Source organism: Kitasatospora sp. NPDC098663 (genome assembly GCF_044760075.1).
Lineage (GTDB): Bacteria > Actinomycetota > Actinomycetes > Streptomycetales > Streptomycetaceae > Kitasatospora.
The window spans coordinates 396,252-453,922 of sequence record NZ_JBIWAP010000001.1; the positions used below are offsets into that span (position 1 = coordinate 396,252).

Consider the following 57,671-nt stretch of genomic DNA (forward strand, 5'->3'; position numbering starts at 1 on the left):
GGCACCGACCGCCAGGATGCCGCCGGTGTTGGTGTTCACCGCGACGACGGACGGCTCGTTGAGGACGATCCCCTTGCCCCTGACGTACACCAGCGTGTTGGCAGTTCCAAGGTCGATCGCCAAGTCGCGGCCGATGAACGACAGGTTGCTCGCCATGGGGTGTGGTTGCCTTCCCGGGCTCGGAGTTCATGGGGGTTGGACGAGAGCGCGCCCACGCTCGGGCGGAGCCAGCTGAGCTGCCTTACCGGGCCCTTGAGTCGCGTCCATCGTAGTCACGCGGCGCGGTACGGACGTCGATGCGGGGCATACCGTCCATTGTCCGGAGCGTGTTCGCTTCTCCGGGCATTGGGACGCCGTGTCGGCGGCTCTGGTTGCTTATTTCACGATAAAAGTGCCCCGGCCGGGCCAATGGTCCCGACCGGGGCAGTGCCAAGGTCCCTCGGGCGTGTCGCCCGGCTGGACTCAGGCGTGCGCCGGGAAGAAGATCTTGATCTCGCGCTCGGCCGACTCCGGGGAGTCCGAGGCGTGGATCAGGTTCTCGCGGGTGATCGTCGCGTAGTCGCCGCGGATGGTACCGGCCCCGGCCTCCAGCGGGTTGGTCGCACCGGCCAGCATCCGGATGCCGCGCACGACCTCCTCGCCCTCGACGATCAGCGCGATCGACGGGCCGGAGGTCATGAACTCCAGCAGCGGCTCGTAGAACGGGCGGCCGACGTGCTCCGCGTAGTGCTGCTCCAGCGTCGCCCGGTCGAAGGTGCGCAGCTCGACGGCGGTGAGCCGCCAGCCGGCCTTGCGCTCGATGCGGCTGATGATCTCGCCGGCCAGGCCACGCTGGACGGCGTCGGGCTTGAGCAGGACGAGAGTGCGCTGGGACACGGTGCGTCTCCTGGGGATTCGGTACGGCAAGGCAGTCGGGCCGACGGGCGGGAGCCGACACGGCAGAGATTACCTTGCGTGTGCGGCGTGTCGGCCCGCCGGTCCGGGCCCTAGACCGGTACGGCGGCCGCCTCGGCGGCGGCCCGGGCGGCCTTGAACTCGTCCACCTTGCGGCCGTAGTGCACCGAGCACCACCACAGGCCGGCGAAGACCACACCGAGGCCGAACATGGTCGGCAGGATGAAGCCGCTGGCGATCAGGCCGATCTGCAGCGCCCAGCCGACGGCCACCGCACCGGGGCGGTTGATCATGCCGCAGAGCGCGATGCACAGCGCCATGACGATCCCGGTGACGATCCAGATCGTGGCCGTGGAGACGCTGGACAGCTGCATCGCGACCAGCGCGGCGAACATGGCCAGGAGCGCCTCGCCGATCAGGGTCGAGGAGCAGAGGGTCCTCATGTCACTTCCTCCCGAGCAGCAGGCGGGCCTCGCCCACCGTGATGACCGAACCGGTGACCAGCACCCCGGCGCCGCCGAGGTCGCCCTCCTCCTCGGCGAGGGTGACGGCGGCCGCGATGGCGTCGTCGAGCCGGGGCTCGACCTGGACGCGGTCCTCGCCGAAGATGTCGACGGCCAGCGCCGCCAACTCGTCGACGTCCATCGCGCGGTGGGTGGAGTTCTGGGTGATGACGACCTCGGCGAGGATCGGCTCGAAGGCCTCCAGCACGCCGGCCACGTCCTTGTCCCCGGAGGTGCCGATCACGCCGACGAGCCGGGTGAAGCCGAAGGACTCGCCCAGGGCGGCGACGGTGGCGCGGGCGCCGTGCGGGTTGTGCGCGGCGTCCAGGATGATCGTGGGGCTGCGGCGCACGACCTCCAGCCGGCCGGGCGAGGAGACGCCGGAGAAGGCCTGGCGGACCTTGTCCACGTCGAGCTGCCCGCCGCGGGCGCCGCCGACGCCGAAGAAGGCCTCGACCGCGGCCAGCGCCAGCACCGCGTTGTGCGCCTGGTGCTCGCCGTGCAGCGGGATGAAGACGTCCTCGTACTCCTCGCCGCCGAGCCCGCGCAGCGTCACCAGCTGGCCGCCGACGCCGAGCTCACGGCGGATCACGCCGAACTCCATGCCCTCGCGGGCCACCGTGGCGTCGACCTCGACGGCGCGCCGCAGGATGTTCTGGGCGGCGTCCAGCTGCTGCTGGGCGACGACGGCGACGGCTCCGGACTTGATGATCCCGGACTTCTCGACCGCGATCTCACCGGTGGTCTCGCCGAGCTTGTCGGTGTGGTCCAGCCCGATCGGGGTGATCACGGCGACGGCGGCGTCGATGACGTTGGTGGCGTCCCAGGAGCCGCCCATGCCGACCTCGACCACGGCGACGTCCACGGGGGCGTCGGCGAAGGCGGCGTAGGCCATGCCGGTCAGCACCTCGAAGAAGGACATCGGCACCGGCTGCGCCGCGTCGACCATCCGCACGTACGGCTCGATGTCGCGGTAGACCTCGACGAAGCGCTCGGGGGTGATCGGGGCGCCGTCCAGGGTGATCCGCTCGGTGACGCTCTCCACGTGCGGGCTGGTGTAGCGGCCCGTGCGCAGTTCGAAGGTGTTGAGCAGCTGCTCGATCATCCGGGCGGTGGAGGTCTTGCCGTTGGTCCCGGTGATGTGGATGGAGGGGAAGGACCGCTGGGGCTGGCCCAGGATGTCCATCAGCGCCTCGATCCGGTCGAGCGAGGGCTCCAGCTTGTTCTCCGGCCAGCGCTTGGAGAGCTCCACCTCGACATCGCGCAGGGTGTCGTCGGTGTCGCCGTCGGCGGGGCGGAGGGTGTACGGATTCGGGTCGGCCTTGTCGCTCACGACCACAGTCTACGGAGGGTTCGCGGGCCGTCCTCACGGGGTGAGAACGACCACTTTGGTCGGGGTTTCCAATTTGCCCCCTTTACTATCTCTTTGGCGAGTTTGAACCGCAACGGAGCATCGATTCGCACCCCCTGGAGCCGCACCGCCTTTGATCACGAGGAGCACCACGCCATGCCCGACGCTCTGCACGACTGGATCGTGCTCCGCCAGGACGCCGTCGTCTGGTTCGCCGGACTGGTCTCACTGGCGCTCGTCGGCTACATGGCCTTCGTCTTCGGACGCTTCCTCCTGTACTGGGCCGGCTCCCGGCACGCCTTCCGGCACAACCGGCCCGCCGAGCCCGGCGACCCGGCCGCCTTCCAGTGGCACCTGGTGATCCCCTGCCGCGACGAGGAGGCCGTGGTCACCCAGACCCTGGCCGGCCTGCGCGAGAACGCACCCGAAGCCCACCTGTGGGTGATCGACGACGACAGCGAGGACGCCACCCGCGACCTCGTCCTCGCCGCCGCGGCCCACGACGACCGCGTCCACCTCGTCCAGCGCCGCCGCCCGCACGCCCGGATCGGCAAGGGCGCCGCCCTCAACGCCGCCTACCGCGAGATCACCGCCTGGCTGCCCGAGGACACCGACCGCTCCCGCGTGGTGATCGGCGTCGTCGACGCCGACGGACGGCTCGACCCCGGCACCCTCCCCCAGGTCTGCAACGCCAAGGCACTCGGCCGGCCCGACACCGGCGCCGTCCAGATCGGCGTGCGGATGCGCAACGCCGACGACGAACTCCCGCTGCCCGGCCGCGGCCGCGGCGCCAACGCGTTCGCCCGCGCGCTGGTCCGGATGCAGGACATCGAGTTCCAGGCCAACAACGCCGGCATGCAGCTGCTGCGCCGCCGCACCGGCAGCGTCGGCCTCGGCGGGAACGGCCAGTTCGTCCGCCTCACCGCCCTCGACTCGCTCACCGCCGAGGAGGGCCGGGCCGGCCGCCCCTGGCCCGAGCGCGCCCTGCTGGAGGACTACGAGTCCGGCCTCGACCTGCGCCTGGCCGGCTGGCGGCTCACCCACGTCACCGAGACCCAGGTCTCCCAGGAGGGCCTGATCTCGCTGCGCCGCTTCCTCACCCAGCGCACCCGCTGGGCCCAGGGCAACATGCAGTGCCTGCGCTACACCGGCCGGGTGCTGCGCTCCCCCTTCTACACCTGGTCCGGCAAGGCCGAGGTGCTGTACACCTTCCTCCAGCCCGTCGTCTGCGTCCTGCTGGTCCTGCTGTTCCCGCTCTCGCTCGGGATCACCGCGGCCGGACTGGTGCTCTTCCCCGCCGAAACCGCCGACTTCCACATCAGGTTCGGCCCGTGGATGCTGCTCGCCTTCGCGGTCGCCACCCTGCCGATGATGCTCTGGGGCTTCGCCTACCGCCGGCTCGTCCACCCCGACCGCGGCCGGCTCACCGGACTGCTCTGGGGCGTCCTGATCTGGCTCTACGCCTACCACCTCTTCGTGGTCGCCACCCGGGCCGCCGCCCGCATGCTGCTCGGCCGCAACGGCTGGGCCAAGACCCGGCGCAACGCCGAGAAGGTCGCCCTCGGCGCCCCCACCGCCCTCGAGTCCTGAGTCCCGGTCCTCAGCCCCGGTCCTGAGCCCCCCGCCCGCGCCCTGAGCAGCCCCACCCCCTCGGAGCCTCCCCGTGAGCATGTGCCTTCCCCCCGCCAGCGTCGCCGTCGTCCTCGGCACCCGCCCCGAACTCGTCAAGCTCGCCCCGCTGATCCACGAACTCGGCGACGCCACCCGCCTGGTGCACACCGGGCAGCACTGGGACGAGGCGATGTCCGGCCGCTTCCTGCGCGACCTCGACCTGCCCCGCCCCGAGCTGCTCACCGGCGTCGGCGGGCGCCCCCGGGCCGGCCAGATCGCCCAGTCCCTGGGCCAGCTGGACGCCGCCTTCGCCGAGGACCGCCCCGCCGCCGTGGTCGTCCAGGGCGACACCAACGCCACCCTCGCCGGGGCACTGGCCGCCAACGCCCGGGAGATCCCGCTGGTACACGTCGAGGCCGGGCTGCGCAGCTTCGACCGGGCGATGCCCGAGGAGCACAACCGGGTGATGGTCGACCACGTCTCCGACCTGCTCTGCGCCGCCACCGGGGACAACGTCGCCAACCTGCGGGCCGAGGCCCTCGCCGAGGAGCGGATCGCGCTCACCGGCAACACCGTCGTCGAGGTGGTCCGCCGCCAGCTGCCGGCCGCGGCCGACCGCGCCGCGCTGCTCGCCGCGCACGGGCTGCGCCCGGACGGCTACGTGCTGGCCACCGTGCACCGCCCGGAGAACACCGACACCGCCGAGGCACTGGGCGCCGTACTGGCCGAACTGGACCGGATCGCCCGGGCGGGCACCCCGGTGCTGTTCCCGATGCACCCGCGCACCCGGGCCGCCGTCGAGCGCTTCGCACTGGACGCCCTGCTGGAGCGTCTGGCCGTCACCGGGCCGGTCGGGTACGCCGACTTCCTGGGTCTGGCGAGCCACGCCGCGCTGCTGGTCTCCGACTCCGGCGGCGTGCAGGAGGAGTGCACCGTGCTCGGCCGCCCGCTGCTGGTGGTGCGCCGCTCCACCGAACGTCCGGAGGCGGTGGCGGCGGGCTTCGCCGCGCTGGTGGGCCCCGACGAGGACCTGGGCGAGCTGGCCCGGGCCTGGCTGGCCGACGCCCCCGAGCGGCTCGCCCGGCTCGCGGCCACCCCGAGCCCGTACGGCGACGGCCTGGCCTCGGCGCGGATCGCCGCGCTCACCGCCGCGGTCGCCGAACCGGCCGAACCGGCCGATCCCGGAACGGCCGGCTCCAGCGCGCGGCCGTCGGCCGCCTAGCGCCCTCTTGACAGCCGGATTGGTCTACTCCACCTTGTGAGTCAAGTCTCCTTCCCCAACAGGGACTTGAGTTGTCGGTAGCTCCCGCACGCGCACCATCGACACCCCGGACGGCGCTCCACCCCCACCACCCAGGCGCGCCGCCGGGCCTCCCCCACAGGAGATGGAGTCATGCCACCTGCCCGACACCGGCGCCCGCGCGCCGTCCACACCCTGCTCGCCGGGGCCTGCGCCGTCGCCCTCGGCCTGAGCGGACTCGCCCTCGCCACCGGCACCGGCGCCCAGGCCGCCGACCCCGACCTGATCACCAACGGTGGCTTCGAGACCGGCACCCTGTCCGGCTGGTCCTGCGGCAACGGCGCCGTCCAGAGCACGACCGTGCACTCCGGCCGCTACGCCCTGACGTCCACCCCGGGCTCGGGCGACACCGGCGAGTGCACCCAGACCGTCGCCGTGCAGCCCTCCTCGACGTACACGCTGAGCTCCTGGGTCCAGGGCTCGTACGTCTACCTGGGCGCCCGCGGCACCGGCGGCACCGACCCCGGCACCTGGACGAACTCCGCCGGCTGGGCCCAGCTGAGCACCGGCTTCACCACCGGCCCGGGCACCACCAGCGTCACCGTCTACCTGCACGGCTGGTACGGGCAGCCCGCCTTCCTCGCCGACGACGTCTCGCTGATCGGCCCGGGCGGCCCGCAGCCCTCCCAGAGCCCGACCGCCACCACGTCCCCGAGCCCCACCGGCAGCCCCTCCCCCACGGGCACCGGCACCGCAAGCCCGACCGCCACCTCGACCGGCAAGCCTCCCGGCCTGCCCAAGCACATCCTGACCGGCTACTGGCAGAACTTCGACAACGGCGCCACCGTCCAGCGGATCAGCGACGTCCCGGCCGCCTACGACATCATCGCGGTCTCCTTCGCCGACGCCACCACCACGCCGGGCGGGCTGGGCTTCACCCTGGACCCCGCCCTCTCCTCCCGCCTCGGCGGCTACACCGACGCCCAGTTCAAGGCCGACATCGCGGCCAAGCGGGCGGCCGGCAAGAAGGTGGTGCTCTCGGTCGGCGGGCAGAACGGCACGGTGTCGGTGAGCGACCCGACCTCGGCGGCCAACTTCGCGAGCACCGCGTGGGCGCTGATGCAGGGCTACGGCTTCGACGGGATCGACATCGACCTGGAGAACGGCGTCAACTCCGTCTACCTGGGCCAGGCGCTGCACTCGCTGGCCGCGAAGAGCGGCAACGGGTTCGTCCTCACCATGGCGCCACAGACCATCGACATGCAGTCGACCGGCATGGAGTACTTCAAGCTGGCGCTGAACGTGAAGGACATCCTCACCATCGTCAACATGCAGTACTACAACTCCGGCGCCATGAACGGCTGCGACGGCAACGTCTACTCGCAGGGCACCGAGGACTTCCTCACCGGGCTGGCCTGCATCCAGCTCAAGGGCGGGCTGCGACCCGACCAGGTGGGGCTCGGCGTGCCGGCCTCCACCAGCGCGGCGGGCGGCGGGTACGTCAGCCCGAGCGTGGTCGACAACGCGCTGGACTGCCTGGCCGCCGGCACCAACTGCGGCGGCTACAAGCCCGACACCACCTGGCCGGGCATCGGCGGGGCGATGACCTGGTCGACCAACTGGGACGCCAAGGCGGGCAACCCGGTCGCGGGCACCATCGGCGCGCACCTGCACGCCATGCCGTGACGCCCCCTGCCCGGACCGGGGTTCAGACCCCGGCCCGGGCCTCCGGGACGTGTGCCGCGGGCCCGCCGTGCCGGCGGCGCAACTCGGCGGTGATCTCGGCCAGTTCGCCCTCGGGCAGCAGCGGCAGCATCATCGCGACGCCCTGGAGCAGACCGCCGAGCAGGAAGGTGGTGTCGGCGGTCGAGGCGACCAGGCCGCGCACCTCGGCCACCTCACCGGCGGCCACCGCCTCGATCAGCCGGGCGGCGTCCGCGCTCTCCTCGTCCACCGCGACCGCGCCGTTGTCGGCCGGGGCGCGCCGGGCCATCGCCCGCAGCACCCGGTCTCCGACCTCGGGCGCGTACGCCTTGCGGACGGCCTCCGCGGCGATCCAGGCGAGCAGGGTGGTCACCTCGCGCTCGGCGCGCTCGGCGAGGAGCAGGTCCAGCTCGTGGTCGAACGCGAGCTGGTTGCCGTGGCGGAACGCCAGCAGCAGGGTCGCCGCCCTGGCCTTGGCCTCCTCCACCGCCTCGGCAGGCAGTTCGTCGGCCAATTCCTCGGTCACCACCACGCCATGCCCTCCCGTCCGTCGGCTCAGCAGGAACGCTCAGCAGAAACACCCGTCAGAAACTCCGTGCACACCGTACACATCCGACCTGCAAACTTCCGCGAACCCGCGCGGGCAAGACCGGAATGAATTCGGAAGGAATAGGACCTCACCCGGTCCAGGATGAATATTCGCCGGAAGGGAGCAATGCCGCTGGGCTATTAGGCGTAGCAAAAAGAACACCGCCGTCGTGCCCGGCCGAGCCGCCCGGAAACGCCGGAGGGGCCGCACCCCGCGCGTCGCGGAGTGCGGCCCCTCACGGACCGGTGCGGGCTCAGCCCTGCGGCAGCGCCGCGAGCTGGGCGGTGATCCGGGCGATGTCGGCCTCGGCGGCCTCCTGACGGCCCCGGATCTTGGCGACCACCTCGTCCGGCGCCTTGGCGAGGAACGCCTCGTTGCCGAGCTTGGCCGTGGTCTGCGCCTTCTCCTTCTCGGCGGCCGCGAGGTCCTTGGCGAGGCGCTTGCGCTCCGCCGCGACGTCGATGGTGCCGGAGAGGTCGAGCGCGACGGTGGCCCCGGCGACCGGGAGCGAGGCGGTGGCCGCGAAGCCCTCCTCGGGGACGGTCAGCCGCAGCAGCGAGCGGATCGCGTCCTCGTGGACGGCCAGCACGGTGCCGTCCAGCTCCAGCTTCGCCGGGACGCGCTGGCCCGGCTTGAGGCCCTGGTCCGAGCGGAACCGGCGGACCTCGGTGACCACCTGCTGCAGCGTGGCGATCTCGGCCTCGGCCTCGGCGTCGCGGTAACCGCTGTCCGTCGGCCAGTCGGCGATGACCAGCGACTCGGCGCCGGTGAGCGTGGTCCACAGGGTGTCGGTGACGAAGGGCACGATCGGGTGCAGCAGCCGCAGCGTGACGTCCAGGACCTCGCCGAGCACCCGGCGCGCGGCGTCGGCCTGCGGGCCGCCCTTGGCCAGGGTGGTCTTGGACAGCTCGACGTACCAGTCGAAGACCTCGTCCCAGGCGAAGTGGTACAGCGCCTCGGACAGCTTGGAGAACTGGTAGTCCTCGTACAGCGCGTCCACCTCGGCGACGGTGCTGTTCAGGCGCGACAGGATCCAGCGGTCGGTCGCGGTCAGCTCCTCCGGCGCGGGCAGCGGGCCCTCGACGGTGGCGCCGTTCATCAGCGCGAAGCGGGTGGCGTTCCAGATCTTGTTGGCGAAGTTGCGGGCCGCCTGGACCCAGTCCTCGCCGATCGGCACGTCGACGCCCGGGTTGGCACCGCGCGCCAGCGTGAAGCGCAGCGCGTCCGAACCGTACTTGTCCATCCAGTCCAGCGGGTTGACCACGTTGCCGAAGGACTTCGACATCTTCTTGCCGTTCTGGTCACGGACCATGCCGTGCAGCGCGATGGTGTGGAACGGCGGGGTGCCGTCCATCGCGTAGAGGCCGAACATCATCATCCGGGCGACCCAGAAGAACAGGATGTCGTAGCCGGTGACCAGGACGGAGTTCGGGTAGAACTTCGCCAGGCTCTCGGTCTGCTCCGGCCAGCCGAGCGTGGAGAACGGCCACAGTCCGGAGGAGAACCAGGTGTCCAGGACGTCGTTGTCCTGGTGCCAGCCCTCGCCGGTGGGCGGCTGCTCGTCCGGGCCGACGCAGACGACCTCGCCGTTCGGGCCGTACCAGACCGGGATGCGGTGGCCCCACCACAGCTGGCGCGAGATGCACCAGTCGTGCAGGTTGTCGACCCAGTCGAAGTAGCGCTTCTCCATCTCCTGCGGGTGGATCTTGACCCTGCCGTCGCGGACCGCGTCGCCGGCGGCCTTCGCGAGCGGGCCGACCTTGACCCACCACTGCATGGACAGCCGCGGCTCGATGGTGGTCTTGCAGCGCGAGCAGTGGCCGACCGAGTGGACGTACGGGCGCTTCTCGGCGACGATCCGGCCGTCGGCGCGCAGCGCGGCGACGATCGCCGAGCGGGCCTCCAGCCGGTCCAGGCCGAGGAACGGGCCGTGCACGGTGATGACCGCGTGCTCGTCCATGACGGCGACCGAGGGCAGGCCGTGCCGCTGGCCGATCTCGAAGTCGTTCGGGTCGTGCGCGGGCGTCACCTTGACGGCGCCGGTGCCGAACTCCGGGTCGACGTGGGCGTCGGCGACCACCGGGATCCGACGGCCGGTCAGCGGCAGCTCGATCTCGGTGCCGACCAGGTGGCGGTAGCGCTCGTCGTCCGGGTGGACGGCGACCGCGGTGTCGCCCAGCATCGTCTCGGCGCGGGTGGTGGCGACGACGATCGAGGCGTCGCCCTCGCCGTAGCGGATCGAGACCAGCTCGCCGTCGTCGTCCTGGTACTCCACCTCGATGTCCGAGATGGCGGTCAGGCAGCGCGGGCACCAGTTGATGATGCGCTCGGCCCGGTAGATCAGCTCGTCGTCGAAGAGCTTCTTGAAGATGGTCTGGACGGCCTGGGACAGGCCCTCGTCCATGGTGAATCGCTCGCGGGACCAGTCCACACCGTCGCCCAGGCGGCGCATCTGGCCGGAGATCTGGCCGCCGGACTCCGCCTTCCACTTCCAGACGCGCTCGACGAAGGCCTCCCGGCCCAGGTCGTGGCGGGACTTGCCCTCCTTGGCGAGCTCGCGCTCGACCACGTTCTGGGTGGCGATGCCGGCGTGGTCCATTCCGGGCTGCCACAGCGCCTCGTAGCCCTGCATCCGCTTGCGGCGGACCAGCGCGTCGATCAGCGTGTGCTCGAAGGCGTGGCCCAGGTGCAGGCTGCCGGTCACGTTCGGCGGGGGGATGACGATGGTGAACGGGGGCTTGTCGCTCTTGGCGTCCGCGGTGAAGTAGCCACGCTCTACCCAGCGCTCGTACAGCTCGCCCTCTACGTCCGCGGGGGTGTAGGTCGTCGGGAGAGTTGCTGCTTCGTCCCCGGCAAAGGTGCTCACGGGGTGCTGGTTCGTCGTGTCGGTCACGACGCACAGTTTACGTAACCGCGGGCACGTGTTACGAACCGCTTTCCCCGCGCGGACGCGACCCGCCCGATCGGCTCGGGGGCGGACACCCGTACGGTACCGTTCCCGGGCACTCGTCCGGTGTCCGCACGGACCCCGGGACGACACGACGACAGGCCGCGGGTGCGGCGGGGGAGCGCGGACGCAGATGTACGGCCAGGGCCAGCAGTATCCGCAGGGACAACCGCAGGGACAGCCTGGGCCGTACGGGGGCCAGCCCCCGTACGGCCCGCCGCAGCCACCGCCGCCCTACGGCGCCCCGCAGCAGCCGCCCCAGTACGGCTACCCGCCGCAGGACGGCCAGCCCTACGGCGCTCCCCAGCCGCCCTACGGTGCCCCGCAGCAGCCGTACGGCGCCCCGCAGCCCCCGTACGGCTACCCGCCGCAGGCCCCGTACGGCCAGCCGGGCTACCCGCCGCCGCCGAAGAAGGGCCGGACCGGCCTGGTGGTCGGCCTGGTCGTGGGCGCGCTGGTGCTGGGCGGCGGCGGTTTCGCCGCGTGGACGTTCCTCGGCGACGACCAGGGCGGCCGGTACAGGATCTCCGCGCCGCAGTCGCTGCCGGACGGCTACACCCAGAAGTCGGCCAAGGAGGAGGCCGTCGACCCGGCCAAGCCCGAGGCGGCGAAGTTCGGCAAGAACCTCAACGTGCTGGCGGCCAGCTACAGCAAGGGCTCCGACGCCCTCGACACGCTCTCCGTGGTCGGCGTCTACGGCGAGCTCAACGACCCCGGCCAGATCATCGACGACTCGAGGAAGGACACCGGCGGGCTGACCTGGTCCACGCCGCTGACGGACTTCCCGGCGCAGGACGGCCACAGCTCCTCGGCGAAGCTCGCCTGCGGTGTGGCCGGCGTCATCGCGGGCAAGGCCGGGCCCACGGTCTGCGTGTGGGCGGACAAGTCCACCACCGGCCGGATCACCTTCAGCAAGATCAGTCTGACCGGCGGCGTCCAGGGCCTCACCCCGGCCCAGGCCGCGGACAGGACCCGGGCGATCCGCGACGCCATGGTCGTCGCCAAGTAACCCGGGCACCGCCCCGCCGCGCCACCACACGTCACCACCACGTCCCCGCCGCCGCCGGCCGCGCCGGGCGGCACCCGGGCATCGCCATCAGAGAGGCCTCGCGTGACCGAGCAGAACCCCTACGGCCCCCCGCCGCAGCCGGGACACGACGCTCCGCCGCCCCCGCCGGCCCCGCCGGGCTACGGCGGCATCCCGCCGCAGAGCCCGCCGCCCGGTTACCCGCCGGTCGGCGAGCCGGGTGCCTACCCAGGTGCCTACCCGGGGTACGGCGCCTACCCGCCGGTGCCGCCGCGCAAGTCCCGCAGGACGCTCTGGACCGTGCTCGGCGTGGTCGGCGCCTTCGTGCTGCTGGGCGGCGGCACGCTCGCCTACTTCGTCTACGACGTCGCCAGCAGCGCGGGCACCCAGAAGATCGTCCTGCCGGCCACGTTCAAGGACCTGCGCCAGAGCGACGACCCCCAGGTCGCCGACACCCTGGAGAAGGGGCTCACCTCCAGCTTCGGCAAGGGCGACGGCAACTGGAACCCCACCGGGGTGGGCGCCCTCTACCAGAACGCGCAGTCGGACCCGCAGCTGGTCGTGTTCGGGGGCTACGGCAAGGTCCTGGCGCCGAAGCAGGAACTGAACCAGGCGTTCCAGGGCATGGCCTCCACCGGTCGCAAGCTCAGCGACCGGCACGTGGTGGACGCCGGCCCCAAGGGCGGCGCGATGGAGTGCGCCGTGGTCACCGGCGGCGAGGGCGAGGCCGGGACCACGATGGGCATCTGCTCCTGGGCCGACAGCAGCGGCCTGGTGATGGTCATGACGGTGGCCGACCCGAGCACCAAGCCGGACCTGGACAAGCTCGCCGCCGACACCCGCGACCTGCGCGCGGTCGCCGAGGTCCCCAAGTAGTCCACCGGGAACCGCCGGTGACCCTCCGGGCACCGGGAAACGCCGAAGGGCCCCGCACCGGTCGGTGCGGGGCCCTTTCGGATACGGCGGGCGCGGGTCAGGCGCTCTTCTCGCGCCGCTCGCGCTTGATCATGTCGCGCGGGACGAGGGTGGGGATGGCGTGCTTGGAGACCACGTCCCCGGTGACGACCACGCGGGCGACGTCCTGACGCGAGGGCACCTCGTACATCACGGACATCAGCACCTCCTCCATGATGGCCCGCAGACCGCGCGCGCCGGTGCCGCGCAGGATCGCCTGGTCGGCGATCGCCTCCAGCGCGTCCCGGGAGAACTCCAGCTCCACGCCGTCCAGTTCGAAGAGCTTGCGGTACTGCTTGACCAGCGCGTTCTTCGGCTCGGTGAGGATCTGCAGGAGCGCCTCGCGGTCCAGGTTGTGCACGCTGGTGATCACCGGCAGCCGGCCGATGAACTCGGGGATCATGCCGAACTTCACCAGGTCCTCGGGCATCACCTGACGGAAGTGGTCGCTGGCGTCCGACTCCCGCTTGGAGCGGATGTTGGCGCCGAAGCCGATGCCCTTGGCGCCGGCCCGGCCCTCGATGATCCGCTCCAGGCCGGCGAACGCGCCGCCGACGATGAACAGCACGTTGGTGGTGTCGATCTGGATGAACTCCTGGTGCGGGTGCTTGCGCCCGCCCTGCGGCGGCACCGAGGCGGTGGTGCCCTCCAGGATCTTCAGCAGCGCCTGCTGCACGCCCTCGCCGGAGACGTCCCGGGTGATCGACGGGTTCTCGCTCTTGCGCGCGACCTTGTCGATCTCGTCGATGTAGATGATCCCGGTCTCGGCCTTCTTGACGTCGTAGTCGGCCGCCTGGATCAGCTTGAGCAGGATGTTCTCGACGTCCTCGCCGACGTACCCGGCCTCGGTCAGCGCGGTGGCGTCCGCGATCGCGAACGGCACGTTGAGCATCCGGGCCAGGGTCTGCGCCAGCAGCGTCTTGCCGGAGCCGGTGGGGCCCAGCAGCAGGATGTTGGACTTGGCCAGCTCGATGGCGTCCTCGCGGCCGTTGCCGCCGCTGCGGCCCGCCTCGCCGGCCTGGACACGCTTGTAGTGGTTGTAGACCGCCACCGACAGCGCCTTCTTGGCGAGGTCCTGGCCGACCACGTACTGGTCCAGGAACTCGTAGATCTCCCGCGGCTTCGGCAGCTCCTCGAAGCGCACCTCGGAGGTCTCGGCGAGTTCCTCCTCGATGATCTCGTTGCACAGGTCGATGCACTCGTCGCAGATGTACACGCCTGGGCCGGCGATCAGCTTCTTCACCTGCTTCTGCGACTTGCCGCAGAACGAGCACTTGAGCAGGTCGCCACCGTCTCCGATGCGTGCCACGAGGTGCTTCCCCTTCGCCAGGGGCCCCGCAGGGGTTCCGGGGCCTGGTGCTGTGGACCGTCAACGCCGACGGCGATCGGTCTCGCTATCCGACGGTACTCTGCCGGGCCCCTGATTCCGTCCTCTTCGCCGGGTCTGCCCTACGCCCTGGGCGAATTGATACCGAACAGATGCCGTTGCGGAGGCCGCCGACGAACCGGAGCGGGGCGCGCACGCGGAATGCGCGCCCCGTCTCGGAGGGTGCCGGCCTCAGGAGGTCAGCGAGGTCTTGCGGGTGGAGATGATCTGGTCGACGAGGCCGTACTCCAGGGCCTCCTCGGCGGTGAGGATCTTGTCGCGCTCGATGTCCTCGCGCACCTGCTCCACCGGCTTGTTGGAGTGCTTGGAGAGCATCTGCTCCAGCTGCTCGCGCATCCGGAAGATCTCCTTGGCCTGGATCTCCAGGTCGGACACCTGGCCGCGGCCCGTCTCGGTGTACGGCTGGTGGATCAGGATGCGGGCGTTCGGCAGCGCCATCCGCTTGCCAGGGGTGCCGGCCGCGAGCAGCACGGCCGCGGCGGAGGCCGCCTGGCCCATGCAGACCGTGGTGATGTCCGGCTTCACGTACTGCATGGTGTCGTAGATGGCCGTCAGGGCCGTGAACGAGCCGCCGGGCGAGTTGATGTACATCTGGATCTCGCGGTCCGGGTCCATCGACTCCAGGCACAGCAGCTGCGCCATGATGTCGTTCGCCGAGACGTCGTCGACCTGCGAGCCGAGGAAGATGATGCGCTCCTCGAACAGCTTGGCGTACGGGTCGTACTCGCGGATGCCCTGCGTGGTGCGCTCGACGAAGCGCGGGACGATGTAGCGACCCTCGGCGCGCATGTCCTCGACGCGGGCCTGGGCGGCCGACAGGCTGGGGATGTTCATGGGGGTTCTTGTCCTCCGGGGCGTTGTGGCTGTGGTCTCGTGGGCCGGGCCGAGGCTCAGGCGCCCGTGCCGCCGCCGCCGGGGACGTCCGCGGCACTGTGCATGATCGCGTCGATCAGGCCGTACTCGAGGGCCTCCTCCGGCGTGAACCAACGGTCGCGGTCGGAGTCCCTGGTGATCTGCTCGAAGGACTGGCCGCTGTGGAAGGCGATCAGCTCGGACATCCGCTTCTTGGTGCGCAGCAGCTGCTCGGCCTGGATGCGGATGTCGGTGGCGGAGCCGCCGAGGCCGGCGGAGGGCTGGTGCATCAGGATGTTGGCGTTCGGCAGCGAGAAGCGCTTGCCCTTGGCGCCGGCGGTCAGCAGGAACTGGCCCATCGAGGCGGCCATGCCCATCGCGATGGTGACGACGTCGTTCTTGATGTACTGCATGGTGTCGTAGATCGCCATGCCCGCCGAGATCGAACCGCCCGGGGAGTTGATGTAAAGGAAGATGTCCTTTTCCGGGTCCGCGGCCAGCAGCAGCAGCTGGGCGGTGATCTTGTTGGCGATGTCGTCGTCGACCTGCTGGCCGAGGAAGATGATCCGCTCGTTGAGCAGCCGGTTGTACACCTGGTCGCCCAGGCCGCCGAGCACGTCACCAGAGGCGGCGTGCGGCGCCATCGGGCCAGGCATCTGCATCTGCGGGAACGTCACTTAGCCACCTGCTCAGTCGATTTGGACGGTCGCTCCACGGCCGTCACGGTGTCGCACAGCTTCCGGGTATCACGGTGTGATTGGTGCTGTCCAAGGACCCTAACGCGCAGGCCGGGCCGCAGAATCCCTCACGCAGAACTGTTCGCTGTGAGCGCAGGGTCGGGCCCGTCCCGGGGGACGACGACGGGCCCGGACACCGTACGGCGTCCGGGCCCGTCGCAGACCTCAGGGGTTACCGGGGCACTCAGGCCTCGGTCTTCTCCTCGGCGGCGGTCTCCTCGGCGGCGGGGGCCTCGACGGTCTCGGCCGTCTCGTCCTCGTCGTCGAAGTTGACCTCGTTGCCCTCGGTGTCGACGACCTTGGCGGCCTCGACCACGGTGGCCAGCGCCTTGCCGCGGGCGACCTCGCCGACCAGCAGCGGCACCTGGCCACCCTGGACGACCTGCTGCGCGAACTGGTCCGGGGTGAGACCCGAGCCGGCGGCGCGGCGGATGAGGTGCTCGGTCAGCTCCTCCTGGTTAACACCCAGCTCTTCGTCGGCGACGATCTGGTCCAGGACGAACTGGGTCTTGATGCCCTTCTTCGCCTGCTCCTCGATCTCGGCGTCCCACTCCTCGCGGGTCTTGCCCTGGGTCTCCAGGTAGCTGTCGATGTCGAGGCCCATCGGCTGGAGCTGGTGGTGCTCCAGGTTGTGCTTGCGGGTCTCGACCTCGTCCTTGAGGAGCTTCTCCGGGAACTCGATCTCGACCAGGCCGAGCAGGGCGTCCAGCACCTTCTCCTGGGCCTGGGTGGCCTGGTCGTACTCCTTCATGCGCTCAAGGCGCTTGCGGGAGTCGTCGCGCAGGGCCTCCAGGGTGTCGAACTCGCTGGCCAGCTGGGCGAACTCGTCGTCCAGCTCGGGCAGCTCCTTCTCCTGGACGGCGGTGACGGTGACGGTGACCTCGGAGGTCTGGCCCGCCTGGGTGCCACCCTTGAGCTCGGTGGAGAAGGTGGCGGTGCCACCGGCCTCCAGGCCGGTCACGGCGTCGTCGATGCCGTCGATCAGGCGGCCCGAGCCGATCTCGTAGCTGACGCCGTTGGCGGTGCCGTCCTCCGGCACCTCACCGTCGACCTTGGCGATCAGGTCCACGACCACGATGTCGCCGGCGGCCGCGGCGCGCTCGACGTCCTTGACCGAGGAGAAGCGCTCGCGCAGCTGCTCCAGGGACTTCTCGATGTCCTCGTCGGAGACGACGATCGGGTCGACGGTCACCTCGATGGAGGCGAAGTCCGGAAGGGTGATCTCCGGACGGATGTCCACCTCAGCGGTGAACTTCAGGTCACCGCCATCGGCGATCTTCTCGACACCCTCGATGTTGGTGATGTCGGGCTGGCCGAGGACCTCGATCTTGCCCTCGTCGACGGCCTGCGTGTAGAAGCGCGGCAGGGCGTCGTTGACGGCCTCCTCCAGCACGGCACCGCGGCCGAAACGCTGGTCGATGACGCGAGCCGGGATCTTGCCCTTGCGGAAGCCCGGAACCGTGACCTGCTGGTTGATCTTCTTGTACGCCGCGTCGAGGCTGGGCTTGAGCTCCTCGAAGGGCACCTCGACGGTGAGTCGAACCCGGGTCGGGTTCAGAGTCTCGACGGCGCTCTTCACGGTTAGGTCTCCTATGGGCTTGCGGTCAGGTTGCCTCCGCCGTTCCCGGCCGCCGGCCGAGGCCGTGCGAGTGGGTCGGGCGAGACGGGCGATGAAGGGTTGGAGCTGCATCTCCCGTGGGGGGTGGACGGTGAGAGTGACTCCTCGCCCTCGTGCGGTTGACCTGGGTTGAGACCGCAGGGACTACCGCCAGCGACCCATCCTACCGGTACCACGAAAGGCGGACGCCAGGCGCCACCGTCGGGCCCGAACAGAACAGGGCCCCGCCACGGTGGACGAGACCCTGCCGCACTGTCGGGGTGACCGGATTCGAACCGACGGCCTTCCGCTCCCAAAGCGGACGCGCTACCAAACTGCGCCACACCCCGTGGTGCCGAGAGGAAGCGTACACGTCGGGCCCTGGCGGCTCGCCGACATATTCGGGGACGGTCCGAGGGAGCGCGCGGAGAATCCGGTGTGCACGGGAGCGGCCGGACCAGGTACGCTGTCTCCCGAACTTCCGGCCGGCAACGACCGGGGGATCGCGCGGGCGTAGCTCAATGGTAGAGCCCTAGTCTTCCAAACTAGTCACGCGAGTTCGATTCTCGTCGCCCGCTCATCGACCCGGCCCCGGTGCGTCTCCACGCACCGGGGCCGTCGGCGTTTCCGGGCGGCCCTCCCGGCCCCGCGAGGGCCGGTTCAGAGTCCGAGCCGGGCGGCCCGGGCCGCGGCCCGGTCGAGCAGCCGGTGGACGTCGGCCTCCCGGGTGGCGGGGCGGTCGTTGTACTCGTCCGGGGAACGCGCCGGGCGGCCGGTCGCGTGCAGCACCTCCATCAGCTGGACCCGGGCGGTGCGCACGGTGGCCGGGGTGCCGTAGCCGTGCGCGAGGACGGCGGCCTGGGCGCCGAGCAGGCAGACCCGGCCGTCCGCGTCCCACATCGCGCCCTGCAGCCAGCCGTGGGCGCCGATGTAGCGGGAGGCGAGCCGCAGGTGGTCGGCGGCGCTGACCGGCACCGGGCGGGCCGGGCGGCGCAGCGCCCGGTCGAGCAGGGTGGCCCGGGGCTCCGGGTGGCCGGCGCACCACGGCCGCACGGCGGTGCCGTGGGGGCAGACGTACGGCACCGGGTGGCGCGCGGGGGCGGGCAGCGAGGCGAGGTAGGCCTCGATCTCGGCGGCCAGGCCGGAGCCGTCCGGGCCCGCCAGGAGGGGCGGAGGGGGTGCCGGAGGGGCCGTCAGGGGCGACGGCGGGGGCGTCGGGGCGGTGCGGGTCATGCGGGCTCTCCAGGCGGGCGGCAGGGCCCCGGCCGACGGCCACAGGGCGGTTCCGCTTCCCAAACTGGTGCATTCCAGACATTTCCGCGACTGGAGAACCGGGGAGGCCGGACGGTTTCCCGCCTGGCTGCCGGGCCGATAGCCTCGGCGGCGTTCGAGCGCAGTTCGAGCGGGAGCTCACCCGCCGCGCTCCGAGGTGGAGGAGTCCCGGTGCGTCCCCAGGAGCGGCTGGCCGTCATACAGCGCTGTGTCGTCCGGGAGATGGCACGCCTCGGGCAGGAGTTCAGCGCCGACGGCGAGGTGGTGCGCGGTCCGGGGACGACGGCGGTGGCGGTGCGCGAGCACCCCGGGGACGACGGCGCCGGCCACGTCGACCTCGGCTACGTGCTGCACCTGGGCCGGGCGGACGCCCCGGTGGTGTGGGACTGCGCGGCCGGCCTCGGCAAGACCGAGGAGGAGAAGCTCGCCAACGCGGTGAAGATGTGGGCGACCACCACCGCCTCGGTGCTGGTCGAGCTGACGGACGGGCGCGGCGTGCACGCCGACCACGCGGACCACGCCGAACTCCCGGGCTGGCACGCCCTCCAGGGGCCGGCGGCGGTGTTCGGCTTCGGCAACGAGCACCTGGCGGGCTGGCTCGCCGAGCACCGGGTGCTGCCGGCGCTCGCGCCCGCGCTGCGGCCGCAGCTGGCCGGGCCGGGGCCGGTCGGGGTGAAGCTCTTCCTGGGCGGGAAGGCGGGCGACGACGTCGCCGAGGTCCGGGTCGACGGCGAGGTGTCGGAGGCCGCGTCGGCGGCGCTGCGCGCGATGGACTGGCCGCGGGGCGAACGGCTGTGCTGGGCGCGGCTGTTCGTGCTGTTGACGGCCGATTCGGCGGCGCCGGGGCAGGCCTGCGCGGCGGGTGCCGCGACACCCCCGCCGATGCGCGCCCCCGCCCCGGCGGCGGCCCGCCCCCGGGGACTGCTCGCTCGCTGGCGGGAGGCCAGACGGGCCGGCCGGTGATCCCCTCGCGGGGGTAGCGGACGGCCCGGCCGGGTCAGCCGCCGGTGATGCCCGAGATGCTGTGGGCGAGGTTCGCCAGCAGGGAGTTGATCGAGCCCGCGACCGTGGTCTCGTGCAGCATGAAGCCGAACAGGGCGGCGATGATGCCGTGCGCGATCTTCAACTGCTTGTTGCGGATGAAGATGATGCACAGGATTGCGAACAGGACCAGCGCGGAGACGGAGAGTGCCACCCGGACTCACTTCCTCGTTTCATAGCGTGGTGCCGCCGCCCGGCGGCACCTGCGAAGCCGGACCCCGGCCTGTCCGACGGTCCCGAGGCGGAATCGCGGATCGACCGGCACACCACCGGCGAGGGAGCCCGGCGCGGTCGAACGTTGTCTGCCGTGCCGCACGTGACGCCCCCCATCCCCCGAATCCTGAACAGTCCCGCCCGGACTCAGTGTGGTCGACCGTGCCGATTGCGTAAAGGTCTGACAGTCAGCCCAACGCCGATATCCTGCGATGCGAGACGAGTTTCCGCCGACCGGGACGATAGCGGAGCCGTTCTGACGAATCATCGGCGGGGCGGCGCTGAGCGGCCGGAAGGCGGCCGGGGGCGGGTAACGGAAGCCGCAGGTCCGGTCAGCCGACGGGGCGGCCGATTTGGCCGAAGATCGGCTGCCCGGCTTGACAGCACGTGCCCGCGGCATGTGCCGGTCCGTCCGGTGACGGACGGCCGGGCCGAGGGGGCGTCAGTCGCGCCAGAGCAGCAGGACCGCGCGGTCGTCGTTGATGTCCCGGGCCACCGTCTCGATCAGCGCGGCCGCCGCGCCGGCCCCCGCGCCCGGACCGCTGCCGGGCACCAGCCGGTCCGCCTCCCCCATCAACCGGTCCATCCCCTCGGAGAGGTCCCGGCCCGGCTCCTCGACCATGCCGTCGGTGCACAGCATCAGCACGTCGCCGCGGTTCAGCCGGCCGCGCACGCCGTCGAACTTCGCGCCGTCGTAGATCCCGAGCAGCGGGCCCTCGGCCTCCTTGACCTCCCAGCGCCCGGCGCCCGCCAGCCGCTGCATCCCCGGCAGGTGCCCGGCCGACAGCAGCTCGTACTCACCGGTGTCCAGGTCCAGCACCAGGTGGACGGCGGTCGCGAAGCCCTCCTCCCAGGACTGACGCAGCAGGTAGCCGTTGGCGGCGGGCAGGAAGTCGTGCGCGGGCAGCGAGCCCACCAGGCCGCCGAAGGCGCCGGAGAGCAGCAGCGCGCGGGAGCCGGCGTCCATGCCCTTGCCGGAGACGTCCGCGAGGACCACCTCCAGCAGCCGCTGGCCCGGGCCGGTGCGGGCGGCGACCACGAAGTCCCCGGAGAAGGACTGCCCGCCGGCCGGGCGCAGCGCCATGTCGGCGTGCCAGCCGTCCGGAAGCTCCGGCACCCGGCTCTGCACCCGCAGCCGCTCGCGCAGGTCGAACAGCATGGTCGAGCCGCCCCACCAGGGCACGCCGACCCGGGCCCGGAACTGGGCCAGCAGCAGGCCGCCCACCCCGGCGGCGCCGACCACCAGGGCCGCGCCCGGGGTGACGCCGTAGATGTAGGCCTCGGGGTTCTCGCTGGCCACCCGCTGGCCGGTGTGGATCACCGACTCGGCGGACAGGCCGAGCGCCCCCAGCGCGTACAGCACCACCAGGCTGCCGGGGCGCAGCAGCAGCGCGCCGGCCAGGATCGGCAGGACCAGCGCGGTGGGCGGGGCCCAGGCGGGGATCCAGATGTTGAGCAGGATCAGCAGCGGGACGAGCAGGGCGAGCGCGCAGAGCACCGGCCAGTCGGCGGCGCCGCCGCGGAAGTAGTCGACACCGGCCGTGCGCAGCCTTCGGCGGACCCGGCGGAGCCTCCTGCGCAACCGGGCCGTCACGGGTCCGGACGCCGTGGCGGCGCCGGGCCTCGTCGCAGTCGTCTGGGGCGGTGCGCCCGGCGGTCTGCCAGCCATGGGGCCCGACCCTATCCACGGGCACCGCCCGGCGTCGACGGGCCGGACGCGAGCGGGTGTGCCGTGGCGCGGGCCCGTCAGCCGGTTTCGGCCGATTGCCGCGACGGCGGGCGCGGCGTCAGGAGGCGTGCGCCGGTTGGGCGTACGAACCACGCGGGCGGCGCACGCGCCCCGCGCGTACCGGCGTCGGCCCGCCCGGCCCTGTGGCCGATGACACAGCCGTACGGGCCCGGGAACGGCGGCGGCCGGCCGCGTGGAGCGTGCGGCCGGCCGACGGGGGGTGGACGGGGGGAGGGATCAGCCCTGCGGGTGGTGGGCCGGGATCGGCGGGAGCTCGCCGGTGGTCTCGTACTCGCTCAGCATCTCGATCCGGCGGGTGTGCCGCGGCTCGCCGCTGTAGGGGGTGTTGAGGAAGACCTCGACGAACTTGGTGGCCTCCTCCAGCGTGTGCATGCGGCCGCCGACGGAGACCACGTTGGCGTTGTTGTGCTCGCGGCCGAGCCTGGCGGTCTGCTCGCTCCAGGCCAGCGCCGCCCGCACGCCCTTGACCTTGTTGGCGGCGATCGCCTCACCGTTGCCCGAGCCGCCGATGACGACGCCCAGCGCCTCCGGGTCGGCGGCGGTGCGCTCGGCGGCGCGCAGGCAGAACGGCGGGTAGTCGTCCTCGGCGTCGTAGATGTGCGGCCCGCAGTCGACCGGCTCGTGGCCGGCCTCCTTGAGCCACTCCACGAGGTGGTTCTTCAGTTCGTATCCGGCATGGTCTGAGCCCAGGTACACGCGCATGCCATGAGTGTGGCATGCGCGTGCGCCCGGGCCCGGCAGGGGGCTCACCGCTTCGCGGCGAGCTTCCAGACCAGTGGCAGGGCCCCGGCGGCGAGGACGGCCTTCAGCGCGTCGCCGACCAGGTACGGGTAGAGGCCGAGCTCGGCCGCCCGGGCGAGCGGGACGTGCAGCGACAGGGCCAGGTACGGGACGCCGACCGCGTAGATGGCGAGGCTGCCGAGGACCATGGTGACGGCGGTGTTCACCGGGCTCCGGTCGGCGCCGCGGCGGGCCAGCTCGCCGGTCAGGCCGGCCGCCAGAACGAAGCCGAGCACGTAGCCGAGCGAGGGCATCGTCCAGCCGGAGGTGCCCTCGGCGAACCAGGGCATCCCCGCCAGGCCGGCCAGCAGGTAGAGGGCGAGCGAGGCGATGCCGCGGCGGGCGCCGAGCGCGGTGCCGACCAGCAGGGCGGCGAAGGTCTGGCCGGTGACGGGCACCGGCGAGCCGGGGATGTTCACCGACAGCTGGGCGGCCACGCCGGTCAGGGCGGCGCCGCCGGCCACCAGGGCCAGGTCGCGGGCCTGGGCGCCGAGGCGGGTGGTGGCGGCGGGCAGCAGGTCGGCGAGGACGGCGCGGCGCGGTATCGGGGTGGTGGCAGTGGCCATCGGGGGTCTCCTGTGGGGTGCTCAGGTGAGTGAACACCTGTGAACCTACGTGGTGATCCACTACGCCACCGCCACGGTTTCGGACAAAGCCCCGCCCTCGACCGTTGTCGGAACCATCCCATTCCGCCCGATATCGACGCTGTGTCACCGGTCGGACCCGTTTCGTCACCGTGTGGTCCGCATGGTGGGCCCGGGGTCCCCGCTCTTGGCATGAACAGAGGTATCACCGGATATTGGACAGCTCATGCCGCATTCCGCACAGTCTGGATCCAGCCCTATGGCCCCCACCCCCGCGCCCCAGGCGCCCGGGACCACCGACGCCGACGGCGCCCCGGCCACCGGCCAGCAGCTCGCGCACGGCCTCAAGCAGCGCCACCTGTCGATGATCGCGCTGGGCGGGGTGATCGGCGCGGGCCTGTTCGTCGGCTCCGGCGCCGGCATCGCGGCCGCCGGTCCGGCGATCATCCTGGCGTTCACCCTCTCCGGCCTGCTGGTCATGCTGATCATGCGGATGCTCGGCGAGATGTCGGCCGCCCGCCCCGCCTCCGGGTCGTTCTCGGTGCACGCCGAGAAGGAGATCGGCCCCTGGGCCGGGATCACGGCCGGCTGGATGTACTGGGTGATGCTGTGCTGCGGCGTCGCCGCCGAGGCCACCGCCGCCGGGAAGATCGTCAACGGCTGGGTGCCGGGCGTCTCCTCCTGGGTCTGGGTCGGCCTGTTCATGGTCTTCTTCTGCGCCAGCAACCTGACCGCGGTGAAGAACTTCGGCGAGTTCGAGTTCTGGTTCGCCACCATCAAGGTCGCCGCGATCGTCGCCTTCCTGGTCCTCGGCGGGCTCGGCGTCGCCGGGGTGATCGGCCCCGGCGCCCCCGGCGCGACCAACCTGACCGGCCAGGGCGGCTTCCTGCCCACCGGGGTCAGCGGGCTGATCGTCGGCCTGCTCGCCTCGGTCTTCGCCTACGGCGGGCTGGAGACCGTCACCATCGCCGCCGCCGAGTCCGACGACCCCCGCAAGAACGTCGCCAACGCGGTGCGCACGGCGGTGTGGCGGATCGCGATCTTCTACATCGGCTCGATGGCCCTGGTCGTCACCCTGGTCTCCTGGAAGGACCCGGCGGTGGTCACCGACGGCCCGTACGTCACCGTGCTGCGGCACCTCGGGGTGACCGGCGCCGGGACGATCATGGAGGTGGTGGTGCTGATCGCGCTGCTCTCCGCGATGAACGCCAACATCTACGGCGCCTCCCGGATGGCGTACTCGCTGGTCGGCCGCGGCCAGGGCCCCCGGGCGCTGGCCAAGGTCTCCGGCGGGGTGCCGCGCCGGGCCGTGCTGGCCTCCTGCCTGTTCGGCTTCGGCGCCGTGCTGGCCGCCAAGTTCTGGCCGGAGACCGTCTTCACCTGGCTGATGAACACCACCGGCGTGGCCATCCTGGTGGTCTGGCTGTTCATCTGCCTGGTCCAGCTGCGGATGCGCCGCCGGCTGGAGCGCGAGGCACCCGAACTGCTCACCGTGAAGATGTGGGGCTACCCGTACCTGACCTGGATCGCGACGGCCGCCGTGACCGGCATCCTCGCCCTGATGACCACCACCGAGGGCAACCGGCAGCAGCTGTACGCGGCCGGGGTGCTGGTCGCGCTGCTGAGCGCCGCCGGCCTGGTCAAGCAGCGGCGGGACGCGGCCGCAGCCCGCTGACCCCGGCACGCACGAGGGCCCGGTACCGCCTGCTGCGGTACCGGGCCCTTCGCGCGCCCCGCGCTACTCGAAGGACGGGCCCGCCGTACGGGTCCGCTTGATCTCGTAGAAGCCCGGGGTGGAGGCCACCAGCAGGGTGCCGTCCCAGAGCCGGGCCGCGGCCTCGCCCTTCGGGGCCGGGGTGACCACCGGGCCGAAGAAGGCGACCCGCTCGCCGTCCACGCCCTCCACCGCGATCACCGGGGTGCCGACGTCCTCGCCGACCAGGGTGATGCCCTCCTTGTGCGAGGCGCGCAGGGCCTCGTCGTACGCGTCCGTGTCGGCCGCGTCCGCCAGCCCCACGGGAAGCCCGGCGGCCACCAGCGCCGCCTCGACCGTCTCCCGGTTCTGCGGCAGGCCCTGGTTGTGGAAGCGCAGGCCCAGCTCGGTGTAGAGCCGGCCCAGCACCTCGTCGCCGTGCTCCCGGGCGGCCGCTATGCACACCCGCACCGCGCCCCAGGCGTTGTCCAGCAGCTCGCGGTAGTTCTCCGGGAGGTCGCGGTCCTCGTTCAGCACCGACAGGCTCATCACGTGCCAGTTCACGTCCACCGGACGCAACTGCTGCACCTCGATCAGCCAGCGGGACGTCATCCACGCCCACGGGCAGGCCGGGTCGAACCAGAAGTCGGCGGTCTTGCGCTCAGCGGCAGTCGTCACGGCTGTCGTCCTTCGTGAGGTGATGACGAGGCAGGCAGGCGTGCCACCCCGACTCGTCAACACCCGCCCGCCGCCGCTGATTCCGGCCCCGCCGGGACGGCCTGTGCAATGGTACCGGCGAGGGAGGGCGTGAAAGGATGCCCCTGCGGGGCGCGGCACACCGCGCGCCGAGACCGCACCACCCACAGACGCACCACCGTGCGAGCCGGACAAAGGAGTACCGCCGTGCCGGGCAAGAACCTGAGCCGCGACGAAGCGCAGCAGCGGGCCAGCATCCTGGCCGTGGAGGGCTACCAGGTCCGGCTGGACGTGACCTCCGCCCCCGATCCGGCGGCCGCCACCTTCCGCTCCACCACCACCGTCACCTTCCGCTGCTCCCGACCCGGCGCCGACACCTTCCTCGACCTGCTCGCCCCCGCCGTCCACGCCGTCACCCTCAACGGCCGCGCGATCGACCCGGCCACCGCCTACGACGGCGCCCGGGTGCACGTCGACGGCCTCGCCGCCGAGAACGTCCTCACCGTCGAGGCGGACTGCGCCTACAGCCGCACCGGCGAGGGCCTGCACCGCTTCACCGACCCGGTGGACGGCGAGACGTACCTCTACACCCACTACGAGCCGGCCGACGCCCGCCGGGTCTTCGCGACCTTCGAACAGCCCGACCTGAAGGCCCCGTTCCGCTTCACCGTCACCGCCCCGGCCGCCTGGGACGTCTGGTCCAACGCCGTCCACGACGAGGTCACCGAGGAAGGCGCCGCCCGCACCTGGGAGTTCGCGCCGACCCAGCCGATCTCCAGCTACCTCACCGCCGTCGTGGCCGGCCCCTACCACGTCGCCCGCGACCACTACAGCCGCGAACTCGCCGACGGCACCACCCTGGAGATCCCGCTCTCCGCGATGTGCCGCAAGTCCCTCGCCCAGTACTTCGACGCGGACGAGATCCTCGGCGTCACCAAGCTCGGACTCGACTTCTTCCACGAGGAGTTCGACTACCCGTACCCCTTCGGCAAGTACGACCAGGCGTTCGTCCCCGAGTACAACATCGGCGCCATGGAGAACCCCGGCTGCGTCACCTTCCGCGAGGAGTTCGTCTTCCGCTCGAAGGTCACCGACGCCGCCTACGAGGGCCGCGCCAACGTCATCCTGCACGAGATGGCGCACATGTGGTTCGGCGACCTGGTCACCATGCGCTGGTGGGACGACCTGTGGCTGAAGGAGTCCTTCGCCGACTTCATGGGCTCCTACGGCCTGATCGGCGCCCGCACCCGGTACTCCTCCGCCTGGGTCACCTTCGCCAACCAGCGCAAGGCCTGGGCCTACCGGCAGGACCAGCTCCCCACCACCCACCCGATCACCGCCGACATCCGCGACCTCGAGGACGCCAAGCTCAACTTCGACGGCATCACCTACGCCAAGGGCGCCGCCGTCCTCAAGCAGCTGGTCGCCTACGTCGGCTCCGAGGCCTTCTTCGAGGGCGCCCGCCGCTACTTCAAGCGCCACGCCTTCGGCAACACCGAACTCGGCGACCTGCTGGACGTCCTGGAGGAGACCAGCGGCCGCGACCTCAAGGCCTGGGCCGCCGCCTGGCTGCAGACCGCCGGGGTCGACTCGCTCACCCCGCAGGTGACCACCGACGCCGAGGGCCGGATCACCGAACTCGCCGTCCTCCAGGACGGGGCGGTACTGCGCCCGCACCGGATCGCGATCGGCCTCTACGACCGGGACGCCGACGGCTCCCTGGTGCGCACCGAGCGGATCGAGCTCGACGTCACCGGCAACCGCACCGTCGTCACCGAGGCCGCCGGCCGCCCCCGCCCCGCGCTGGTGCTGCTCAACGACGACGACCTCACCTACTGCAAGGTCCGCTTCGACTCCGAGTCCCTGCAGACCCTGCGCACCGGCCTCGGCGACATCCACGACGAACTCGCCCGGGCCCTCGCCTGGTCCGCCGTCTGGAACCTCACCCGGGACGGCCTGATGCCGGCCCGCGACTACGTCGCCCTGGTGCTGCGCTTCGCCGGCCAGGAGGGCAACATCGGCGTGCTGCAGTCACTGCACGCCCAGGCCAAGACCGCCGTCGACCTGTACGCCGACCCGGCCTGGCGCGGCGAGGGCGGCCGGCAGCTGGCCGACGGCGCCCTGCGCGAACTGCGCGAGGCCGTCCCCGGCAGCGACCACCAGCTGGCCTGGGCCCGCTTCCTCGCCCAGACCGCGGGCGGCGCCGAGCACCTCGGCCTGGTCCGCGGCCTGCTGGCCGGCAGCGCCCGGATCGACGGCCTGGAGGTCGACCAGGAGCTGCGCTGGTCGCTGTGGCTGGCGCTGGCCGCCGCCGGCCAGGCCGGCGACGAGGAACTGGCCGGGGAGCTGGCCGCCGACAACACCGCCAGCGGCAAGCGCCAGTACACCCAGTGCCTGGCCGCCCGGCCCACCCCGGAGGCCAAGGCCGCCGCCTGGTCGGCCGTGGTCGACTCCGACGAACTGCCGAACGCCCTGGTCGAGGCCGAGATCGCGGGCTTCGCGCTGCCCGCCCACCGCGACCTGACCGCGCTCTACGCGGCGCCCTACTTCAAGCTGCTGGAGCGGGTCTGGGCCGAGCGGACCATCGAGATCGCGATGCGGATCGTCAGCGGTTTCTTCCCGCGCGCGCAGACCGGCGAGCAGACCCTGGCCGAGGCCGACGCCTGGCTGGACGGCCACCCGCAGGCCGCGCCGGCGCTGCGCCGCCTGGTCCTGGAGTGCCGCGACGACCTGGCCCGCGCGCTGCGGGCGCAGGCCTGCGACCGGGCCTGACCCAGGTGTGAAGGGGCCCGCCGTGCGGACACGGCGGGCCCCTTCACGTCGGGGCGTCAGTCGCGGCGCAGGCCGCGGTCCAGGGCGGCGATCGCACTGCCCTGGGCGTCGTCGCCGTCCAGCGACCAGACCATCACGCCGCCCAGGTCGTTCCAGCGCACGTACCGCGCCTTCTGGGTGAGCACCTCGGCGGTGTCGTAGCTGTAGAAGGTGGTGCCGTCGTACTTCCAGGACGCGCCGTGGTCGCGGTCCACGTACACCTTGCCGGGCAGCGCGTTGACCTCCCGGTAGGAGAGGTCGGGGGCGGTGGCGGTGGCGCTCTGGTAGAGGCCGCCGCGCCTGCCGGGCGCGACGCCCGTCCAGCCGTGGCCGTACAGCGGGGCGCCGAGCACGATCTGCTCGGCGGGCAGGCCGCGCTCCTGGTAGTGGTCGACGGCCGTGTCGGCGCTGCGCCGGCGGGCGTCCGGGTCGGCCGGGTCGGAGTAGAGGTTGGCCTGGTGGTTGGCCGGGCCCTTGCCCTCCCAGGGGCCGTGCAGGTCGTAGGTCATCAGGTTGAGCCAGTCGACGGACTCGCTCAGCTCGGGCAGTTCGAGCCGGTCGGCGACGGTCTCGTTGGCGGCGACGGCGGCGGTCAGCAGGTAGTGCCTACCCTTGTCGCCCTTCTTGCCGCCCTTCTTGCCGAAGTCGTCGAGCTGGCGCCGGAACTCCTGCATCAGCAGGGTGAAGTTGCGCCCGTCCTCGGGGCGGACCACGTTGCCCGCGTCCCCGCCGCCGCCCGGGTACTCCCAGTCGATGTCGATGCCGTCGAAGACGCCCGCGGCCGCGCCGGCGCCGCCCTCCGGGGAGCCGGGCAGGACCGGCACGTCGCCCTTGAGGTAGAGGTCGATGCAGGAGGAGACGAACTTCTTGCGCGCGGCGTCGGTGGCGGCCGCGTCGGAGAAGTACTTGGACCAGCTCCAGCCGCCGAGCGAGATGACCGTGCGCAGCTGCGGGTTCTTCGCCTTGAGCTTGCGCAGCTGGTTGAAGTGGCCCTTCAGCTTCTGGCTCGGGGCGTCGGCCACGCCGTCGACCGAGTCGGCGGCGGAGAAGGCGCGCTGGTAGTCGTTGTGGGCGTCGCCCTGGCCGGCGTCGTTGCTCTCGAAGCAGGTGCCGTCGGCGGAGACGTTGCCGAAGGCGTAGTTGACGACGGTGAGCTTCCCGGCCTGGCCGGAGTCCTGGACGCGCTTGGCGGAGCTGTCGGCGCCCCACTGGGTGAAGTAGCCGACCCGCTGGCCCTTCAGCTTCGGGCCGTGCCCGCCGTCGGCGGCGTTGGCGGTGGCGGGGGCGGCGAGCAGCGCGGCGACGGTGGCGGCGGCGAGCAGGGCTGAAGCGCGAGTGGGCATACCGGACCTGTTCTCTGAATGAGCGTCAATTGGTCTGGACCAGATGGGATAGAGGTTTAGTCCATCGCGGCACACCGCACAAGGGGCAGGGCGCAGGAGAGGCAGCATGCAAAAGAGGCCGGACCGCGCGATGCGGTCCGGCCTCTCAGCCACCGGGGCGCTCAGCCCCCGGAACTAGAACTCGGTTCAGCCGATGAGCGAGCGCAGCACGTACTGCAGGATGCCGCCGTTGCGGTAGTAGTCCGCCTCACCGGGGGTGTCGATGCGGACGACCGCGTCGAACTCCTTGTCACCGGCCTTGACCTTGACGGTCTTCGGGGTGCGGCCCTCGTTGAGCTCGGTCACGCCGGTGAAGGAGAAGGTCTCCTCGCCGGTCAGACCGAGGGACTCGGCGGTCTGGCCCTCCGGGAACTGCAGCGGCAGGACGCCCATGCCGATCAGGTTCGAGCGGTGGATGCGCTCGTACGACTCGGCGATGACGGCCTTGACGCCCAGCAGCGCGGTGCCCTTGGCGGCCCAGTCGCGGGACGAGCCGGAGCCGTACTCCTTGCCGGCCAGGACGACCAGCGGGGTGCCGGCGGCCTGGTAGTTCTGCGAGGCGTCGTAGATGAACGACACCGGGCCGTCGGCCTGGGTGAAGTCGCGGGTGTAGCCGCCCTCGGTGCCCGGCGCGATCTGGTTGCGCAGACGGATGTTGGCGAAGGTGCCGCGGATCATCACCTCGTGGTTGCCGCGGCGCGAGCCGTAGGAGTTGAAGTCGCGCTTCTCGACACCGTTGGCGGTCAGGTACTGCGCCGCCGGGGTGCCCGGCTTGATGTTGCCGGCCGGGGAGATGTGGTCGGTGGTGACCGAGTCGCCCAGCTTGGCCAGGACGCGGGCACCGGCGATGTCGGTCACCGGGCTCGGGGTCTTGGCCATGCCCTCGAAGTACGGGGGCTTGCGGACGTAGGTGGACTCGGCGTCCCACTCGAAGGTGTTGCCGGTCGGGACGGGGAGCGACTGCCAGCGGTGGTCACCGGCGAAGACGTCCTGGTAGCCCTTGTCGAACATCGCCTCGTCGATGGAGCCGGCGACGGTGTCCGCCACCTCCTGCTCCGACGGCCAGATGTCGGCGAGGAAGACGTCGTTGCCGTCGGCGTCCTGGCCCAGGGCGTCGCGGGTGATGTCGATGTTCATGTTGCCGGCCAGGGCGTAGGCGACCACCAGCGGCGGCGAGGCCAGGTAGTTCATCTTCACGTCCGGGTTGATCCGGCCCTCGAAGTTGCGGTTGCCGGAGAGCACCGAGACGACCGCCAGGTCGGCCTCGTTGACGGCGGCCGAGACCTCCTCGGGCAGCGGGCCCGAGTTGCCGATGCAGGTGACGCAGCCGTAGCCGACCAGGTTGAAGCCCAGCTTCTCCATGTACGGGAGCAGGCCGGCCTTCTCGTAGTAGTCCATGACGACCTTGGACCCGGGGGCCAGGGTGGTCTTGACCCACGGCTTGACCGTGAGGCCCTTCTCCACGGCCTTCTTCGCCAGCAGGGCGGCGCCCAGCATGACGGAGGGGTTGGAGGTGTTGGTGCAGGAGGTGATCGAGGCGATCACGACCGCGCCGTTGTCGATCTCGTACGTCGACCCGTCGGGGGCGGTGACGGCGGTCGGCTTCGAGGCCTCGGCGGAGTACGTCGGCAGCGCCTCGGCGAACCGGGTGGCGGCCTCGGCCAGGACGACGCGGTCCTGCGGGCGCTTCGGGCCGGAGATCGACGGGACGACGGTGGAGACGTCCAGCTCCAGGTACTCGGAGAAGACCGGCTCGACCGACGGGTCGTGCCAGAGGCCCTGCTCCTTGGCGTACGCCTCGACCAGGGCGAGCTGCTGCTCGTCACGGCCGGTGAGCTTGAGGTAGTTGATGGTCTCGGCGTCGATCGGGAAGATCGCGCAGGTCGAGCCGAACTCCGGCGACATGTTGCCGATGGTGGCGCGGTTGGCCAGCGGGATCGCGGAGACGCCCTCGCCGTAGAACTCGACGAACTTGCCGACCACACCGTGCTTGCGCAGCATCTCGGTGATGGTGAGCACCAGGTCGGTGGCGGTGGTGCCGGCCGGCAGCTGGCCGTTGAGCTTGAAGCCGACCACGCGCGGGATCAGCATGGAGACCGGCTGGCCCAGCATCGCGGCCTCGGCCTCGATGCCGCCGACGCCCCAGCCCAGCACGCCCAGGCCGTTGACCATGGTGGTGTGCGAGTCGGTGCCGACACAGGTGTCCGGGTAGGCCTGGCCGCCGCGGACCATGACGGTGCGGGCCAGGTGCTCGATGTTCACCTGGTGGACGATGCCGGTGCCGGGCGGGACGACCTTGAACTCGTCGAACGCGGTCTGGCCCCAGCGCAGGAACTGGTAGCGCTCCTTGTTGCGGCCGTACTCGATCTCGACGTTCTGGACGAAGGCGTCCGGGGTGCCGAACTTGTCGGCGATGACGGAGTGGTCGATGACCAGCTCGGCCGGGGCCAGCGGGTTGATCTTGGCCGGGTCGCCGCCCAGCTCCTTGACGGCCTCACGCATGGTGGCGAGGTCGACCACGCACGGCACGCCGGTGAAGTCCTGCATGATCACGCGGGCCGGCGTGAACTGGATCTCCTGGCTCGGCTGGGCGCTGGCGTCCCAGTTGCCGAGCGCGCGGATGTGGTCGGCGGTGATGTTCGCGCCGTCCTCCGTGCGGAGCAGGTTCTCCAGCAGCACCTTGAGGCTGTACGGCAGCCGCTCGGAACCCTCGACGGCGGAGAGCTTGAAGATCTCGTACGACTCGTCGCCCACCTGCAGCGAGCTGCGGGCGTCGAAGCTGTTCGCGGACACGACTGACTCCTTCTGGGTGCTTCGTGCGGTATCCGGCCGCCACGGTGGTAAGGTCAGCCTTACTTAGGCTTACCTTGCCCGCATCGCCGGCGAGCTCCGCTCGGCAAGTATCTTGATGTCGAGATATATCCTATGGGGCAGTTATCTCGATGTCGAGATAAACCATAGTGCATGCCGTCGCCTTCACCACCGCAGGCATGCCTGGGTCGGCAAAAGCACAGGTCAGAGGCCTTCCGGGCGGCGGCGGGCGGCAACCGCACCGCTGCCGGTCCGGCACCGGCCCAGTGTCGACCCAGCACCGACTCACACCAGCTCACCACCGGAACCGCCGGTCGGCGACGGGACGAGCAGAGGTGCGCCCGCGCGACCCCGTTCGTCTCCGGGACCGTTCGAGGGTGTCCACCGGCGCCCGGCGCCGTTGAGCAGGGCGTCCGTCACCCCGCCCGTGGAAGGCCCGTTGATGTCCGCTCCGCTCGCCGCCGCGCTGCTGCCGCTGGCCCTGCTCGTCCCCGCCGCCGCCTCGTCGGCCCCTGCCGCCTCGCCGGGCTCCGCCGCCCCGCCCGTCTCCGTCGTCGAGGCCGCCTTCGACCCCGCGACGGCCTTCGTCCCGCCGACCGCCGTCAGCTACGCGGACGACCTCGTGCCGTACGGCGCGCACACCCGGATCGTCACCGACCGCTCCACCGCGGGGCGGACGGTGCTCACCATGACCGTCACCGGACTCGCCCCCGACCACGAGTTCCCGGTGCACCTGCACACCGGCTCCTGCGGGGCCGACCCGGCCTCGTCCGGACCGCACTACCAGGACGCCGTGGACCCGGTGCAGCCGTCCACCGACCCCGCGTACGCCAACGGGCGCAACGAACTGCGGCTGGCGCTGCGCACCGACGGGCACGGCGAGGGCACCGCGACGGCCTCGGTGACCTGGCAGCCGCGGCCGGGCGAGGCCCGCTCGCTGGTGATGCACGCGGGCACCCCGGCCGGCCCGCACGCGGCGGGCGACCGGGCGGCCTGCGTCAAGCTGGAGAAGTGAGCTCCTGCTCCTGCTCCTGCTCCTGCTTCAGCTTCAGGAGCCGAGGGTGGCGACCAGGACCGCCTTGATGGTGTGCAGGCGGTTCTCGGCCTGGTCGAACACGACGGAGTGCGCCGACTCGAACAGCTCGTCGGTGCACTCCAGCTCGGTCATGCCGGTCGCCTCGTACATCTGCCGCCCGACCACCGTGCCGAGGTCGTGGAACGCGGGCAGGCAGTGCAGGAACTTCACGGCCGGGTTGCCGGTGGCCCGGACGGTGTCCATCGACACCTGGTAGGGCTTGAGCAACTCGATCCGCTCGGCCCAGACCTCCTTGGGCTCGCCCATCGAGACCCAGACGTCGGTGTAGAGGAAGTCCACGTCGGCCACGCCCTCGGCCACGTCCTCGGTGAGGGCGATCCGGGCGCCGGTCGCCTCGGCCAGCGTCTCGGCCGCCTTCCGGACCTCCTCCGCGGGCCAGAGGGAGCGCGGGGCGACGATCCGGACGTCCATGCCGAGCAGGGCGCCGGTGACCAGCAGCGAGTTGCCCGTGTTGGAGCGGGCGTCGCCGAGGTAGGCGAGGGCGGTCCCGGTCAGCGGCTTGGTGCCGTGCTCGGTCATGGTGAGGACGTCGGCCAGCATCTGGGTGGGATGCCACTCGTCGGTGAGACCGTTCCAGACCGGGACGCCGGCGTTCGCGGCCAGCTCCTCGACGACCTCCTGGCCGTGGCCGCGGTACTCGATGCCGTCGAACATCCTGCCGAGCACCCGGGCGGTGTCCCGGATGGACTCCTTGTGGCCGATCTGCGAACCGGACGAGTCCAGGTAGGTCGTGGTGGCGCCCTGATCGTGGGCGGCGACCTCGAAGGCGCAGCGGGTACGGGTGGAGGTCTTCTCGAAGATCAGCGCGATGTTCTTCCCGCGCAGCCGGGGCTGCTCGGTGCCCGCATACTTGGCCGCCTTGAGCCCGGCGGCGAGGTCCACCAGGAAGCGGAACTCCTGGGGCGTGAAGTCGAGCTCCTTGAGGAAGTGCCTGTTCCGGAGGTTGAAGGCCATGCCGGGCTCCTGGGATGACGGGACGTGCGGGAAAGAAGCAAGTCTATACGATACTCGGAATTTCTATACACAGCGGGGGTGGGAGAGGGGGGAGCCCCGCCGCGGACTCCCCCCTCCGCGCCCGGTCGGCCTACAGCCGCGGGCACCCTCCGCGCCCGGTCGGCCCACAGGCGCGGGCCTCCTCGACTCCCGTCGGCCTACAGGCGCGGATCGACCGGCTCGGACTCCAGCGCGAGCACCGCGAACACCGGCTCGTGCACCCGCCACAGCGGCTCGCCGGCCGCCAGCCGGTCCAGCGCCTCCAGACCCAGCGCGTACTCGCGCAGCGCCAGCGAGCGCTTGTGGCCCAGCGACCGCTCGCGCAGCCGGTCCAGGTACTCGGTGTAGTCCGGGCCGTAGACGATCCGCAGGTACTCCCGGCCGCGCACCTTCACCCCCGGCTGCACCAGCCCGCCCGGGCGCTCCCCGCCCCGCTCCGTGCGCACCACCGAGGCCAGCGGTTTGACCACCATGCCCTCGCCGCCCGCCGCCGTCAGCTCCTCCCACCAGGCCGTGGCGGCCGCCACCGAGGCCTCGTCCTCGGTGTCCACCAGGAAGCGACCGGTGCGGTGCACGACCGGTGCCCGGTCGCCGTCCGTTTCGGATGCCGCTTCGTCGGCCACGACCAGGCGGTCGATCCAGGCCAGGTGCTCGTCGTGCGGGCGCACCGCGAGGTTCGCCCCCTCGGCGGCCAGCACCTGGAACGGCGCCAACCGCACGCCCGACAGCCCCTCGGTCGGCCAGCAGTACCGCCGGTACGCCTCGGTGAACGCCTGCGCGTCGGCCGCGCGCCGCCGCTGCCTGCCGGTCAGCTCCGCCAGGTCCAGCCCGCGACCGGCCGCCCGCTCCAGGGCCGCCAGCGCCTCCGGCAGGGCGGCGCCCGCCGCCGCGCCGACCGCCGCGTACTGGCGGCGCAGCAGTTCCACGGCCTTCAGCGACCAGGGCATCAGCTCTGCGTCCAGCAGCAGCCAGCCGGTGCCCAGCTCGTCGAACAGCCCCGAGCGCTCGGCGGCCGCCCGTACCCGGCCCAGCACGGCCGCGGTCAGGCCGTCGTCGGCGAGGAACGCCCGGCCCGTCCTGGTCCAGATCGCGCCCGGACCGGCCACGCCGAAGCGCCGCTCCAGCGCCGCGTCGTCCCGGGCGACCAACACCACCGCGCGGGACCCCATGTGCTTCTCCTCGCACACCAGGTGCCGCACGCCGTCCGCGCGGTAGGCGGCGAACGCCTCCTGCGGGTGTTCCAGGAAGCCGTCCCGGCGGGAGGCCGCGCTCGGCGCCATGGTCGGCGGCAGGTACGCCAGCAGCCGCGGGTCCAGCGCGAAGCGGCTCATCACCTCCAGCGCCGCCGCCGCGTTCTCCTCCCGGACCGCGACCCGCCCGTGCAGCCCGGTCTCGACGATCCGGCGGCCCGCCACGTCGGCGAGATCCAGCGGACGGCCCTCGCGGGCGCCCGGCGCGTCCGTGGACAGCGGGCGCACCGGCGCGTACCACTCCCGCTCGGCCGGCACGCTCACCAGCTCCCGCTCCGGGTAGCGCAACGCCGTCAGGGTGCCGCCGAACACGCAACCGGTGTCCAGGCAGACGGTGTTGTTGACGAAGCTCGCCGACGGCACCGGCGTGTGGCCGTACACCACCAGCGCCTTGCCCCGGTACTCCTCCGCCCACGGGTAGCGCACCGGCAGGCCGTACTCGTCGGTCTCGCCGGTGGTCTCCCCGTACAGCGCGTGCGAACGCACCCGGCCCGAGTTGCGGCCGTGGTAGCGCTCCGGCAGACCGGCGTGGCAGACCACCAGCGCGCCGCCGTCCAGCAGGTAGTGGCTCACCAGGCCGCGCATGAACTCCCGCGCCTCGGCCCGGAACTCCTCGGACTCGCCGGCCAGCTGATCCAGCGACTCCTGCAGACCGTAGGCGACGTTGACCTTCTTGCCGTCCAGCGCCCGGCCCAGCTTGTTCTCGTGGTTGCCCGGCACGCACAGCGCGTGCCCGGCCCCGACCATGCCCATCACCAGGCGCAGCACGCCCGGCGTGTCCGGGCCGCGGTCGACCAGGTCCCCGACGAACACGGCGGTACGGCCCGCCGGCGGCACCGCGTCCACCGGCCGGCCCCCGGCGTCCCGGGTCAGCGTGTAGCCGAGGCGGGTCAGCAGGGTCTCCAGCTCGGAGCGGCAGCCGTGGATGTCGCCGACGATGTCGAACGGGCCGGTCAGGTGACGCAGGTCGTTGTAGCGCTTCTCCAGCTCCACCTCGGCCGCCGCCACCTCGGCCTCGCCGCGCAGCACGTGCACCTTGCGGAAGCCCTCGCGCTCCAGGCCGTGCAGGGAACGGCGCAGCTCGCGGTGCTGGCGCGGGACGACGTGGGCCGGCAGCTGGCGGTCCGGGCGGGAGCGGTTGCGCTCGGCGCACACGCCCGGCGGGACGTCCAGCACGATCGCGATCGGCAGCACGTCGTGCTCGCGGGCGATCCGCACCAGCTGGCGGCGCGCCTCGGGCTGGACGTTGGTGGCGTCCACGACGGTCAGCCGGCCGGCCGCGAGGCGCTTGCCGACGATGTAGTGCAGGACGTCGAAGGCCTCGGCGGAGGCCGACTGGTCGTTCTCGTCGTCGGCGACCAGGCCGCGGCAGAAGTCGGAGGAGACGACCTGGGTGGGCCGGAAGTGGCGGCGGGCGAAGGTCGACTTGCCGGCGCCGCTGGTGCCGATCAGGACGACGAGGGAGACGTCGGTGACGGGGAGGCGGCGGGGGGCGGGGTGGTCCTGGGGCCGGCCCTGGTCGTGCTCCTGGTGCTGGTGCTGCTCGGGCGTCGGGGTCGCTTCGTCGGTCATCGGGATTCGCCTCCTTCGGGCGCCGGGTCGGTCGGGGTGTGCTCGGTCGGGGTCGGGGTCGGGTCGGTCGCGGCCTGGTCGGTCGCGGCCTGGTCGGTCCGGGCGGTGCCGGTCGGGGTCTGCTCGGCAGGACCGGTGCCGAGGCGGAACAGGGCCAGCTGGGTCGGCGCGCCGACCTCCTCGTCCTCCGGCCCCACCGGACGCAGCACCACCGTGTAACCGAACACGGCCGCGACCCGCTCGGCCCACGCGCGGAACTCGGCGCGCGACCACTCGAAGCGGTGGTCGGCGTGCCGGACAGCGCCCGCCGGCAGGCTCTCCCAGCGGACGTTGTACTCGGCGTTCGGCGTGGTGACGACCACCGCCCCCGGCCGGGCCGCGCCGAACACCGCGTACTCCAGGGCGGGCAGCCTCGGCAGGTCCAGGTGCTCGACCACCTCGCACAGCACCGCCGCGTCGAAACCCTTCAACCGGGCGTCCGTGTACGTCAGCGCGCCCTGCGCCAGCGTCACCCGGGCCGCCAGCCGCTCCGGCATCCGGTCCAGGCGCAGTCCGCGGGCCGCCGCCTGCAACGCCCGCGCCGACACGTCCACGCCGAGCACCTCGGTGAACCGGGCGTCCTTCAGCAGTTCGCCGATCAACTCGCCCCGGCCGCAGCCGAGATCGGCGACGCGGGCCGCGCCCACCTCCCGCAGGGCGGCGATGATCGCGGCGCGGCGCCGCCCGGCGAGGGACGGCGGCTTGGGCTCCGATGTCGCCCCCGTCGCCCCGGTCGCCTCCGCCGGTTCCTCCGGCCGGTCGTCGACCGCGTTGTCGACCTCCTCGGGCTCCCGGTCGTCCGCCTCCGCCAGCCGGGCCAGCTCCAGACGCTCCATCGCCACCCGGGTCAGCGCCCGGCTCCGGGACAGGTAGCGGCGGGTGATCAGGGCGCGTTCCGGGTGCGCGGCCAGCCAGCCCTCGCCGGCGGCGAGCAGCTTGTCCACCTCGTCCGGGGCGACCCAGTAGTGCTTGGCGCCGTCCAGCACCGGCAGCAGCACGTACAGCTGCTGGAGCGCGTCGGCGAGCCGCACGGCGTCCGAGACCAGTGCGAGCCGCACGTACCGGGACTCACCCCACTCCGGGAACGCCTCGTCCAGCGGGAGCGCCACCGCCTCGACCCGCCAGCCCAGCGGCTCGAACAGCCGGACCGCCATCACCGGGCCGCCGCCCTCGCCCGCGCCGTTCGCGGGCACCGCGGGCAGCGTGATCCGCAGCGGGCGCGGCCGGTCCGCCAGCCCGGGCCGGGCCGGGCAGGCGCCCTTCATCGCGGACCGGAACACCGTCCGCAGCGCCACCGCGAGCAGCGAGGACGCCGCGTACGGGCGGTCGTTGACGTACTGGGCGAGCGCGAAGTCCGGCGAGCCGCCGCGCCCCTTGCCCCGGCCCTTGCGGACCAGCGCGATGGGGTCGACGTCCAGCAGCAGCGCCGCCGTACAGACGTCGTCGCCCGCCTCGGGGTAGAAGACGTGCGCCTCGCCGTGCGACGTCGCGAACCGCTGGACCTTGCCCGGGTGCTTGTGCAGCAGGAAGCCGAGATCGGTGGCCGGGCCCTCGACGCTGCCGGTGGTGGAGATCGACATGAACACCCGTCCGAGTATCACCGAGCAAACCTCCGCTGAACACCGGGTTTTCCGGCTCGGCGGCCGTCCGCCGCAGCCCGCCGGCGGCCGTGTACGCACGGCAGGGGCGTGCCGACCGGCGGCCGCGTCCGCACGACGGGCGTGTTCGGCAGCAGGGCCCCGCATTGGTTAACGTGCACGGTGTGACTGCTGAATCGACCTCCCTCCCGAACGGGGCCGTGGCCGCCGGCCTGGCCACCATCGCCGCCGACGGCACCGTCCTCGACACCTGGTTCCCCGCCCCCGCCCTGGCCGCCGAGCCCGGCCCGGCCGGCACCGTCCGCCTGACCGCCGAGCAGGCCGAAGCCGAACTCGGCGCCGGCGCGGCCGAGGCGCTGCGCGCCGACCCGCGCCGCGGCGTCGAGGTGGTCGCCGTGCGCACCACCATCGCCTCGCTCGACGAGAAGCCGCTCGACACCCACGACGTGTACCTGCGCCTGCACCTGCTCAGCCACCGCCTGGTCAAGCCGCACGGCCAGAACCTGGACGGCGTCTTCGGGCTGCTCGCCAACGTCGCGTGGACCAGCATCGGCCCCGTCCCGGTGGACGCGGTCGAGCAGGCCCGCCTCGCGGTCCGCGCCCAGGGCGGCCAGCTCGCCGTGTACGGCATCGACAAGTTCCCGCGGATGACCGACTACGTCGCCCCGTCCGGCGTGCGCATCGCCCACGCCGACCGCGTCCGCCTCGGCGCCCACCTGGCCGTCGGCACCACCGTGATGCACGAGGGCTTCGTCAACTTCAACGCCGGCACCCTCGGCACCTCCATGGTCGAGGGCCGGATCAGCGCGGGCGTCGTCGTCGGCGACCACAGCGACATCGGCGGCGGCGCCTCGATCATGGGCACCCTCTCCGGAGGCGGCAAGCAGGTCGTCTCGGTCGGCGAGCGCTGCCTGCTCGGCGCCAACGCCGGCATCGGCATCTCGCTCGGCAGCGACTGCGTCATCGAGGCCGGCCTGTACGTCACCGCCGGCACCCGGGTGACCACCCCGGACGGCACCGTGGCCAAGGCCGTCGAGCTGTCCGGCCAGGACAACCTGCTGTTCCGCCGCAACTCGCAGACCGGGGCCGTCGAGGTCATCGCCCGCTCCGGCTCCTGGGGCGGCCTCAACGCCGACCTGCACGCTCACAACTGACCTGCGGGACCACGCCATCGGGGTCCGGAGCCGACTCGGGCTCCGGACCCCGAGTGCGTGCTGCGGCTTTCGGTGGGCGTGCGGGGCCCCTCCCCCCCTCCCCCTCCCTCCCCTCCGCCCTCTCCTCCTTCCCCTCGCCCGAAGCCCTGGTCCTGTCCCGGCTTGGTCGGGTGCCCGGCTTGCTCGGCGCCGAGCAAGCCGGGTATGTCTCGTCGCGCACCTAGCCCAGGCCGCTTCGCGGCGGCAAGCCGGGATCACCCGGGAGGCTTACGGCGTAACGGAGTTGGACCACATCGGGTGGCGCGCGGTGACCGGCCGCCGGAGCGGTTCGTTGGTGCTGCGGCGGGGGCGCGTGCCTCGGTGGCCAGGCATCAGACACCCCCGCTGCGCGGGCCGGCCGAGCCACCGCCGGCCGCCTCACGCCGCGCTACCGATCCGAAGAGGTCCCGTCATGACCGAACCAACTGCCACGCCGCAGCTCCCGAGCAGCCCGGCGGGCTCGGCCGCCGGTATCTCGTCCGGGCCCGCCCCGCAGAAGAGCCTGCTGGAACAGTTGCACGAACTGCTCGCCTCGGTGTCCGCGGATCTCGCCGAGTTGCAGTCCCCCGGCATCCGGGAGGACGACCCGACCACCTATCCCACCGGTACGGACACCTCCTCCTCCGACGCTCCGGCCACACCAGGCACCTGGTAGTCCGGCGCCTGCTCCTCCCCCGTCGGCCCGCCCTCGTCCGGCGGGCCGAGCCGGACCACGAGTAAGGGCGAGCCCCGCTCGGCCGGCGCCCCGCCGAGCACCGCGCCTTCCTCTCCCTCCAGCCTGCCCGCCGCCTTCCGCAGCCGCCCGGCCAGGTCCTTGCACTCCGACACCGCGTCCACGCCGTCGATGCACGTCCAGTAGAGGCTCTCGGTGTCGGCCCCGCAGGCCAGCACCACCAGCGTCTCCCCGACGTCCCGCAGCAGCCCGTCCAGCGCACCCAAGGACGGTGCCAGCTCGCCGAGTTCGGCGAGCCGACCGGCCCGGCCGCCGCTCAGCACGGCGGCCCTGACGACCGAGCGTTCCAGGCAGACCGCCGCGTGCGCCGCGGCCTCGGCCAGTTGCTGCCCCAGCCCGGCGAGCTCGTCGTCGTCCAGCTCCGCCAGCCTCGCCCCCACCGCCTCGGTGAGCAGCGCGGCCTGCCGCGCCTCGGCCAGCACGTCCGGTACGTGTCTGGCCTCGGCCAGGGCGTGCCGGGCCCTCTTGATCAGTCGCAGCGCCTCCATGGCCACCGCTCCTTTCGCTCGCTGTCGCCGTGGGACCACGACCGCCGGTGGGGCGGTCAGGTGGTCACGGCGAAAGCGTGCGGCGAAGTCGGCGAGGGCGCATCCGTCATCGGGAAAGCTGTGGACAAGTCCGGGGCTGTGGATAACTCCCTTCCCTCACAGGGATTATTCGTCCACGTCCGGGTTGACACCCGCCCCGCCGTGGTCGGTGTCCGCCGGTCCGTCCGGCACCGGGAAGCGGAGCTCGTTCCGCTCGATCTTGGCCGCGAGGGCCTCCAGCGGATCCACCCCGACCACCGTGCAGAACTGCACCAGGTACGCGAGGACGTCCGCGACCTCGTCCCGCACCCGGTGGGCCCGCTCCGGATCGGACATCACCGCGGCCGCCTGCTCGGGCGTCAACCACTGGAAGATCTCCAGCAGTTCGCCGGCCTCCACGCTCAGCGCGGCCGCCAGGTTCTTCGGCGTGTGGAAGGGCTCCCAGCGCCGGGCCGCCGCGAAGTCCGCCAGCCGCTGCCGCAGGGCCTCCAAGGTCGGCCCGGTGGGCCCGGCCGGTTCTCCCGGCCTCGTCACTCGTTCGTTCACCCGTCCAGGTCTACCTCACCCGTCCACCTCCTCCGCCCCCGGGTCGGCGCCGTCCCCGCGCCCGCACTGGGCCGGCACCCGGATCGTCTCGGGCCGCAGCACGGTGTGCCCCGAGTCCGGGTCGCGCCGGCACTCGACCAGCACGGCCGCGCCCGACCGCGGTTCGGCCGCGCCGAGCGCCTCCCGCGCCGCGGCGGGCTCCTGAAGGGCGGCGAGGACGCGCAGCTGGTTGCGCCCGGACATGTCCCGGGCCAGCCGCAGCAGTGAGGCGGTCTGTTCGGTGGCGAGCCCGGCGCCGAGGTCCTCGGCGAGCACGGTGAGCTGCCGGTGCGCCCACGGCACCTCGGCGGCCACGTCGAGGTCGAGCACCCCGGCCCCGGTGAGCAGCACCGCGGCGAACGCGAGGTGGCGCAGCATGCCGTCGGAGGCCTGGTCGGCCCCGGTGCGCCCGAGGACGCCTTCGTCGAAGACCGCGAGGACGCGCTGGTCGGGCCCGCTGCCACGGTGGGCGAGGGAGAGTCCGAGCAGCGGGTGCGGGGCGGCGGACTGGACGGCGCGCAGGAGCTGCCCGTAGCGGCGCGGGCACTCGTTGCCGAGCCGGGCGAGGACGGCGGAGATGTTGGCGGCGTTGCTGCGCAGCCGGGCCTGCGGGTCAGGTCGGGCCCAGCCGCGCATGAGGGCGGGGACGGGGTGGACGGGGAAGACCTCGCGCAGGGCGGTGAGCAGGTCCTCGGTGGCGGCGAGGACCTGTCGTTCGCCCCGGGAGGAGCCGGCCACCCGGAGCGGCAGTTGCGCGGTGATCATGGTGCCGCTGGGGAAGGGCGCCCGGATGTCGCCCTGGCGGGTGTCGTTGTGCCAGCAGACGTTGACGCGCCGCTTGCGGACGTCCTGTTCGCCGGTGTCGACGAGGGTGCGGCCGTCCAGGGTGAGCGATTCGCGGGCGATCCGCACCGGGCCGTCGGTGCGGACGACGACGTCGAGCCGGATGCGGCCGTGCGGGGAGCGGACGGTGCAGCCGAGGATGACGGCGTCGCGCCCGTGCGGGACGCACCCGGTCAGGCCGCCGCGGACGGGTTTGGCCAGGGGTCCGGTGCGGTCGGGCAGCCCGTCGAAGGAGCCGGCGATCTCCTCTCCGAGGGCGAGTCGGGAGAGCACGGCCAGTGCGTCGAGGGCGTTGGACTTGCCGACGCCGGCGGGCCCGTGCAGGACGGTGAGGGGCGCGAGCGGCAGGACCGCGCGCCGGTAGGACTTGAACGAGGTGAGCCGGAGCTCCTCGACGGTGGGACGTGTTACGGATGGCCGATCGGGCCCCGGGGCGCTCGGTCGGGGGTGGGCCGGCGCGGCGGGCCGGGTGGCGTCGCGGTTCACCCGTCGGACGTTAGCCGCAGGCCGGTCGGCAGAAACGTGCCTGCTCAGGAGATTCATCCCAACGTGGCGGCCACACCCCGCGCGCGCCCGTCGTTCAGCGCCGGTAGGCGGCCACCGTCACGGAGGCGGTCACCTCGACCGGGTCCGGCAGGTCCGCGAGCGCGGCGGCCAGCCGGTCCGGGTCGGTGTGCCAGGCGCTGGGGCCCATGCCGACGACGGTGCGCACGTCGTCCGGGCCGAGCCGCAGGGTGAACTCGACCTGCCGCTGCCCGGCGGGGGTCAGGTAGGGGCCGAGCTTCTCGTCGATCCGCCGCTGCTTCTCCTCGTCGACCGACAACAGGCCGAGCGCGCCGACGAGTTCGCGCAGGTGGCGGGCGGTGGGCGAGACCAGCAGCAGGGTGGCGCCGGGGCGCAGCACGCGGCGGATCTCGGGCCCGTTGCGCGGGGCGAAGACGTTGAGCATCAGCCCGGCGGAGGCGTCGCGCAGCGGCAGCGGCCGCCAGGCGTCGCAGACCACGGCACCGATCCGGGGGTGGGCCTTGGCGGCGCGGCGCAGCGCGAACTTGGAGATGTCGAGGGCGGCCCCGACGCGGCCGGGCAGGGCGTCGAGGACGTGGGCCAGGTAGTGGCCGGTGCCGGCGCCGAGGTCGGCGACGAGGCCTTCGGGGTCGGCGGCCGCGGCGGCCTCGGCGAGGGCGTCGGCGATGGGCCGGTAGTGGCCTGCGGCGAGGAAGTCGGCACGGGCGGCGACCATCTCGGCGGTGTCGCCGGTGCCGGTGTGGGCGTCGCCGGCGAGGAGGCTGACGTAGCCCTGCTTGGCGAGGTCGAAGCTGTGGCCGGCGGGGCAGCGCAGGGCGCGCTCGTGCCGGGTGAGGGCCTGCGCGCAGTGGGGGCAGGCCAGGTAGTGCTCGATGTCCTGCAGCAACGTTCCGTCTTCTCTCGCCGTTCAGCCCGGGTGCCGGGGGTCTCGCGGGTCCGGTGGCCCTGAGCAACCAGCCTAACGACCCCGCCCGACCCCGACGGCCCGCTGCCCGGCCTACCGATCCCGCCCCTGCGCGACGCTCCGGAGCCCGCGCTCCGCCGCGACGCGCAGGGCGAGGGCGGCGAGCGCCTCGGGCGCGCCCGGCCGGCCACGGATGCCGGGGAAGGCGTTGACGTCGACGATGACGGGTTCGGCGGGCCCGTCGAGCAGGTCGACGCCGTAGACGTCGAGCCCGAACACCTCGCCGACGCGCAGGGCGAGGGCGGCCCGTTCGGCGGGCGGCTCCCACTCCTGCCCCCGCCCCGATTCCCCCTGGTCGTCGGCGAGTTCGGACCGCCGCCGGGCGGCGAACACCTGCCGGTCGATCACCCACAGCTTCTGGTCCCAGCCGGTCCCCGGGACGAACGGCTGGGTGACGACGGGCTCGTCGGGCCAGCGCGCGACGAGTTCGCGCAACCGGGCCGGGCCGTCGACCCGGGCGACCAGGTCGTGGCGCCGACTGTTCCGGCTCTTGACGACGAACGGGTAGGCGGAATAAGCGAGTTCGGCGAGCCGCCCGGCGTCGCCGGTGGCCGCGAAGGGCAGGTCGGCTGCGCGCGCGAGTTCGGCCATCCGCACCCGGTCCTGGCAGAGTTCGGTGGCCGCGGCCGAGTTGATGACAGGCGCCCCGCGCCGCTCCAACTCTCGCGCGAGGGAGAGGGATCGACGGGTGTGGGCCTTGAGCAGATAGACGTCGGCGAGCGTCGGTCCCGCCGGGCCGTCAGGGTCGACGATCGTCACCTCGTGCCGGTCCGCCAGCAGGGCGGCGGTCGCCGCGAGCACCGGGTGTCCGGGGTCGGCGGTGATCAGGCCGATCCTCATATCGCCCCGCCCAGGCGATCCCCGCCCAGGCCGACCCCGTCAAAGCCGCCCCCGCCCAAGCCGGCCCCGCCGAACTCCCCACGACCGAAGCCCAGTTGCCCGTACCCCGCGCCACCACCCGCCGGCACCAGCGCGGGCGCGGGCGCCGACACGGCCGTCCCGCTGCGCGCGAGCCGCAGCACCGCCCGGGAGACCCTGGCGACCGCGTCCGGCACCTGGCGGAAGCTCGGGAAGTCGTTGATGTCGACGACCACCGGCCCGTCCGGCCCGAGCAGCACGTCGACGCCGTACAGGTCGAGCCCGAACACCTCACCGACCTGCGCCGCGATCCGCGCGACCTCCCCGGACAACGGGACCTGCCGTTCGCGCACGCCCTGTCCGGGGTGGAGCGGGGAGGAACGTTCCGTCGCGAAGAGCTCGCCGTCGACGCAGTACACCTTGAGGTCGGTGCCGGAGTTGGGCACGTAGGGCTGGGCGATCAACAGCCCCTCGTCGGCGAGTTCGGCGCCGAGGTCGAGGAGGTGGTCGGGGCTGGGCACGAGCCGGACGGCCCGCCCGGAGCTGCCGTCGGCGGGCTTGACGACGAGCGGGTACTCGGCGGCCGGGATCTCGGCGAGCCGTTCCCAGCGGGCCGTGGCGTAGGTGACGGGGACGGGCAGGCCGCGAGTGCTGGCGATGACGGAGGCGAGCGCCTTGTCGCGGACGCCACGGATGGAGCGGACGTCGTTGACGGTGGTGAGGCCGACGGCGGCGGCCGCGTCCAGCAGGGTCAGTCCGGGCCCGCCGGAGACGGTCTTGAGCACCCAGGCGTCGTGGCTGCCGGCACGGATCGCCTCGGAGACCGCCATCAGCGAGTCCCCGGGGCGCAGCACGTCCACCCGGTGCCCCCACGCGGTGAGCCGGCGTGCCACGTCGAGCGGCATGCCGTCGTGCCGGTAGTGCTCCTCCACCAGAAAGCAGAGCCTCATGGGCCTGTCTTCCCCCCTTGCCGAGCCGAGTGCGGACGTCCGCCGTCCCCCTTCGGCAGAGCTGTCAAGGCATCAGCATGCCACGCGGTATACGCACAAGATCGCTGCGAGCCGGTAAGCGTTCGGCAACAATCAGGCGCCCGCACCACCCAGCCCTTCGGCGCCTCCGGCGCGACGCACCGCCCCGCCCGTCACCGCCCCTGGCGTCCCCGACGCGAAGCCCGGGAACAATACGGTGGCGGGCCCCCGACGCCCCTGCTTGGATGCACGCCGTGACTTCTGTCGATCATGATCCCGACCCTTCCCTCCTCGACGCGATCGAGCGCTACTACGACGCGGTGCCGCGCAGCGCCGCACGGGCCGAGGACTTCGGCCCGCTGACCCTGTTCGTCCGCGAGAGCGCGGGCTGGCCCTACTACGCCCGCCCCACGCTCGACCACGACGGCCCCGCCACCACCGCCGAGGACGTCCTGCGGGTGCTGGCCCGCCAGCGGGAGCTGGGCGAGCCGGAGGCCTTCGAGTGGGTGGCCGAGCGGAGTCCCGAGCTGCGGGCCGCGGTGGAGGCGGCCGGGCTCGCGGTCCACGAGCACCCGCTGCTGGTGCTGGGCCCGCAGGACGAGCCGGCCCCGGCGCCCGAGCTGCCGGAGGAGGTGCGGGTGGAGGTGCTGGGCGCGGACGCGCCGGAGCTGGCGTCGGCGGTCGCCGTTGCGCACCTGGCGTTCGCCGACCCCGGCACCGGCGTGGGTGTCGTGGGCGCCACCGAACTGGCGGAGGCCGCAGGGCGGTTGACGGCGGAGGGCGCGGTGGCGCGGATCGCACGGCGGATCACCGACGGCGCCACCGTGCTGGCCGCCGCGCTGGAGGGCGGGTCCGCGCTGTGCGCGGGCCAGCACAATCCGGTGGGCGCGGTCACCGAGGTGGCCGGGGTCGGGACGCTGCCGGCCGCGCGGCGGCGCGGGCTGGGTCTGGCGGTCACCGCGGCCCTGGTCGCGCACGCGCGGGCGAACGGCGTGCGGACGGTGTTCCTGTCCGCCGCCGACGAGGAGGTCGCCCGGATCTACCGCCGGGCGGGCTTCCGCCCGTTCGCGACGGCCCTGATCGCCGAGCCGGCCCCGGACCGGCCCGGCGACTGACCCGCCGAGCGCACCGACCGGAGCTCTGCGGGGCGGACGACGGGGACGACGCGACCGGACGGAAGCCCACCCGGTCAGTCGTCGTCCTCGTCCTCCGCCCCGCTGACGCCCTCCCCCTCGGCCTCGTCGACGACCCACCCCGCCAGCCGTTCGGCGACGCCGGACACGCCGAGCCGCCCCTCCCGGATGGCCCGGGCGAGGCTGCGCACCTCGCGGGCGGTGGTGGCGACGGTGCAGCCGCTGGCGACGAGGTAGGCGTAGGCGACGGCGGTCGCGTAGAGCTCGTTGGTCTTCTCCAGGGCCGGCACCCGGATCAGCTGGTGCATCAGGGCGGCGGCGCGGTCCTGCGGTTCGGGGTAGACGTCGATGTCGAAGATCTCGGCCTGGTGCCGGGCGACGGCCGCGAGCAACGACCCGTAGTCGGTGACCTGCGGGTCACCGGGCGTGTACTGCTCGGCGGTCATGAGCAGCCACGAGAGGTCGACCTCCAGCTTCAACGGCGCACGTCCTTCAGGTCGCCGGACTCCGCGAACTCGGCCAGGAAGGCCGTCTCGTACTCCTTCATGAACTGGGCGGCGGCGTCGACGAAGGCCCGCCCCGCCTCGCCCATGTCCTGCTGGACCAGGCGCTCGATGTACTGGTTCATGCTGATCCCCTGCTGCTCCGCCCGTTCCCGGGCCATCTCCGCGGTCGTGGCGTCCACCCGGACGTTCAGCTGCTTCTTACCCATGAATCTCAAGCTAGCGCTGAAGTGCTAGCACAACAAGGGCGCACGCACGCCTGTCGGACGCCCCCACGGACGCCCGACAGGCGCCCCCACGCACACCGGGCGGCCACGCCCGCGGCAGGGTGCCGCGGGCGTGGCCGCCCGGGAGCGGACGCGGGACCGGATCAGAACTGGGTGCTGACCGTCACCCCGCTGAAGTCGGTGTTGGCGTAGAGGCTGATGTAGCGGTAGCCGGCCGTCGGGTTGGTGACGGTGATGCTCTGCGTGCCGCCGGCGTTGGTGGAGGAGGCGGTGAAGGCGTTCGGCGAGGCCCAGGTGTCCGCGTTGTAGTACAGGTACGCGGTGCCGGTGCCGCCGGAGGTGCTGATCTTCAGGGTGCTGACACCGGCCGGCAGGTAGACGTAGAGGTAGTCGAGGTTGCCGGCGGTGGCGGTGAGGTTGGACCGGGAGCAGTTCTGCCCGAGCGCGTCGGTGCGCGGGTCGGTGCAGGTCGGCAGGGTGGTGCCGCCGCCGGTGCCGGTGGTGACGGTGACCGAGGCCGGGGTGCTGGCGGTCCTGCCGGTGGCGTCGGTGACGGTCAGGGCGACGGTGTACGTGCCCGCGGCGGCGTAGCCGTGGCTCGGGTTCCGCTCGTCGGAGGAGGTTCCGTCGCCGAAGGTCCAGTGCCAGGCGGTGATCTGGCCGGGGCCGGTCTGGACGGACTTGTCGGTCAGCGTGACGGTGGCGCCGTTCACGGCCTGGGCGAACAGCGCGGTCGGGCCGGCCGCGTAGCAGGCGCCGGCGGCGCAGCCGTCGAGCCAGGCGTCGAAGTCGGCGTCGTAGCCGGTGCCGATGCCGTTGTAGACCGCGTAGCCGCCCTGGTAGTCACCGGTGCGGAAGTGGCCGAGCATGGCGTAGACGTCGGCCGGGTGCTTCTCGAACATGTACCGGACGGCGAGGTAGCCCCACGGGTAGGTACGCACCGAGTCCGAGTTGCCGTACGTGTTCTGGAGGACGGTGCTGAGCTTGTAGGTGTGCTTGGCGGCCTCGGCCATCGCCTGGGTGTCGGTGGTGCCGCGGTAGGCGTAGGACTCGTACTCGGCGACGCCCTCGATCCACCAGATGTCGGGCACGGAGATCTCGGTGGAGAAGTTGCCCTTCATGTCGTAGATGCCGTCGAGGTAGTGCGTGTACTCGTGGTTGAGGTTCCACACGTTGGCGGTGAAGCCGTCGTTCCACGACTTCTGGTACATGACGCACACGGCGCGGTTGTTCGGGTCGGTCGGGTCCATGACGGTCTGGCCGCCGTTGTCGGTGGAGTTCCCGAAGATCGCCCAGGAGTAGTTCAGGTAGTCGGCCTGGTTGGCGAAGACCGCGAGGGTCATGTTCTTGCCGTACGGGTTGACCGGGCCGTTGTCCTTCACCAGGTTGTGGAAGAAGGTGTCCTCGCCGCGCAGGCTGGTGCAGACGGCGGCCAGGTCGGCGGGCGACAGCGACTCGGTCTGGATGGTGCGGTTGTCGCAGACCAGCTGGTTCGGCAGCACCGCCGCGGTCAGCTTCGCCGGCAGGTCGCAGGTGCCGTAGTACGAGCACTGGCCGGGGTCGAACGCGTTGGCCTGGTAGGCGGTGTGGACGTACAACGGGCCGGTGACGCCGGTGATCTGGGCGCCGTCGAGCACCTCCTTGACCTTCCCCTTGACCGCGGCCTCGACGACGGGGCCGTCGCCGGCCATCCGGCCGAGGTCGTTGCCGGCGTTGACGTCGAGGTAGGCGTTGGCGGTGCCGAGCAGGTCCTTGTGGTTGAGCGCGAAGTCGCCCAGGACGGTGCCGATGCTCGGGTCGGCGCCGACCGCGCTGACGAAGTCGCTGTTCCAGTTGCCCCGCCACAGCGGCGCTGACAGCACGGCGTTGACCGCCTTGAGCATCTTCGGGAAGGCGTTGTACGAGTTGTTGTAGCTGGTCAGCACCTGCTTGTAGACGCCCAGGTAGCTGCCTTGCAGGTTGGCGCTGTCGGTCAGGACCAGCACCTCGTTGAGCACGGTGCCGTTGTTGTCGGTGACGTCGGTCCAGTGCCGGCCGGCGAAGAAGGCGTCGAGCCCGGCCTTGGAGGCGGTGGTGAGCGCCGCGTCGTAGGGGCCGACCGCGTCCGCGTTGTTGGACTGGACGTAGTACCCGGCCCGCAGGAAGAGCACGAGCTGCAGGATGCCGGTCGAGTTGTCCCCGGTGTAGTTCGCCGCCAGGCCCTGGTAGGCGTTGGCGACGGTGAGCATCTGGGATTCCTTGAAGATCCTGCCCGCGTCGGCGCCGGTGACGTTGAACAGCGTGTTCACGCAGTCCGTGGTCGAGCCTTCGAGGAAGGAGACCAGGTCGGCGCCGCTGCGCCCGCCGAAGTCGGCGGGGGCGCAGCTCGCCGCGGCGGCACCGGCCGTACCAGCGACGGCGCGAGCCGCACCGGCCGCGGCACGGGCGGAACTGCCCTGCTGGGCCGCGGAGTTGCCCGGCTTGGCCGCGGGTGCGTGCGACTGGGCCGGGCGGGGCGCGGTCTGCACGGCGGTGCCGGCCGGCTGGCCCATCACGACCTGGCCCAGCAGCGCCGGCGGCAGCGGCTTGGCGGCGGGGGCGGCGGCCTCGGAGGGATCGGCCGCGAGGAAGGCCCCCAGCGGCTTCGGGACGGCCGCCGCGGTGTCGGCCGACGCCGGGGCGGCGGCGGACGACCGGGCACCGGCCGGCGGCTGGGCGGCCGACCCGGACGCGGCGAGCGCCGGGACGGGCAGCAGGGTGGCGGCGGTGGCACAGCCGGCGACGACGCCGGCCATGAGCGTGGGGAGGGGTATGCGAAGGCGCACTGCGGGGTCCTTCTCCTGTGGGGGAGGTGACTGGACGACTGCCGAGGCTTGGGGGAAGTCGACGTGATCCTGCCATCGGGCGACCCATCAGAACAATGTCACAGGTCATATGACATCAACCGCGTCCGGCATAACACCGCCCCAGCGCCGGACCCGACCGCACTACCGGCCGACCCGGCCGGCCTCCCTACGGCCGGACCGGCCGGTACGTCCGCGCCGCCCAGGCCTGGAAGGTCGGCGAACTGGCGATCAGGTCCCGGTAGGCCGCGGCCGCCGCGCCGAACAGCGTCTCCACCACCTCGCCGCTCACCCCGGCGGTCCGCCAGGCCAGCAGGTGGCGTACCCAGATCGGCGTCCCGGCGAGCGGCTTGACCACCACTTCGGCCAGCGGCCTGGTGGTCGCCTGGACGACGGAGATCCCGAGCCCGGCGGAGATCATCTCCTGCAGCTCCAGCCGCCCGCCGAGGAACTCGTGGACGGTCGCCGGGGTGAAGCCCGCCGCGGCGCACGCGCCGTAGAACACGCCGTGCCAGCCGGCCCCGTCGTCGGGGGTGAGGAACCAGTCCTCCTCGGCCAGGTCCACCAGGGCGATCTCGGTGCGGTGCCGGAGCCGGTGGCCCGCCGGGAGCGCGACGAAGGCCGGCTCGGTGACGATGCCGCGGTGCGCGACGGCCGGCGAGTGGCGCAGTTCCCGGCCCGGGTAGTCGACCGCCACGGCGGCCTCCGCGTCACCCTGCTCCAGCAGGTCGACGATGTCCGACGAGCGGTAGACGGAGGTCACCGTGAAGCGCTGGTCGGGCCGCTGGTGCCGGGCCCTGGTGACCAGTGCGGGCAGGATCGGAGAGATGGTCGCGGCCAGCCGCAGCTCCTGGCGGGCCGGCTCGCCGGGGGCCGCCGGGCGGCGGCCGAGGCAGTCGGCGCGGGTGAGGAGGTCGCGCGCGGCGGCCACCACCTCGACGCCGAAGCAGGTCGGCGCGACGCCCACGGCCGTGCGCTCGAACAGCGGCGCGCCCAGGTGGCGTTCGATCCGGCGCAGTTGCGTACTGGTCGCGGGCTGCGAGGCGCCGAGCAGGACGGCGGCCCTGCCGACGCTCCCCGTGTCGGCGATGGCGCACAGCACGCGAAGGTGCCGCAGTTCCAGCTCCATGACCCTCCCCCTCACGCAAGGGCCGCACCCTCCCGGCCGACCGCTCCGGGCGGGAGGGTGCGGCCCCGGCGGTGGCTGTGCAACAGCACACATGACATGTCGGCCGCTCACCTTCGCCCCGCGCGAATCACCTCGTCAAGCCCCCTCCGGGAGCCGAACGGCCGCGCGGGCAGCGGCCTTTACCGGCACATTGCGTCCCCCTGACCACTCCCTGACCCGCACCCCGGCGGCCGCCCCGCCCGGCACCCGCCACCCCGCCCGACGCCGGCCCCGCGAAGCCCCTCCGAAGCTCTCCGACGCCACCCCGCCCGACGCCACCCCGCCGGGGCGAGCGAGACTTGAAGAGTTCTTCGCCTTCCGGGACTCTGAACTCTCCTGAGCGTTCCGCGGAGCGGCACCGACCGGTCTGGAGGCCGGCAATGACAGCCATGTTCGACCAGGAGCTGCGCGAGCAGCTCGCCCAGGCCCGCCGGGACCTCGCAACGGCCCGGACCGAAGGAGACGCCGACGGCGTCCAGGCGTACGAGGGCCGGATCGCCGGACTGCTCCGGCTCGCCGCCCAGCACGGGATCGACCTTCCGCACAGCGCCGACGAAGAGGAGCACAACCGGCCCTGACCGTCCCGCACCGGAACGGCGAGGAGGCGGCACCCGCGTGAACGGGTACCGCCTCCGCTACCGAACTCGGCCGAACTCCCCCGGACCCCCCGCGAACTCCCGCGAACGCAATCAGCGCCCGTCGAAGCCGACCGGCACCCCGGAGGGCCGCCGGGTCACTTCCCGATCGGCTCCAGGACCGCCACGCACTCGAAGTGGTGCGTCATCGGGAACAGGTCGAAGGCCCGCAGCGAGACCGGCCGGTAGCCGCCCTCGCGGAAGAACGCCAGGTCCCGGGCGAGCGCCGCCGGGTCGCAGGCGACGTACGCGATCCGGCGCGCCTCCAGCCCGACCAGGTGCGCCACGGTCTCGCGCCCGGCGCCCGAGCGCGGCGGGTCCAGGACGATCAGGTCGGTGGCGGTGATGCCGGTGCGCGGCAGCAGCGTCTCGACGCGGTCGCACTCGATCCGCACGTTGTCCAGCGCGGCCAGGTTGTGCCGGGCGTCGGCCACGGCCTGCTTGGAGGACTCGATGCCGAGCACCGCGCCCTCCTCGCCGACCCGGTCGGCCAGCGCGCCCGCGAACAGGCCGACGCCGCAGTACAGGTCGAGCGCGTTCTCGCCCCACTGCGGGTCCAGGCCGTCCAGGACGGCGTCGACCAGGGTGTCCGGCGCCTCGGGGTGGATCTGCCAGAAGCCGCCGTTGCTGACCCGCCAGGTCCGCCCGGTCGCCCGCTCGCGCACGAAGCTGCGGCCGTGCACGCGGTGGATGTCGCCCTGGTCGTCCACCCGGGCGATCGACACCGGCTTGTCCAGCTCGACCAGCGGCAGCTGGGCGCCGGGACGCGGGGTGAGCACCACCTGGCGGTCCGAGGAGCCGCTCGCGGCGATCACCTCGACCGAGGCGATGCCCGGCCAGTCGCGGGACTCGATGCCGAGTTCGGTGACGCCCTCGGCGGCGATCAGGCAGCGGTCCACCGGCTGCACGTCGTGCGAGCGGTGCTTGCGCAGGCCGACCTTCCCGGTCTCCTGGTCCACGGCGTACTGCACGCGGGTGCGCCAGGTCGGCACCTGCCCGGCCGGCAGCTTGCCGCCGACCGGCTCGACGCTGCCGTCCCAGCCGGCCTCGGCCGGGGTGAGGCCGGCCAGCTTGGCCAGCTGCTCGGTCAGCACCTGCCCCTTGAGCTTGCGCTGCCCGCCCGGGGTGACGTGCTGCCAGTCGCAGCCGCCGCACTTGCCGGGCCCGGAGAACGGGCACGGCGGCGCGATCCGCTCCTTGGCGGGCTCCAGGATCTCGACCGCGTCGGCCCGCAGGAACCGGGAGGTGGAGGTGCCCTCGGTGACCAGTGCGACCACCTTCTCGCCGGGCAGCGCGTGCCGGACGAACAGCACCCGGCCCTCGTGCCGGGCCACGCAGTGGCCGCCGCCGTGCGCGACCGGGCCGACCTCGACCTCGTAGCGCTGGCCGGCCAGCGGATCGCCGGACGGCGTCTCGGGCCGCGCGGCCCGCGGCGCGGTGCGCAGCGCCTTCGGCGGCCGCACCGCCTGCTTGCGCGGCCGCTCCCCCGGCGTGCGGGACGCCTGCGCGCGGGAGCCCTGCGCACGGTCGCCCTTCGGCGCACCGTCCTTGGAGCGCTCGGCCTTCTGCGTGCGCTCGGCCTTCTGCGCACCGTCGGTCTTCTGCGTACGGGCGGCCTTCGGCTTCCCCGTGTCGGCTTCCGCCGGACGCGCGGGAGCGGGCTCGCCCGGCGCGAGCGGCGCGGTCTGCGCGGTGAAGCCGTCGCGGTCGGTGGCGGCCGGGCGCACGGGCTTGCCCCAGCGCGGCCGGGCGACCTTGCCGGGCTTGGCGGCGCCCTTGCGGGCGCCCTTGCCCGAGGATCCGGAGGAGCGGGACGGGGTGTTGCGGGTCACTGGGCGGAGTCCTTGCTGCTGTCAGCGGTGGCGTCTGGCATAACGGGGACCTTCGACTTTACGGCCTTCGGCGCCCGAGGCTCGCCACGCCGGACGGCACCCGGCGCCGACCAGGCCTTCTGCGGCTTGCGCCGCTCGGAGGACTCCAGCTGCCACGGCACCGAGGTGACCATCACCCCGGGCTTGAACAGCAGCCGTCCCTTGAGCCGCAGCGCGCTCTGGTTGTGCAGCAGGTGCTCGTACCAGTGGCCGACCACGTACTCGGGGATGTAGACCGACACCACCTCGCGCGGGCTGCTGCGGCGCAGGTTCTTCACGTAGTCGAGGACGGGCCCGGTGATCTCGCGGAACGGCGAGTCCAGCACCTTGAGCGGCACCTCGATGCCGCGCTCGTCCCATTCCCGGCGCAGCGCCGCCGTGTCGGCCGGGTCGACGTTGACGGTGACGGCCTCCAGGGTGTGGGCGCGGGCGAGCCTGGCGTAGGCGAGGGCGCGCAGCGCGGGCTTGTGCAGCTTGGAGACCAGCACGATGGCGTGCACCCGGGTGGGCAGCACCACGTCGTCCGGCTCCTCGGCGGCGGTGAGTTCCTCGGAGACCCGGTCGTAGTGGCGGCGGATGCCCTTCATCATCACGAAGAGCACGACCATCGCGGCGATCGCGATCCAGGCGTGGCTGATCTTGGTGACCAGGACGACGATCAGCACGGCCATGGTCATCACCAGGCCGAAGGTGTTGATCGCCCGGCTGCGCTGCATGTGGCGGCGCTTGGCCGGGTCGGTCTCGGTGCGCAGCAGCCTGGTCCAGTGCCGGATCATGCCGGACTGGCTCATGTTGAAGGAGACGAAGACGCCGACGATGTAGAGCTGGATCAGCCGGTTGGGGTCCGCGTCGAAGGCGATGACGAACAGGATCGCGGCGATCGCCAGCAGGATGATGCCGTTGGAGAAGGCCAGCCGGTCGCCGCGGGTGTGCAGCTGGCGCGGCAGGTAGCGGTCCTGGGCGAGGATCGAGCCGAGCACCGGGAAGCCGTTGAAGGCGGTGTTCGCGGCGAGCACCAGGATCAGGCCGGTGACGGCGGCGACGAAGTAGAAGCCGGGCGTGAAGTTGTTGAAGACGGCTTCGCTGATCTGGGCGAGCGCGGTCTTCTGGTGGTAGCCGGGCGAGGAGCCGACGAGCTGCTCGGCCGGGTTCTCGGCCATCTGGACGCCGGTGAGGCGGGCCAGCCAGATGATGCCCATGAACATCACCACGGCGATGCTGGCCATCATCAGCAGGGTGGTGGCGGCGTTCTTGCTCTTGGGCTTGCGGAAGGCCGGCACGCCGTTGGAGATGGCCTCCACGCCGGTGAGCGCGGCGCAGCCGGAGGAGAACGACTTGAGCAGCAGGAACACCATGGCGAACCCGGCCAGCGAGTCGTTTCCGGGGGTGGCGGCGAGGTGGAAACCGGAGCTCTCGGCGGGCATGTCCTGGCCGAACAGGAAGTGCCGGACGAAGCCGTAGCCGACCATGCCGATGACGCCGATCATGAAGGCGTACGTCGGGACGGCGAAGGCGGTGCCGGATTCGCGGACGCCGCGCAGGTTCATGCCCATCAGCACCACCACGACGATGACCGACAGGGTCAGTTCGTGGCCGCGCAGCGCGGGGACGGCGGAGACGACGTTGGCGACGCCCGAGGTCGTCGAGACGGCCACGGTGAGCACGTAGTCGACCATCAGGGCGCTGGCGACGACAAGCCCCGACTTGGGCCCGTGGTTGACGGTCGCGACCTCGTAGTCGCCGCCGCCGCTCGGGTAGGCGTGCACGTTCTGCCGGTAGGAGGCGACCACCGCGAGCATCACGATCGCGACGACGACGCCGATCTGCCAGGAGAAGTGGATCGCCGAGGCACCCGCCACGGAGAGCGTCAGCAGGATCTCCTCGGGGGCGTACGCGACCGAGGAGAGCGCGTCCGAGGCGAAGACGGGCAGCGCGATCCGCTTGGGCAGAAGTGTTTCGCCCAGTTTGTCGCTGCGCAGGGCGCGCCCGATCAGGATGCGTTTCGGTAGGTCAGTCGGCATAGGCACGTTAAGGAATCGTAGGGGCTTCCCGGGCCGGGCTCCGCCGTTTGTCCCCCCCTTCGTCGCGACCGCGTTCTGTGGACCGGCTAGCGTGTCGGATACGAGTCGGCGGGCAACACTCACGTTGTGAGTCGGCGCCCCACGAGAACGCTCGCCCAGGGAAGCCGGGCGGGAAAGGGAGATGAACGGTGTTTGCGCAGGTCAAGAACCCTACGGGACGGGTGAGGTAGCGCCGGTGCACATCGTCATCATGGGCTGCGGCCGCGTGGGCTCGGCCCTCGCCAGAGCCCTGGAGAAACAGGGCCACTCGGTGGCCGTGGTCGACCAGGACCCGACCGCGTTCCGTCGGCTGGGCGCCGGGTTCAACGGGCGCCGGGTGACCGGCGTCGGCTTCGACCAGGACACCCTGCGCGAGGCGGGCATCGAGGAGGCCGGCGCGTTCGCCGCGGTCTCCAGCGGCGACAACTCCAACATCATCGCCGCGCGGGTGGCCCGGGAGAACTTCGGCGTGGAGAACGTCGCGGCCCGGATCTACGACCCCCGCCGCGCCGAGGTCTACCAGCGCCTGGGCATCCCGACCGTGGCGACGGTCCGGTGGACCGCCGACCAGATGCTGCGCCGGCTGCTGCCGAGCGGCGCCGAGCCGCTGTGGCAGGACCCGAGCGGCGGCGTCCAGCTGGCCGAGGTCGCCTACGACCCGGGCTGGGTCGGCCACCGCATCAGCGGGCTGGAGGAGTCCTCCGGCGCCCGGGTGGCGTTCGTCACCCGGCTCGGCGAGGGCGTGCTGCCCTCGCCCCAGATGGTGGTGCAGGAGGGCGACCTGGTGCACGTGATGCTGCGCCGGGGCGACCTGACGGCGGTCGAGGCCGCGTTCGCGCAGGGGCCGAAGGAGGAGGGTCACTGATGCGGGTCGCCATTGCCGGGGCCGGTGCCGTGGGTCGCTCGATCGCGGGCGAGCTGCTGGAGAACGGGCACGAGGTCCTGCTGATAGACAAGAACCCCAACTCCATCTCGGTGGAGCGGGTGCCCATGGCGGAGTGGCTGCTGGCCGACGCCTGCGAGATCACCTCGCTGGACGAGGCGGCACTGCAGCGCTGCCACGTGGTGATCGCCGCGACCGG

48 protein-coding genes and 2 tRNA genes (2 of these 50 cut by a window edge) are annotated in these 57,671 nt (G+C 72.5%); 16 read left to right on the forward strand and 34 right to left on the reverse strand.

Annotated features, from left to right (window positions below; genetic code table 11):
* From ACIQVZ_RS01795 to ACIQVZ_RS01810, 4 genes are all read right to left on the reverse strand, one after another.
* Positions 1-144, reverse strand: partial view of a rod shape-determining protein gene (locus ACIQVZ_RS01795; RefSeq protein WP_350878284.1) — the 5' end (the start) only. Its footprint begins 882 nt before the window's first position; the window shows 144 of its 1,026 coding nt (coding positions 1-144); its start codon is at positions 142-144; its stop codon lies beyond the left edge, outside the window.
* A 318-nt stretch (positions 145-462) separates the two neighbouring features.
* Complete coding sequence (ndk, locus tag ACIQVZ_RS01800) at positions 463-876, reverse strand: nucleoside-diphosphate kinase (RefSeq protein ID WP_063347562.1); 414 nt, start codon at positions 874-876, stop codon at positions 463-465.
* A gap of 110 nt (positions 877-986) precedes the next feature.
* A complete protein-coding gene (locus ACIQVZ_RS01805) occupies positions 987-1,337 on the reverse strand; it encodes a DUF4233 domain-containing protein (RefSeq protein ID WP_063347563.1) in 351 nt (116 codons plus the stop codon).
* A gap of 1 nt (position 1,338) precedes the next feature.
* Complete coding sequence (locus ACIQVZ_RS01810; RefSeq protein ID WP_350878261.1) at positions 1,339-2,730, reverse strand: folylpolyglutamate synthase/dihydrofolate synthase family protein; 1,392 nt, start codon at positions 2,728-2,730, stop codon at positions 1,339-1,341.
* Positions 2,731-2,904: 174 nt separating this feature from the next.
* Here ACIQVZ_RS01810 and ACIQVZ_RS01815 point away from each other — a divergent pair, with 174 nt between their 5' ends.
* The 3 genes from ACIQVZ_RS01815 (at position 2,905) to ACIQVZ_RS01825 (ending at position 7,285) form a co-directional block, all read left to right on the forward strand.
* On the forward strand, positions 2,905-4,338 hold the full coding sequence (locus tag ACIQVZ_RS01815) for a glycosyltransferase family 2 protein (RefSeq protein WP_402446301.1): 1,434 nt from the start codon (positions 2,905-2,907) through the stop codon (positions 4,336-4,338).
* A gap of 79 nt (positions 4,339-4,417) precedes the next feature.
* Positions 4,418-5,581, forward strand: a complete 1,164-nt coding sequence (wecB, locus tag ACIQVZ_RS01820) for a non-hydrolyzing UDP-N-acetylglucosamine 2-epimerase (RefSeq protein ID WP_402446302.1) — start codon at positions 4,418-4,420, stop codon at positions 5,579-5,581.
* A gap of 171 nt (positions 5,582-5,752) precedes the next feature.
* Positions 5,753-7,285 carry a chitinase gene (locus ACIQVZ_RS01825; RefSeq protein WP_402446305.1) on the forward strand — a complete coding sequence of 511 codons (1,533 nt, stop codon included), beginning with the start codon at positions 5,753-5,755 and terminating at the stop codon, positions 7,283-7,285.
* Between the two features lie 22 nt (positions 7,286-7,307).
* Here the strand turns inward: ACIQVZ_RS01825 and ACIQVZ_RS01830 are convergent, their stop codons facing one another.
* On the reverse strand, positions 7,308-7,829 hold the full coding sequence (locus ACIQVZ_RS01830; protein ID WP_350878266.1) for a hypothetical protein: 522 nt from the start codon (positions 7,827-7,829) through the stop codon (positions 7,308-7,310).
* Positions 7,830-8,145: 316 nt separating this feature from the next.
* Entirely contained in the window at positions 8,146-10,758 is a 2,613-nt protein-coding gene (locus ACIQVZ_RS01835; RefSeq protein WP_402446390.1) for a valine--tRNA ligase, read from the reverse strand.
* 214 nt (positions 10,759-10,972) lie between these two features.
* Here ACIQVZ_RS01835 and ACIQVZ_RS01840 point away from each other — a divergent pair, with 214 nt between their 5' ends.
* Both ACIQVZ_RS01840 and ACIQVZ_RS01845 read left to right on the forward strand, forming a co-directional pair.
* Positions 10,973-11,848, forward strand: coding sequence for a hypothetical protein (locus ACIQVZ_RS01840; protein ID WP_402446308.1), 876 nt, complete (start codon positions 10,973-10,975; stop codon positions 11,846-11,848).
* Positions 11,849-11,950: 102 nt separating this feature from the next.
* Positions 11,951-12,742, forward strand: coding sequence for a hypothetical protein (locus ACIQVZ_RS01845; protein WP_402446310.1), 792 nt, complete (start codon positions 11,951-11,953; stop codon positions 12,740-12,742).
* Positions 12,743-12,839: 97 nt separating this feature from the next.
* On the opposite strand, the gene clpX is transcribed toward ACIQVZ_RS01845, so the two are convergent.
* The 5 genes from clpX to ACIQVZ_RS01870 form a co-directional block, all read right to left on the reverse strand.
* On the reverse strand, positions 12,840-14,129 hold the full coding sequence (gene clpX, locus ACIQVZ_RS01850; protein WP_063347569.1) for an ATP-dependent Clp protease ATP-binding subunit ClpX: 1,290 nt from the start codon (positions 14,127-14,129) through the stop codon (positions 12,840-12,842).
* Between the two features lie 249 nt (positions 14,130-14,378).
* Complete coding sequence (locus ACIQVZ_RS01855; protein ID WP_350886164.1) at positions 14,379-15,041, reverse strand: ATP-dependent Clp protease proteolytic subunit; 663 nt, start codon at positions 15,039-15,041, stop codon at positions 14,379-14,381.
* A gap of 56 nt (positions 15,042-15,097) precedes the next feature.
* Entirely contained in the window at positions 15,098-15,715 is a 618-nt protein-coding gene (locus tag ACIQVZ_RS01860) for an ATP-dependent Clp protease proteolytic subunit (RefSeq protein ID WP_360211667.1), read from the reverse strand.
* Positions 15,716-15,980: 265 nt separating this feature from the next.
* A complete protein-coding gene (gene tig / locus ACIQVZ_RS01865; RefSeq protein ID WP_350886166.1) occupies positions 15,981-17,375 on the reverse strand; it encodes a trigger factor in 1,395 nt (464 codons plus the stop codon).
* Positions 17,376-17,669: 294 nt separating this feature from the next.
* Positions 17,670-17,743 (reverse strand) — tRNA-Pro (locus ACIQVZ_RS01870).
* A 157-nt stretch (positions 17,744-17,900) separates the two neighbouring features.
* Between ACIQVZ_RS01870 and ACIQVZ_RS01875 the strand changes: the two genes are divergently transcribed.
* Positions 17,901-17,971 (forward strand) — tRNA-Gly (locus ACIQVZ_RS01875).
* Between the two features lie 82 nt (positions 17,972-18,053).
* Here the strand turns inward: ACIQVZ_RS01875 and ACIQVZ_RS01880 are convergent.
* The gene (locus ACIQVZ_RS01880; protein WP_402446315.1) at positions 18,054-18,626 is read right to left on the reverse strand and encodes a hypothetical protein; all 573 of its coding nucleotides are present in this window, start codon (positions 18,624-18,626) and stop codon (positions 18,054-18,056) included.
* A 210-nt stretch (positions 18,627-18,836) separates the two neighbouring features.
* Between ACIQVZ_RS01880 and ACIQVZ_RS01885 the strand changes: the two genes are divergently transcribed.
* A complete protein-coding gene (locus ACIQVZ_RS01885; RefSeq protein WP_350886170.1) occupies positions 18,837-19,628 on the forward strand; it encodes a DUF6348 family protein in 792 nt (263 codons plus the stop codon).
* Positions 19,629-19,662: 34 nt separating this feature from the next.
* On the opposite strand, the gene ACIQVZ_RS01890 is transcribed toward ACIQVZ_RS01885, so the two are convergent.
* The 4 genes from ACIQVZ_RS01890 to ACIQVZ_RS01905 all read right to left on the reverse strand — a co-directional run bounded on the left by ACIQVZ_RS01890 (position 19,663) and on the right by ACIQVZ_RS01905 (position 23,015).
* Positions 19,663-19,860: a hypothetical protein gene (locus ACIQVZ_RS01890; protein ID WP_063347574.1), complete on the reverse strand. Its 198-nt coding sequence runs from the start codon at positions 19,858-19,860 to the stop codon at positions 19,663-19,665.
* Between the two features lie 501 nt (positions 19,861-20,361).
* Entirely contained in the window at positions 20,362-21,501 is a 1,140-nt protein-coding gene (locus ACIQVZ_RS01895; RefSeq protein WP_402446319.1) for a PP2C family protein-serine/threonine phosphatase, read from the reverse strand.
* 384 nt (positions 21,502-21,885) lie between these two features.
* Positions 21,886-22,371 (reverse strand): ribose-5-phosphate isomerase, encoded by a 486-nt coding sequence (locus ACIQVZ_RS01900; RefSeq protein ID WP_402446322.1) that lies wholly within the window; start codon positions 22,369-22,371, stop codon positions 21,886-21,888.
* Between the two features lie 44 nt (positions 22,372-22,415).
* Positions 22,416-23,015, reverse strand: a complete 600-nt coding sequence (locus ACIQVZ_RS01905) for a biotin transporter BioY (RefSeq protein ID WP_350886174.1) — start codon at positions 23,013-23,015, stop codon at positions 22,416-22,418.
* 277 nt (positions 23,016-23,292) lie between these two features.
* Between ACIQVZ_RS01905 and ACIQVZ_RS01910 the strand changes: the two genes are divergently transcribed.
* Positions 23,293-24,708, forward strand: a complete 1,416-nt coding sequence (locus ACIQVZ_RS01910; RefSeq protein WP_402446325.1) for an amino acid permease — start codon at positions 23,293-23,295, stop codon at positions 24,706-24,708.
* 63 nt (positions 24,709-24,771) lie between these two features.
* Here the strand turns inward: ACIQVZ_RS01910 and ACIQVZ_RS01915 are convergent, their stop codons facing one another.
* Positions 24,772-25,404 carry a disulfide bond formation protein DsbA gene (locus ACIQVZ_RS01915; RefSeq protein WP_402446327.1) on the reverse strand — a complete coding sequence of 211 codons (633 nt, stop codon included), beginning with the start codon at positions 25,402-25,404 and terminating at the stop codon, positions 24,772-24,774.
* Between the two features lie 225 nt (positions 25,405-25,629).
* Between ACIQVZ_RS01915 and pepN the strand changes: the two genes are divergently transcribed.
* The gene (gene pepN / locus ACIQVZ_RS01920) at positions 25,630-28,194 is read left to right on the forward strand and encodes an aminopeptidase N (protein ID WP_350886176.1); all 2,565 of its coding nucleotides are present in this window, start codon (positions 25,630-25,632) and stop codon (positions 28,192-28,194) included.
* A gap of 56 nt (positions 28,195-28,250) precedes the next feature.
* On the opposite strand, the gene ACIQVZ_RS01925 is transcribed toward pepN, so the two are convergent.
* Complete coding sequence (locus tag ACIQVZ_RS01925) at positions 28,251-29,576, reverse strand: glycoside hydrolase family 18 protein (RefSeq protein WP_402446331.1); 1,326 nt, start codon at positions 29,574-29,576, stop codon at positions 28,251-28,253.
* A gap of 186 nt (positions 29,577-29,762) precedes the next feature.
* Entirely contained in the window at positions 29,763-32,408 is a 2,646-nt protein-coding gene (acnA, locus tag ACIQVZ_RS01930; protein WP_350886180.1) for an aconitate hydratase AcnA, read from the reverse strand.
* A gap of 460 nt (positions 32,409-32,868) precedes the next feature.
* On the opposite strand from acnA, the gene ACIQVZ_RS01935 reads away from it, so the two are divergent.
* Positions 32,869-33,441, forward strand: coding sequence for a superoxide dismutase family protein (locus tag ACIQVZ_RS01935; protein ID WP_402446335.1), 573 nt, complete (start codon positions 32,869-32,871; stop codon positions 33,439-33,441).
* A 33-nt stretch (positions 33,442-33,474) separates the two neighbouring features.
* On the opposite strand, the gene argF is transcribed toward ACIQVZ_RS01935, so the two are convergent.
* From argF to ACIQVZ_RS01950, 3 genes are all read right to left on the reverse strand, one after another.
* Positions 33,475-34,476: an ornithine carbamoyltransferase gene (gene argF, locus ACIQVZ_RS01940; RefSeq protein ID WP_402446338.1), complete on the reverse strand. Its 1,002-nt coding sequence runs from the start codon at positions 34,474-34,476 to the stop codon at positions 33,475-33,477.
* A gap of 197 nt (positions 34,477-34,673) precedes the next feature.
* Positions 34,674-37,337 (reverse strand): polynucleotide kinase-phosphatase, encoded by a 2,664-nt coding sequence (locus ACIQVZ_RS01945; protein WP_402446341.1) that lies wholly within the window; start codon positions 37,335-37,337, stop codon positions 34,674-34,676.
* The gene (locus tag ACIQVZ_RS01950) at positions 37,334-38,962 is read right to left on the reverse strand and encodes a 3' terminal RNA ribose 2'-O-methyltransferase Hen1 (protein ID WP_402446344.1); all 1,629 of its coding nucleotides are present in this window, start codon (positions 38,960-38,962) and stop codon (positions 37,334-37,336) included. Before ACIQVZ_RS01950 ends, ACIQVZ_RS01945 begins: the two co-directional genes overlap by 4 nt.
* Positions 38,963-39,138: 176 nt before the next feature.
* On the opposite strand from ACIQVZ_RS01950, the gene dapD reads away from it, so the two are divergent.
* Both dapD and ACIQVZ_RS01960 read left to right on the forward strand, forming a co-directional pair.
* Positions 39,139-40,128: a 2,3,4,5-tetrahydropyridine-2,6-dicarboxylate N-succinyltransferase gene (dapD, locus tag ACIQVZ_RS01955; RefSeq protein ID WP_350886190.1), complete on the forward strand. Its 990-nt coding sequence runs from the start codon at positions 39,139-39,141 to the stop codon at positions 40,126-40,128.
* 451 nt (positions 40,129-40,579) lie between these two features.
* Complete coding sequence (locus tag ACIQVZ_RS01960) at positions 40,580-40,822, forward strand: hypothetical protein (RefSeq protein ID WP_402446347.1); 243 nt, start codon at positions 40,580-40,582, stop codon at positions 40,820-40,822.
* On the opposite strand, the gene ACIQVZ_RS01965 is transcribed toward ACIQVZ_RS01960, so the two are convergent.
* The 6 genes from ACIQVZ_RS01965 to ACIQVZ_RS01990 all read right to left on the reverse strand — a co-directional run bounded on the left by ACIQVZ_RS01965 (position 40,762) and on the right by ACIQVZ_RS01990 (position 46,152).
* A complete protein-coding gene (locus tag ACIQVZ_RS01965; RefSeq protein WP_402446350.1) occupies positions 40,762-41,388 on the reverse strand; it encodes a DUF6099 family protein in 627 nt (208 codons plus the stop codon). The genes ACIQVZ_RS01960 and ACIQVZ_RS01965 overlap by 61 nt on opposite strands.
* Positions 41,389-41,553: 165 nt before the next feature.
* Positions 41,554-41,961, reverse strand: a complete 408-nt coding sequence (locus tag ACIQVZ_RS01970) for a nucleotide pyrophosphohydrolase (RefSeq protein WP_350886230.1) — start codon at positions 41,959-41,961, stop codon at positions 41,554-41,556.
* Positions 41,962-41,988: 27 nt separating this feature from the next.
* Positions 41,989-43,341 (reverse strand): ATP-binding protein, encoded by a 1,353-nt coding sequence (locus tag ACIQVZ_RS01975; RefSeq protein WP_350886196.1) that lies wholly within the window; start codon positions 43,339-43,341, stop codon positions 41,989-41,991.
* Between the two features lie 94 nt (positions 43,342-43,435).
* On the reverse strand, positions 43,436-44,266 hold the full coding sequence (locus tag ACIQVZ_RS01980; RefSeq protein ID WP_350886198.1) for a putative RNA methyltransferase: 831 nt from the start codon (positions 44,264-44,266) through the stop codon (positions 43,436-43,438).
* 111 nt (positions 44,267-44,377) lie between these two features.
* Positions 44,378-45,184, reverse strand: coding sequence for a RimK family alpha-L-glutamate ligase (locus ACIQVZ_RS01985; RefSeq protein ID WP_402446354.1), 807 nt, complete (start codon positions 45,182-45,184; stop codon positions 44,378-44,380).
* A complete protein-coding gene (locus ACIQVZ_RS01990) occupies positions 45,181-46,152 on the reverse strand; it encodes a RimK family alpha-L-glutamate ligase (RefSeq protein ID WP_402446356.1) in 972 nt (323 codons plus the stop codon). The genes ACIQVZ_RS01985 and ACIQVZ_RS01990 overlap by 4 nt, the downstream gene beginning before the upstream one ends.
* 272 nt (positions 46,153-46,424) lie before the next feature.
* Here ACIQVZ_RS01990 and ACIQVZ_RS01995 point away from each other — a divergent pair, with 272 nt between their 5' ends.
* Positions 46,425-47,285 (forward strand): GNAT family N-acetyltransferase, encoded by an 861-nt coding sequence (locus ACIQVZ_RS01995; protein WP_402446359.1) that lies wholly within the window; start codon positions 46,425-46,427, stop codon positions 47,283-47,285.
* 74 nt (positions 47,286-47,359) lie between these two features.
* Here the strand turns inward: ACIQVZ_RS01995 and ACIQVZ_RS02000 are convergent, their stop codons facing one another.
* The 4 genes from ACIQVZ_RS02000 to ACIQVZ_RS02015 form a co-directional block, all read right to left on the reverse strand.
* Complete coding sequence (locus tag ACIQVZ_RS02000) at positions 47,360-47,782, reverse strand: fic family toxin-antitoxin system, toxin component (protein WP_350886206.1); 423 nt, start codon at positions 47,780-47,782, stop codon at positions 47,360-47,362.
* Positions 47,779-48,015 carry a toxin-antitoxin system HicB family antitoxin gene (locus tag ACIQVZ_RS02005; protein ID WP_350886208.1) on the reverse strand — a complete coding sequence of 79 codons (237 nt, stop codon included), beginning with the start codon at positions 48,013-48,015 and terminating at the stop codon, positions 47,779-47,781. Before ACIQVZ_RS02005 ends, ACIQVZ_RS02000 begins: the two co-directional genes overlap by 4 nt.
* Positions 48,016-48,176: 161 nt before the next feature.
* Positions 48,177-50,837 carry a collagenase gene (locus tag ACIQVZ_RS02010; protein ID WP_402446364.1) on the reverse strand — a complete coding sequence of 887 codons (2,661 nt, stop codon included), beginning with the start codon at positions 50,835-50,837 and terminating at the stop codon, positions 48,177-48,179.
* Between the two features lie 187 nt (positions 50,838-51,024).
* Complete coding sequence (locus ACIQVZ_RS02015) at positions 51,025-51,984, reverse strand: LysR substrate-binding domain-containing protein (RefSeq protein WP_402446366.1); 960 nt, start codon at positions 51,982-51,984, stop codon at positions 51,025-51,027.
* A 419-nt stretch (positions 51,985-52,403) separates the two neighbouring features.
* Here ACIQVZ_RS02015 and ACIQVZ_RS02020 point away from each other — a divergent pair, with 419 nt between their 5' ends.
* A complete protein-coding gene (locus ACIQVZ_RS02020) occupies positions 52,404-52,601 on the forward strand; it encodes a hypothetical protein (protein WP_350886214.1) in 198 nt (65 codons plus the stop codon).
* A 155-nt stretch (positions 52,602-52,756) separates the two neighbouring features.
* Here the strand turns inward: ACIQVZ_RS02020 and ACIQVZ_RS02025 are convergent, their stop codons facing one another.
* Positions 52,757-54,103, reverse strand: coding sequence for a class I SAM-dependent RNA methyltransferase (locus ACIQVZ_RS02025; protein WP_402446392.1), 1,347 nt, complete (start codon positions 54,101-54,103; stop codon positions 52,757-52,759).
* A gap of 383 nt (positions 54,104-54,486) precedes the next feature.
* A complete protein-coding gene (locus ACIQVZ_RS02030) occupies positions 54,487-56,556 on the reverse strand; it encodes an APC family permease (protein ID WP_350886216.1) in 2,070 nt (689 codons plus the stop codon).
* Between the two features lie 229 nt (positions 56,557-56,785).
* On the opposite strand from ACIQVZ_RS02030, the gene ACIQVZ_RS02035 reads away from it, so the two are divergent.
* On the forward strand, positions 56,786-57,454 hold the full coding sequence (locus ACIQVZ_RS02035) for a TrkA family potassium uptake protein (protein ID WP_350886218.1): 669 nt from the start codon (positions 56,786-56,788) through the stop codon (positions 57,452-57,454).
* Positions 57,454-57,671, forward strand: partial view of a TrkA family potassium uptake protein gene (locus tag ACIQVZ_RS02040; protein WP_063347598.1) — the beginning only. It continues 454 nt past the right edge of the window; the window shows 218 of its 672 coding nt (coding positions 1-218); the start codon lies at positions 57,454-57,456; its stop codon lies off the right edge, out of view. Before ACIQVZ_RS02035 ends, ACIQVZ_RS02040 begins: the two co-directional genes overlap by 1 nt.

Bases quoted from the DNA above. Each gene is read 5' to 3' on its own strand.
- ACIQVZ_RS01805 (WP_063347563.1), bottom strand. From the start codon at position 1,337: ATGAGGACCCTCTGCTCCTCGACCCTGATCGGCGAGGCGCTCCTGGCC.
- ACIQVZ_RS01815 (WP_402446301.1), top strand. From the start codon at position 2,905: ATGCCCGACGCTCTGCACGACTGGATCGTGCTCCGCCAGGACGCCGTC.
- wecB (WP_402446302.1), top strand. From the start codon at position 4,418: ATGTGCCTTCCCCCCGCCAGCGTCGCCGTCGTCCTCGGCACCCGCCCC.
- ACIQVZ_RS01825 (WP_402446305.1), top strand. From the start codon at position 5,753: ATGCCACCTGCCCGACACCGGCGCCCGCGCGCCGTCCACACCCTGCTC.
- ACIQVZ_RS01840 (WP_402446308.1), top strand. From the start codon at position 10,973: ATGTACGGCCAGGGCCAGCAGTATCCGCAGGGACAACCGCAGGGACAG.
- ACIQVZ_RS01855 (WP_350886164.1), bottom strand. From the start codon at position 15,041: ATGAACATCCCCAGCCTGTCGGCCGCCCAGGCCCGCGTCGAGGACATG.
- ACIQVZ_RS01860 (WP_360211667.1), bottom strand. From the start codon at position 15,715: ATGCCTGGCCCGATGGCGCCGCACGCCGCCTCTGGTGACGTGCTCGGC.
- ACIQVZ_RS01880 (WP_402446315.1), bottom strand. From the start codon at position 18,626: ATGACCCGCACCGCCCCGACGCCCCCGCCGTCGCCCCTGACGGCCCCT.
- ACIQVZ_RS01900 (WP_402446322.1), bottom strand. From the start codon at position 22,371: ATGCGCGTGTACCTGGGCTCAGACCATGCCGGATACGAACTGAAGAAC.
- ACIQVZ_RS01905 (WP_350886174.1), bottom strand. From the start codon at position 23,015: ATGGCCACTGCCACCACCCCGATACCGCGCCGCGCCGTCCTCGCCGAC.
- ACIQVZ_RS01910 (WP_402446325.1), top strand. From the start codon at position 23,293: ATGGCCCCCACCCCCGCGCCCCAGGCGCCCGGGACCACCGACGCCGAC.
- ACIQVZ_RS01925 (WP_402446331.1), bottom strand. From the start codon at position 29,576: ATGCCCACTCGCGCTTCAGCCCTGCTCGCCGCCGCCACCGTCGCCGCG.
- ACIQVZ_RS01935 (WP_402446335.1), top strand. From the start codon at position 32,869: ATGTCCGCTCCGCTCGCCGCCGCGCTGCTGCCGCTGGCCCTGCTCGTC.
- argF (WP_402446338.1), bottom strand. From the start codon at position 34,476: ATGGCCTTCAACCTCCGGAACAGGCACTTCCTCAAGGAGCTCGACTTC.
- ACIQVZ_RS01945 (WP_402446341.1), bottom strand. From the start codon at position 37,337: ATGACCGACGAAGCGACCCCGACGCCCGAGCAGCACCAGCACCAGGAG.
- ACIQVZ_RS01960 (WP_402446347.1), top strand. From the start codon at position 40,580: ATGACCGAACCAACTGCCACGCCGCAGCTCCCGAGCAGCCCGGCGGGC.
- ACIQVZ_RS01965 (WP_402446350.1), bottom strand. From the start codon at position 41,388: ATGGAGGCGCTGCGACTGATCAAGAGGGCCCGGCACGCCCTGGCCGAG.
- ACIQVZ_RS01985 (WP_402446354.1), bottom strand. From the start codon at position 45,184: ATGAGGATCGGCCTGATCACCGCCGACCCCGGACACCCGGTGCTCGCG.
- ACIQVZ_RS01990 (WP_402446356.1), bottom strand. From the start codon at position 46,152: ATGAGGCTCTGCTTTCTGGTGGAGGAGCACTACCGGCACGACGGCATG.
- ACIQVZ_RS02005 (WP_350886208.1), bottom strand. From the start codon at position 48,015: ATGGGTAAGAAGCAGCTGAACGTCCGGGTGGACGCCACGACCGCGGAG.
- ACIQVZ_RS02015 (WP_402446366.1), bottom strand. From the start codon at position 51,984: ATGGAGCTGGAACTGCGGCACCTTCGCGTGCTGTGCGCCATCGCCGAC.
- ACIQVZ_RS02020 (WP_350886214.1), top strand. From the start codon at position 52,404: ATGACAGCCATGTTCGACCAGGAGCTGCGCGAGCAGCTCGCCCAGGCC.